Here is a 54169-nt window from a genome sequence, read left to right as displayed (position 1 = left end):
CCAGAATTACAGCTACAATACTCGGAGCCGGAAACTTACCAGTTTCAAGAAGCGTACCCGCCAGAATTGGAAGCCCCAAATCTGGAAGATGTGCAAAGGTTATTAAGTCAGCTTGAAGCAAGCAACCCAGTGGCTGAGTTGGATATTGATAGTATTCTTGAACAAAATACGATTGATATTGCAGCAGAGATAAAAGCGGCTGAGCCTGAGGTACAAACCTTTAGTGAGGTGCCTGAGCTTCAGGGTGTTGAGGAAATACAGGACTGGGTGATTGATGAGCCAGTTTTTGAGGAAACTCAACCAGAGGTGGATGAACCTCACGCAGTGATCGAACAAAGTATCAATATAGAATCGAACGTCGATACTGAACTCGAAACACAAGCAGATTCCGATATACCAACGATCTGGGAAAGCACGAAGCGAAGTGAGGACTTCCAAGTTCTTTACTTTGATGTGAATGGTGTCACGTTTGCTGTACCTCTTGATGAGTTAGGTGGTATTCATCGCATTAGCGAGCTTAACCATTTGATAGGAAAACCCGCCTGGTATTTGGGGCTACAAACAAATCGCGAGCAGCAGTTTGATGTCGTCGATACCGCGAAATGGGTGATGGCAGATAAGCTTCGTGATGATAGCTATAAAGATAACTACCAATATGTCGTCATGCTTGGTGAGAGCATGTGGGGGTTGGCCAGTAACCAATTAATGGGGACTGAAACGCTTAATATCGACAAGGTTCGCTGGCGTGAGCAGGCGGGTAAACGCCCTTGGCTAGCGGGCATGGTAAAAGAAAAAATGTGTGCCTTAATTCATGTTCAGGCGCTCATTGACATGCTAAACGCCGGTTTAGATGTCAAATCACTGAATTAGATTTAAGTCGGGAACGACATTAACGAGGATTAACTATGTCTCAAGCTTTTGAAGTAGAAGTGAAGAAAGATGCATCGAATGACGAAGTTCTTCAGTGGGTGACGTTCCAGCTAGAAGAAGAAACGTACGGCATCAACGTAATGCAAGTTCGTGAAGTACTTCGTTATACTGAAATTGCCCCTGTTCCAGGTGCGCCAGATTATGTACTTGGTATCATCAACCTGCGCGGTAATGTAGTTACTGTTATCGATACACGTTCACGTTTTGGCCTGATGGAAGGTGAAGTCACCGACAACACTCGTATTATTGTGATCGAGTCTGAGCGTCAAGTGATTGGTATCTTAGTAGATAGCGTGGCAGAAGTCGTTTATCTGCGTTCTTCTGAAATTGATACGACGCCTTCAGTTGGTACCGACGAGAGTGCGAAGTTCATCCAGGGTGTGAGCAACCGTGACGGCAAGCTTCTTATCCTTGTGGATTTGAACAAGCTGCTAACAGATGACGAGTGGGACGAGATGGCTCACCTTTAATGGCTGAATGATGATGGCTGAAGAGACTCTTTTATCTGCTCCATTCCTTGCGGGTGGCGTCGCTTTTATCGTGTTAGTATTGGTTGTTTTGCAACTGCGGATTCGCTCGGGGTTACAAAAGCAGTTAGACCAACAACGAGCTCAATCTCGACACGCAGATAAAGAAGTGCAAAAGTTGAGTAAGCAGTTACTCGAAGTGCGCTCGGTTGTCGTTGGTCTTGGACAAAAAGTGACGGAGCAACAAGACATTATTCAGCACTTAAACGAGAGAATTCGCGAACTCGAACACGCTGATACTGATGGTCGCTTGTACAGTCGTGCTTCTAAAATGGTACAGCTTGGCGCTGATATCAACGAGCTGATTGAAGAGTGCGAACTACCAAAAGCCGAAGCTGAGTTGATGCTTTCACTGCAGAAGAAACTGGCGGGGAAAGAGAAGATTCCACCATTAAGTGGTCAGCCATCAGATGACGCAGAATATCCAACGCGTGGACGTCGTCGACGCTAAAGGTTATCAAGCGATAAAAAAGAGGCGTTATTACGCCTCTTTTTTCGTTTTTAGCCGCTAACGGTCTTCTTAAATACAACCCTAGATAACCTTCAGTCGATCTTGCTCTTAGCTCTGGCCTCTCAAATTCAAAATGAGCGCTTATAACTACTTATAGTTAATTTTATTAAAATGTGATGATTAATTAACAAAAATACATGAACTTACATGTAACCTAGCCCTCTTATCCTGTTTTGTCATAACTAAGCTGTGCTAATATAGCGGCTCGTTCATTTTTTAGTTGAAGCTCTATGTTAGAAGTGTCTAACCTGACAGCAATCCGTGATGAAAGGGTTCTGTTTGAAAACCTGCAGTTTGAAATTAAGCCTGGTGAATTGGTCCAGATCGAAGGGCGTAATGGTACTGGTAAAACTACATTGCTACGGATTGTGACAGGGTTAGGTGATAGAGAAGAAGGTGTCATTAAATGGAAAGGCGAAGAGGTTGAAAAATCTCGTGATGTTTTCCATCAAGATCTGCTTTTCTTAGGACATCAAACAGGAGTGAAACGAGAGCTTACCGCATTAGAAAACTTACGTTTTTATCAATCTATTCAAAATAATCGCTCTTCAGACGAAGAAATCTTCATCGCTTTGACTCAAGTAGGATTAGCTGGTCGAGAAGATGTGCCTGTAGCACAACTTTCCGCAGGTCAGCAACGACGAGTCGCATTGGCAAGGTTATGGCTCAGTAAGCAAATTTTATGGATTTTAGATGAGCCGTTGACTGCCATTGATAAGCAAGGCGTCAAGGTGCTTGAATCTTTGTTCGCAAGTCATGCTGATAATGGCGGTATTGTTGTCTTGACGACGCATCAAGATATGTTTGCGGACAGCCCGAAACTTAGAAAAATAAAGCTGGGTGACTGATATGATTTCATCGATGACCACCATCATTCGTCGTGAGCTCCTAATCGCATTTCGCCGTCAGGCAGACATTCTGAACCCGCTGTGGTTCTTTATTATTGTCATTACTCTCTTTCCTCTGAGTATTGGACCAGAACCTAATTTGTTAGCACGTATTGCAGCGGGCATCGTTTGGGTTGCCGCATTGCTGTCCGCCTTATTATCATTAGAGCGTCTATTTCGTGATGATTTTCAAGACGGTGCACTAGAACAAATGATGCTAATGCCGATTCCATTGCAACTTGTAGTGGTTTCAAAGGTCATAGCACATTGGTTGTTAACAGGGTTACCTCTGATTTTAATTAGCCCATTATTGGCGGTTTTACTTTCGCTCGACTTCAATACTTGGCTATCGGTTGTATTAACCTTGATGATCGGTACACCAACACTAAGTTTTATTGGCGCCATTGGTGTGGCGTTGACTGTTGGGTTGCAAAAGGGTGGCGTTCTTTTGAGTTTGCTTATTCTTCCGCTCTACATCCCAATTTTGATTTTCGCAACATCGGCAATTGATGCTGCGGCACTCGGTATGGCGTATAACGGTCAACTAGCGATTTTAGGTGCGATGCTAATGGGGGCGATGACATTAACGCCTTTTGCCATCAGTGCCGCATTGCGAGTTAGTGTTAACTAACTCAATAAAGTGCCAATGAAGCGGCGCTTGATCAAAGAATTATTATTAAAGCACTGCTACGGTCTCAACCCTTTAGACAGTGTCCCTGAAGTAAGAGTGAGAACAAAACATGTGGAAATGGCTACATCCTTATGCCAAGCCAGAAGCAGCTTATCGTTTGAGTGGTAAGTTTCTGCCTTGGTTTTCTGTATTGGCCCTCGTATGCTTATCGGTTGGTACGGTTTGGGGGCTTGCATTTGCGCCTTCAGATTACCAACAAGGTGACAGTTTCCGAATCATCTACATTCATGTCCCATCAGCTATTTGGTCTATGGGCGTTTATATGTCGATGGCGATCGCTGCATTTATTGGCCTAGTATGGCAAGTTCGCCTATCTGATATGGCGGCACTTGCGATGGCTCCGATTGGTGCAGTATTTACTTTTATTGCTCTACTTACAGGTGCTGTTTGGGGCAAGCCTATGTGGGGCACTTGGTGGGTATGGGATGCCCGTCTTACATCTGAATTGATTCTTCTATTTCTCTACCTTGGTGTGATTGCGCTTTACCATGCGTTTGACGATCAAAAAACCGCCGCAAAAGCCGCTGGTATCTTAGCGATCGTAGGCGTAGTAAACCTACCTATCATTCACTTTTCCGTGGAATGGTGGAACACGCTTCATCAAGGTGCGACGATCACGAAATTTGAGCAACCTTCTATTTCATCCGACATGCTTTGGCCGTTATTGCTGAACATCTTTGGCTTTGCGTTCTTCTTTGGTGCCGTGACGATGGTCCGTTTTCGTAACGAAATCATCAGTAAAGAAAGTCACCGCCCCTGGGTGCGCAAACTCGCAACAGAACAAACTCAGTGAGGTAACTGATTATGCATTTTGAATCTCTGAGCGACTTTTTTGCCATGGGTGGCTACGCATCATACGTATGGAGTGCGTTTGGTATTACTTTCTTATCCATGCTGATTCTTCTGATCACTAGCCTTCGCCGCGGTGATGCATTATTGAAAGAAGTGAAAGCAAAAATTGACCGTCAAGCTCGTATCGACGCAGCGAAGAACATGGAGAACACCTTATGAACCCGAGACGTAAAAAGAGGCTAGGTATTGTACTAGCGATCTTTATCGGTATTAGTGCCACCATTGGTTTGATACTTTATGCGCTTAACCAAAATATGGACCTTTTCTATACTCCAACGGAATTGGTTAATGGTAAGCCAGATGGCACCAAGCCAGAAGTAGGCCAGCGTCTGCGTATCGGTGGAATGGTGGTTGTGGGCTCAGTTCGTCGAGATCCTAATTCTTTGAAAGTGAGTTTTGACCTGCACGATGTCGGTCCGAAAGTGACGATTACCTATGACGGTATTCTTCCTGACTTGTTCCGTGAAGGGCAGGGTATTGTTGCTCAAGGTGTACTGAAAGATGCCACGACAGTTGAGGCATTTGAGGTCCTAGCGAAGCACGATGAAGAATACATGCCACCAGAAATTGCAGAAGCGATGAAGAAAACGCATGAACCGCTTCAATACAGCACCGAACAGAAACAAGGAAGCGGCCAATGATTGCTGAAATCGGTCACTTTGCTCTCATTCTTTCGCTTGCAATGGCTGTGCTGTTGAGCGTATTGCCATTGTGGGGAGCATCGAATAATAACACCATGCTCATGAACACAGCGCGACCGCTATCTTGGTCTATGTTCCTGATGCTGTTGTTCTCTTTCGCCATTTTATGTTGGGGATTTTATACCAACGACTTCACGTTACAGTATGTAGCGAGCAACTCGAATAGTCAGCTTCCTTGGTACTACCGTTTAACCGCAGTATGGGGTGCGCACGAAGGTTCACTGTTGCTATGGGTTTTAATCCAAGCTGCTTGGACTGTCGCTGTAGCGACGTTTAGTCGTGGTATGCCGCAAGAGTCGGTTGCACGTGTACTTGCTGTTATGGGCATGATCTCAGTGGGTTTCCTACTGTTTATCATCCTAACGTCAAACCCATTCCTACGCACGTTACCGTTCTTCCCGGTTGACGGACGTGACTTGAACCCTCTGCTTCAAGACCCTGGTTTGATTGTTCACCCGCCAATGCTTTACATGGGCTATGTTGGTTTCTCGGTTGCATTCTCTTTTGCTATCGCATCCCTAATGACCGGACGCCTTGATACGGCTTGGGCTCGTTGGTCTCGTCCTTGGACAACCGCCGCATGGGTATTCTTAACACTTGGTATCGCACTAGGTTCTTGGTGGGCTTACTACGAACTTGGCTGGGGTGGCTGGTGGTTCTGGGACCCAGTAGAAAACGCATCATTCATGCCTTGGTTAGCGGGTACCGCATTAATGCACTCTCTTGCCGTGACAGAAAAACGCGGCACATTTAAAGCGTGGACGGTACTATTGGCAATCTCTGCATTTTCGTTGAGTTTGTTGGGCACCTTCTTAGTCCGTTCCGGTATTTTAGTATCGGTGCACGCGTTCGCGTCTGACCCGTCGCGCGGTATGTTTATTCTAGGCTTCCTCGTTTTCGTTATCGGCGGCTCTTTATTGCTGTTTGCCGTAAAAGGGGCAGCAGTGCGTGTACGAGGTAACTTCGACTTAGTCTCACGTGAAAATGCGCTCTTAGCCAACAACGTATTACTTATCGCCGCTCTTGTTGTGGTGTTAGTGGGGACACTGTTGCCGCTCGTACACAAGCAGCTTGGTTTGGGGTCGGTCTCTATCGGTGCGCCATTCTTTGACATGCTATTTGCGTGGTTAATGATGCCATTTGCTTTTCTGCTTGGTATTGGTCCTCTTATTCGCTGGAAGCGAGACAATTTATCTAAACTAGTGAAGCCAATGCTCGTTTCAGGTGTGCTTGCTTTCGCCTTGGCCGCGCTATGCGTGTACCTGTTTGCCGATTTCTTCTCAACCATGGCTTACATTGGTTGGGTGATGGCGATTTGGATTATTGCGATGCATGGCTTTGAACTGTACGAGCGCGCAACGCACCGTCATAGCTTTAGTGAAGGTGTTCGCAAGCTGCAACGTAGCCACTGGGCAATGATGTTGGGTCATGTTGGTCTGGCGGTATCTGTTATCGGTATTGCGATGGTACAGAACTACAGCATCGAGCGTGATGTACGTTTAGCACCTGGTGAACACTTCCAAATTCAAGGCTATGATTTCTATTTCTCAGGCTTGCGTGATAAAGATGGTCCAAACTACGATGGCTACATCGCAGACTTTGAGATCACACACGATGGCAAATACGTGAATACGCTTCACGCAGAGAAGCGCTTCTACCGTACGGCTAAGTCTATGATGACTGAAGCAGCCATTGACCGTGGTATTAGCCGCGACTTATACATTGCAATGGGTGAACGTTTAGACGACAACCGATCTTGGGCTGTTCGTATTTACTATAAACCGTTCGTTCGTTGGATTTGGGCTGGCTCTTTGATTATGGCATTAGGCGGCGCACTAGCGATTTCTGATAAACGCTACCGCTTCCGTAAATCGCCGAAGAAAAATGCGAAGTCAAAAGAGCAGGAGGCATAACATGAATAAGAAAATCTTATTTATTCCGCTTGTCGCTTTCATGATTTTAGCGGGCATTTTCGCAACCCAATTAATGCGTAACCAAGAGGGCGATGATCCAACTAAATTGGAGTCGGTTTTGGTTGGCAAGCCAGTTCCTGAATTTCATTTAGAAGACCTGGCTGAGCCTGGAAAACAGTACGACCAATCAATTTTTAAAGGTGAACCGTTGCTCTTGAACGTTTGGGCAACGTGGTGCCCAACGTGTTATGCAGAGCATAAATACCTAAACGAATTGGCGGGTAAGGGCGTTAAGATCATCGGTATGAATTACAAAGATGATCGTAATAAAGCAATAGGTTGGCTGAATGATCTCGGCAACCCGTACTTGATCAGCCTATTTGATGGCAGTGGTATGCTTGGCCTTGACCTTGGTGTTTATGGTGCTCCAGAAACATTCATTATTGATGCAAATGGTGTGATTCGCTATCGCCATGTAGGGGATGTAAACCCACGTAATTGGTCAGAAACACTGGAGCCGCTTTACAACAAATTGGTTGAGGAGGCGAAGCAATGAGAAAGCTAATTCTTGCCGTTTTTGCTGCGATGACATTATCTCTTGCTGCTCATGCGGCCATTGAAGTGTACGAGTTTGATAATTTGGAACAAGAACAGCAGTTCAAAGAGTTAAGCCATACGCTCCGTTGCCCTAAATGTCAGAACAACACGATCTCGGATTCTAATGCTGAACTTGCTCAGGACTTACGCCATAAGGTGTACGAAATGACCAAAGAAGGTAAGTCCAAAGATGAGATTGTTGATTACATGATCGCCCGTTACGGTAACTTCGTGACTTACAACCCACCATTTACGGTCGCGACTGCGATTTTGTGGCTAGGGCCACTCGCTGTAGTACTGGGTGGTTTTGGTTTGATTGTGCTGCGTAGCCGTAAATCTAAAGTTAAGGCAAAAGCGAGCAGTGACGAGCAATGGGATGAGCAAAAAGAAGCTCGTTTAAAAGCATTGCTTGAAGAAGAGAACAACGGAGATAAGAAGTAATGACACTATTTTGGATTTCCACCGTTGCTCTCACGCTTATTGCTTGTGCGCTGGTGGCTTTGCCGCTGCTTAAACAAAAAGCGAACAATGATGATGTGTTACGCGATGAGCTCAACAAGGCATTTTATAAAGACCGACTATCTGAGCTTGCAGAAGAAACTGACGAAGGTCTTGTTGAAAGTGAAGACGAACTGATTTCTGATCTAAAGCAATCACTGCTTGACGATATCCCTGGTGATAAAGCGCAAAAAGAAACCAAGGTTTCTCCAATCGCGGTTTTAGTTCCATCGGTAATTCTGACAGTGGTGCTGAGCTATGGTTTGTATTATAAATTTGGCGCGTCAGACGATATTGTTCAATGGCAAGAAGTGTCTGCAAATCTACCTGAGTTATCGAAAAAGCTGATGTCGGCTTCTTCTGAGCCGCTGAGTGACGATGAAATGGCGGATTTGACCCTTGCCCTTCGAACTCGCTTACATTACCAGCCGGAAGACTCGACAGGTTGGTTACTGCTAGGTCGTATTGCGTTAGCAAATCGTGATGTCACCACAGCTATCGATGCGATGGAAAAATCGTACCGCCTAGAGCCAAAAGACCCAGATGTGATGTTGGGTTATGCACAAGCTCTGATGCTGTCTCAAGAGGAAATGGATCAAGCGACGGCTCGCTCATTACTCGGCAAGCTGATGCAGCAAGACTATGTCGATCTGCGTGTGTTTTCTTTGTTAGCGTTCGATGCGTTTGAGCGTCAAGACTTCCCGGCAGCCATCAAGTACTGGGGAATCATGCAGCAAATGATTGGTCCAGAAGATAGCCGCTACGAGATGTTGTCACGCAGTATTGAGAGTGCTCGTAAGCAAATGGGCGAAGCGGTTTCACCGGATAAGAGTGTAGCTGTGACAATTAATGTGGCACCAAATGCTCAGTTGGATCCAAACGCAGTTCTGATTGTGTCAGTACATCGTTCAGATGGCTCCCCAATGCCTGTGGCTGCTGCTCGTTATCCGCTAGGTACTTTCCCTCGCACAGTCGTATTAGATGATGGCAATGCCATGATGCAAGGGCAAAAGTTATCTTCACTCGATAAGCTAATCGTCCGTGTGCGTGTAGATTCTGACGGTAACGTAGCAACGCGTGATCAAGATTGGCACGGAGAAAGTGACGTCGTTGAATTTGGCGCACCAGTAGAAGTGACCATTGATCAGCAGTATTAATTGTTAACATCTGTCTCTGAAACATGACAACGAGGTAGAGTCAGTTGCCTTTAGTGGTATGACTCTAAACGATCGAGTAGAATACCGAAGGCCAGCGATTGCTGGCCTTTATTTATTCCCATATCTGAGTCATCTTTACTATGTATCCTGCTCAACATACGTACTATGGTTAATCGGGGTGACTTAGGTACATTAATAGTCGTTATGGAAAATAAAATGTATAACAAGGGTAAATCTACCTTCTTGTTGCTGTTAGCCGTTGGACTGGTTGGCTGTTCAAGTGCGCCTGATGAAGCAGTAACAGGACAAGAAACAAATCAAACGACTTCTGATGTGTATGACCCGTTGGAAGGCTTTAACCGAACCATGTGGGAACTCAACTACGAATATTTAGATCCGTATTTGGTTCGTCCTGTATCACTTGCGTATGTAGAATACACGCCAGTTCCTATTCGTTCTGGTATTGCTAACTTCTTATCGAACTTAGATGAGCCAGCAAGCATGGTTAATAACTTAATCATGGGTAATGGTACGAAAGCCGTGGACCACTTTAACCGTTTTTGGATTAACTCGACGTTCGGTATTTTCGGTTTATTCGATATTGCAAGTGCCGCTGGTATTACGAAGTACGACGAGAAAGCGTTCAGTGATGCAGTAGGCCACTATGGTGTTGGAAATGGCCCTTACTTCATGGTTCCAGGTTATGGTCCGTATACCTTACGTGAAGTGACAGATACCGTAGATAGTACGTATTTACCCCTCTCTTATCTCAACTTCTGGGCGAGTTTGGGTAAGTGGGCGTTTGAAGGCATGGAGAAGCGTGCTTTATTAGTGCCGCAAGAAGCGCAGCTAGACTCGTCGCCGGATCCATATATTCTAACTCGCGATGTTTATATCCAGCGTCAAAACTTTAAAGCAGAAGTTGAAACGGTAGAAGAAGTTAACATCGAAGAAGAAGAGTATTTAGACGAATACCTAGAAGACTTTTAAGCGTTGTTCTTCACAATAGAGAAATGAAAAAAGGCTTAGCTGATGCTAAGCCTTTTTTGTATTTTGCAGCTTGGTTAGAAACGGTAGTTTGCTTGAACACCGATTAGCCAAACATTACCCGTAGTTTCGCCTACAAATTGGCCACCGACTTGTTCTGCAGTGTCGTCTGACTTGTAACCACGAGACTCAACGATTGGTGCGTCTTTCGCAAAAATATAGGTGAAGCCAGCGTCTAGGCTGAAGTCTTTCGTCCAATCGTACGTTGCGCCAATACTTAGCCAAGTGCGGTCAGTTTCTGGAATAGTGATCGTACGGTTTTTGTCGCTTACCGCTGAAGTATCGTATGCAATACCAGTGCGTAGCGCTAGCTTAGGATCAAGCTGGTAAGTGGCACCAACAGCAAAGCGATAGTTGTCTTCCCAGTTTTCTACTTTAACCATATGCGTGCCAGCAGTATCTAGACGTGCTTCCAATTTCTCGAAAGAGCTCCAATCCGTCCAGTTAACGCTTGCGTGTAATGCAAGTTGGTCTGTTACTTGGTGGAAGCTTGCCAACTCAGCTGTTGCAGGCAGGTTTAGATACATGTAGCCGTTGTCGCGTTCAGAAGTACCGAAGCCAAAACCAAGACCTTCAGCATGGCCTTCAAGCTTCAGTTCAACTTCAGATTTGTACGCGAATCCGATACGGTTATTTTCATTGATCTGCCATGCTGTACCAACTTGCCAGCCCCAAGCGGTATCGTCACCTTCCATGTATTTTAGAGCGGTACCTTGAGGAACACTGATTGGTTGATTAGTTTCAGGGTTTAACCCTACAACGTTATTCTTAGGAGCTGCTGCGCCAAAGCTGCCTTCGCCGATGATGTAACGGATACCACCACCAACGCTGATCGATTCATTGACTTTGTAAGCTGCGTTTAAGTTCGCTTCCATTGTCGTTACGCTTGCTTCATTACCGAAGTGCGAGGCACCAAAGCCTTTACCTAAATCGGTTTCCATGCCGTAGTTGGTGCCAAATGCCAAACCAATCGCGAATTTCTCATTATATTGGTGTGATAGGTAGAAGTTTGGAATGATTGCATCATGTGCGAAGTCATCTGAAGATGCAGAAGAAGTGCTACCGTGGAAGTTTACATCACCTTCAATATCAATATTTGGGTTCACATAGATTGCACCAACGGACACTTGAGTGCCTTCCAAATAAGTTAGCATTGCTGGGTTACGCCATTGTGCACTTGCGTTGTCAGCCATTGCAGCTTCACCAGCATATGCTCGACCTAGGCCTGTTGCAGAATATTCAGCAAGTTGGAAACCTGCTGCGTTAGCCATGCCCGTTGTGCCAAGTAGGCTTAATGCCACTGCTGTTGATAGAAGAGTCTTGTTGGTTTTCATTCGAATGTTCGCTGATTTGTTTATAACGTGGGACGAAAGTTTAAAGGTAGAGTTTTTACTTTAGAAATGAAAATCCAGCGTAAGTGGTCATTTGGAATATTATCCTTTCAAATGTTATTTGTGCGGTTTAATAATCTAACTGTGAAAGGCTTGTAAACGGAATTCAGCGAACAGCTGTGCGTCCTAATTGTGAGATTTAGATACACGTGTTCACTCAAATTGAGTGGGCAATAAATCGCAGATATGAAAAAAGGCTGGAAATCCAGCCTTTTATATAAAGTATTTTTCTACTAACTAACAGCGAAGCGTTTAGAAGCTACGGCTGTATTGTAAGCCGAATAGAATTGCATCAGCATGAGTTGTTGCTGTTACACCGGTAGAAAGACCAGGAGCTAATTGAGTATTCTCATTAACTTTTACATCTTCACCTAACAAGTACGTGAAGCCAAAATCGATGTTTGAGCTATTATCAATATGGTAAGAGAAACCTGTGGAGAACCACTGGCGATCCGAGTCTGGTACCGAGATAGACGTTACTTTATCTTGAGCGCTTGTGTCGTACATGTAACCAGCACGAAGTGTCCAGTTGTTGTTTAGGTAGTAAGTACCACCAATTGCGTAGTGCCAGCCATCTTGCCATTGATAGTCTTTCGAGTAACCACCTTTAAGTAAACCCTGATTTAGGTTCTCAAAATCAATTTGGTCGAAATCTTTCCAGCCGATGTATTGGATGCTGTAGTGTACAGCAAATTTAGTGTCTTGGATTTTGTGGAAACCGGAAAACTCGGCCATATCTGGTAGAGGTAGCGTGATTTCCTGACCTTTGTCGTCTTTCGCCGTAAATTCAGGGCTGTAACGATACGCTAGACCAAAACGGTTGTTTTCATCTAGTTCGTACACAGTACCTACGTTAAAACCAACAGCCCAACCATCAGCTTTATCTACGTCCAGAATTTTTTGACCGCCAACCCTTGGGACTGAAGAGCTAGTTGTACGCTTCATTGTGCCTTGGCCGTAGATTAAATCTAAACCAGCACCAAAGCTCCATTGTTCGTTTAAACGGTAAGAACCCGCCAATCCAAAGTTGAAGCTTTTTACATCCGTAAGACCACCGTACTCTGTTGCAGTGTAGTTATCTGAAAATTCAGTTTTAGTGCCGAAATTAGAGTATGCGTTTACGCCCCATGCAAACTTGTCATTTACTGGAACGATTAGGTGAATGTTTGGAGCTATTGACGTATCACCCACATCATCAGTATCAGCAACACTTACAGTATTGGAGCCCAAAGGAGTATTAACGTTATATTTCGCATCTTTCACTTCAATCATTGAAGTAATGCTTTCGAAACCTAGCGACAGTTCCATTTTATCAAACAGAGCCATTGCTGCTGGGTTACGAGCCATTACTGCTGCATTATCTGCGATTACCGCATCACCAGCAAATGCACGGCCGATGCCAGTTGCTGATTGAGCGTTGATTTGGAAACCCGCTGCCATCGATTGACCTGAGGCAAAAGCTACCGTTACTGCTAGGAGAGTCTTTTTAAACAGACGCGTGTTCTGAGTCATTTGTTTTTCCTTATTAGATTCGTCTCTTTGGACGATAAATTGAGCTTTTGCTCAGTGGCGCAGATAGTAGTATCAATAGTTGCTTGGACAAATCCGACCATTGGATAAAATTGAATAAAAATTGCAGAAATGATGTCTAAAAGACGGGAAATTGCACTTAAAATGCATAATTTAGAGTTTAAGCTCTAAATGTGATAGGGGTGGTGAATGTTTTGTGTTCTATTTATACAAAAATGCCGCTAAATAAGATCATTTAGCGGCATTTAACCTTTTGAAGGCTGGAAATCGTCGAAGTTGTTACATCGGCTTAATCATTGATGCAAGAGTCGTAGCGAGCGCATCAATATTTTCACCTTCTTCCCCGACTAAAATCAGGCTTGAACTCCCGACGGGCTGAACGATTCCGGTCATGCCATCCTTACTAAAGTCGGTACTTTGTTCGCTTGGAATACCAGTAATAAATAACGTTACTTTACCTTTTGGACCTTGGAACACCATATGCACCGCATTGGATTCGCCAAAACCGCAGTGGTTTAGGTAGTAAACGTGATATGGAAAGTTTTCACTAAACTGGTAATGAAATGGCGACATTTTCGCATTAATTTGCGAGCTCGGTACATCCTCATCAAGATGACGAACAAACGGTTCTTCATGAATAACGTGTTTCATCGCGGTATCCGCTAAACTGGCTTGTGCTGGAGACACCAAAACATTTCCCCAGTTTACTTGGCCAACTAATAACCCTGCGGTGAACGCAATAGAAGCGGCAAGTGCCATTGCTTTGCGGACAAAGTTTGGTCTTACGACCTTCTCTTCATCAAGTGCACTCGACGTCTGGCTAAATAAAATCTTATCTGCGAGATCTTCGGGTACATCCACATTCATGGCTTGTTTAATTTTTACATCGAGATCCAAAACGTCATCAACAAACTTATTGTTGGCGTCGCTACCAGCTAAAGCTTGCAGAATCTCTTCATCCTTTTGTTTTGGATCCGACAAAATACGACGACGAAATTCTAAATCATCCATTCTTTTGTCCTCTCTTGGTATCTTGAGAATCCAACATCTCTTTAAGTTGATTACGAGCGCGAAATAGTCGAGTCATCACTGTGTTTTTATTTAAATCAAGAATGTCACCAATTTCTTCTCCACTGAAACCACCAACAACTTGGAGAAATAAAGGCTCACGGTATTCAACATCGAGCTTCATGATCTGTGCCTGCAGCCATTCTTGCTGATGATGTGGTTCATCGCTGACTTTAGCATCATTGCCGTAATCATCGATATCAACTAAATCAAATTGTTTACGTTCGAAGCGGCGCGCGTTTTCTCGTCTCAATATTGTGATGAGCCAAGACTTGGCAGCTTTTTCGTCCTGGAGGCTATCGAGTGACTTCCAAGCTCTAAGACAGGTTTCCTGAACTAGATCTTCCGCGACCGCTTTATCTTTGCACAACCAATATGCGTAGCGGTACAAGTCACGATGATACCCTCGGACGAGCGCTTCGTATTTTCTTTGCTTGTCCATATCAGAGTTGACCGGACTGTTGGAATTTTTCTTTCCAAACATTTTTAATATGGCCACAGGAGCCTCCATCCTCGCTCTGTGAGTTTCTTATTTGTTCTGAGCATGACTTTACTTGCTTCATCGCCTAGCGGTTTTGGTTGCAGGATTTGTCATGCAACCCCTTTGACACAATAAGCCATGTGGTTACCTAAAAGTGTATACGCAAATGTCAGATATCATCGAACACGAATTGATATATATTGTTAACAATATCATCATTAGTAATCAATGGCTTGGATAAGTTCACTCGATGGAGCATTAAAAGGGACTTCTGATGGTGGATTCTTGAATTGTTTTGAATCAATAATCGCTCTAGGTGAGCTTAAAACTCGTAAAATCACTATAAAATTGATCTATTTCAAAATATCAAGCAGTGAAGGGGTTATAGTACACCTTGTCATCTCGTTAGTCATTGCGACTAACATGTTGAGCAAGATGACACTTCCTTTTGAAGGCTGACTTTACTTTCTCCTAATCAGGAAACTGATTACTTTTCAATTGGCGTAAGTTAATTGTTTTATAGATATTCCGACCACACAGTTATGTGTGGTTTTTTTTGCTTCGATTTTACTTTCCGTATACCTCTTACCGTTTTAACTCTCTATAGTTAACCATTAGTAATCGCATAAGAATCAAAGAAGTAGAGTAATTGAACTACTTGCTTCACGTTTATTTAAACGCACGTTTGATAAATTTAACAAATTCATTACAATGCCTCAGGTCAGACCTCTTGTATTTAAGGAGAAACAATGGGCAAGCAGGAAGTAAAAACACGCAATGGTGAGCGTGTCGCTATTGTCGCGGGGCTTCGAACTCCCTTTGCTCGTCAAAGCACGGAATTTAGCCAAGTGCCAGCGGTCGATTTAGGGAAAATGGTAGTAAGCGAAATGCTTGCTCGAACAGATATTGATCCGAAGCTAATCGAACAAGTGGTATTTGGACAAGTAGTACAAATGCCTGAAGCGCCAAACATCGCACGAGAAATCGTGTTAGGCACCGGTATGAACATCCATACTGATGCTTACAGTGTGACTCGAGCGTGTGCAACGAGTTTTCAAGCGGCGGTTAATGTCGCAGAAAGCATCATGGCGGGAACCATCGATATTGGTATTGCTGGCGGTGCAGACTCTTCTTCCGTCCTGCCTATTGGCGTATCAAAGAAATTGGCCGCTAATCTGCTTGCTCTTAGTAAGACAAAAACAATGGGTCAGAAGCTTAGTATCCTCAAAAACTTGAGCTTTAAAGACCTGATGCCAGTGCCACCAGCAGTAGCAGAGTACTCTACGGGTTTATCCATGGGACAAACTGCAGAGCAAATGGCTAAAACACATGGTATTTCTCGCGCAGAACAGGATGCGCTTGCATATCGTTCTCATACGCTGGCTTCTCAAGCTTGGAAAGAAGGAAAAATCCAAGATGAAGTGATGACGGCTTTCCCTGAACCATACAAAAAGTGGATTTCGGAAGACAACAATATCCGTCATGACTCAACGGTTGAGGGATACGCGAAATTGCGACCTGCGTTTGATCGTCAGTATGGCAGTGTTACGGCTGCGAACAGTACGCCATTGACTGATGGTGGTGCGGCAGTGATGTTGATGCGAGAAGGTAAAGCGAAAGAGCTCGGAATGGAGATCCTTGGTTACATCCGAGGTTATGCATTCTCTGCTATCGGTGTGGAAAAGGACATGCTGATGGGGCCGACTTATGCCACAGCGAAAGTGCTTGAAAATACAGGCTTGGAACTGTCAGACCTGACGTTGATCGACATGCACGAAGCCTTTGCTGCTCAAGCATTGGCGAATGTGAAGATGTTTGCTTCCGATAAGTTTGCTCAAGAAAACCTTGGTCGCTCAAAAGCGATTGGTGAAATTGACATGGATAAGTTCAACGTGCTTGGCGGATCAATTGCTTATGGTCACCCATTTGCTGCGACTGGTGCGCGTATGATGACGCAAACCCTACGAGAGCTAAAACGCCGTGGCGGTGGTATTGCATTGAATACCGCATGTGCTGCTGGTGGTCTTGGTGCGGCAATGATTCTGGAGGTTGAGTAATGAGCGAGCAAAAAGCATTTAGTCTAAAGGTTGATGAGCAAAATATTGCTTGGTTAGCCATCGATGTTCCTAATGAAAAAATGAATACGCTGCAGGCGGCTTTTGCTGACGAAATGAAAGAAATTCTTGCTCAGCTAAAAGACTCCAGTGGTATTAAAGGGATGATCATCCACTCCCTAAAACCGGACAATTTTGTTGCGGGCGCAGATGTTAGAATGCTAGAAGCATGCACCACAGCAAGTGAAGCGGAAGCCTTAGCAAGGCAGGGTCAGGAGTTGTTCCAGCAGCTATCGGACTTACCGTATCCTGTCGTTGCGGCTATTCATGGCCCATGTTTGGGCGGTGGTTTAGAACTGGCTCTTGCATGTGATTATCGTGTTTGTACGGATTCTGACAAAACGCGTTTAGGTCTGCCAGAAGTACAACTTGGTTTATTGCCAGGTTCTGGTGGTACTCAGCGTCTGCCACGTTTGATTGGCCTGTTACCATCGTTGGACTTGATCCTGACGGGTAAACAACTTCGTGCGAAGAAAGCTAAAAAACTGGGCGTTGTGGACGCCTGTGTGCCTGACACCATTTTGCTCGACGTAGCAAAACAGTTTATCGACAAAGGTAAAAACAAGGGTACGAAAAAGCTATCGACGAAAGAAAAGGTGATGTCTGGTAGCGGGCTAGGGCGCAAGTTTGTATTTGAGCAAGCTGCGAAGAAAACGAATCAAAAAACCCGTGGTAACTATCCAGCAACGGTAGCAATTCTAGAAGTTATTCAACATGGCTTAGAGAAAGGCTTCGCTAAAGGCCAAGAACTTGAAGCGAAGCGCTTCGGTGAGCTTGTAATGAGCTCAGAGTCAAAAGCGCTCCGTTCGATCTTCTTTGCCACAACAGAAATGAAGAAAGAAAATGGCACGGATGCGAAACCAGCACCAGTTCATAAAGTTGGTGTGCTTGGTGGTGGTCTGATGGGCGCCGGAATCAGCCATGTGTCTGTTGCAAAAGCAAAAGTACCTGTTCGCATCAAAGACGTTAGCAACGATGGCGTTTTAAACGCGCTCAACTACAACTACAAGTTATTTGAGAAACAGCGCAAACGTCGCATTCTATCCAAGGCCGACCTGCAAGCGAAAATGCTGCAACTGTCTGGTGGTGTCGACTTTACCAGTTTTAATCATATTGATGTCGTAATTGAAGCCGTTTTTGAAGACCTAGATCTTAAGCAAAAAATGGTGGCGGACATTGAAGCGAACGCTAAGACAGAAACTATCTTTGCGACCAATACTTCTTCGTTGCCTATCCACAAAATTGCAGAAAAAGCAGAGCGTCCAGAAAACGTAGTTGGTTTGCATTACTTCAGCCCAGTAGAAAAAATGCCTTTGGTGGAAGTGATTCCGCATGAAACGACGTCAGATGAAACCGTTTCAACAGTTGTTGCACTTGCTAAGAAGCAAGGTAAAACTCCGATCGTAGTGAAAGACAAAGCGGGCTTTTACGTGAACCGCATTCTTGCGCCATACATGAACGAAGCGGCGCATATTTTGTTGGCTAACGAACCGATCGAAAAGATTGATACGGCGTTGCTTGACTTTGGTTTCCCTGTCGGCCCGATTACCTTGTTGGATGAAGTCGGTGTCGACATTGGCGCGAAAATTATGCCGATTCTGGTTAATGAGTTAGGTGACCGATTCAAAGGCCCGGATGTGTTTGATATCTTGTTAAATGATGGACGTAAAGGACGCAAGAGTGGTAAGGGTTTTTACACTTATAAGGGCAAGAAGAAAGATGTCGACAAATCAGTTTACAAACTGCTTAAGCTCGACCCTGAATCTAAGCTAAGCGATAACGATATTGCGTTGCGCTGTGTGCTGCCAATGTTGAATGAAGCGGTACGTTGTTTGGATGATGGCATCATTCGCTCGCCACGTGACGGTGATATTGGCGCGATATTTGGTATTGGTTTCCCACCGTTCTTGGGTGGTCCGTTCCGTTACATGGACCAATTTGGCATTAAAGAGCTCGTAGAGAAAATGAATGAGTTTGCATCGAAGTATGGCGATCGTTACGCGCCATGTGATGGTTTGCTTACTCGAGCTGGTGAAGGGACAACGTTCTATTAAACGTTGCTTCGGTAGAGAAAAAGGCTTGCCAGTGGCAAGCCTTTTTCATAAAGAAGAAATGGTTACTTCTTCTTGTCTTTCTTATCTTTATTGTGGCCTTTACCTGGGTTGTCGTCCCCATGAACGCTGCTATTACCTTTTTTGTCTTTATCGTTCCACTGTTTTGAAGAGCAATCATCTGATTTGATGGATACATTGTCTCCGCTAAGGCGCACACAGTCGTCACTTAGTTCGAAACCATCGCCTTTGACTGAGATTTCAGCGTGAGCAGATGCCAATGGCAGTATAAGAGCCACAAGTAAAAGTGCTTTTTTCATGATTACCTCATTAAGTTATTTTTAGTGCGGTAATTAGAGCATAAGCCGCAATGGCGCAATTTCAATTTTCTGCCAATTATGGTGCCGATTCAATCTATGAGACCGACAATCTCATGGGTTTGTAGGTTCATTCTAGTAATCGACAATTTTATTTCTGCGCAACTAGATCACCCCAAGCCGCAATCTTTTGGCCGAAGTTGGAACTCTTCAATCGATCCTATTTCTTGTCCTAGATGGATGCGCGGAGCCTCCGAATGCGCTTGACCTTGAGAGTGCATGATCAAACGATTTGCAGTACGAGGTTTCAATTCGTTCACAACGAAGCGAATCATGTCTGCGCGCGTCAGCTTCTTCAACTCCGCCAGTACCTTGTCACGTTGGTTAAACTCAGTGTCCTTATTTCCTATCGCAACCCAAAGACGTTGAGCCCGTCCTCGAAGTGTGGTGTCCGGCGTTGCTATTTGGTTCCACAAGCCGCGCTTACTGCTGTGCCATTGGTAATCGTTTAACTCTAACAGCACCATATAAAAGGCATTTAAAAACTCATCGATTGAGGTAACCAGCTCGGCAGGTGCTGCATTAGGTGACTGCACATACAGTACAATACCAGGGTGACGATTTAGCGGCATATTGCCAGTGCCTACCATGTAACCTAATTGCTGCTTGGTACGGATTTCGTGGAAAAACGTTGCCGACATAAGGTGATTGGCCAATGAGTATAGCGCGATACTACGAGGCTCAATATCCTCGCACTGGTGGTAAATAACGACCGCGGAATCTTGCTGATTACAATGCACCTCACGTTGAAAACTGCCATTTTTACCTAGCATAATGAGAGGACGAAGTGCCTCTTCATAACGTTGCTCGTTAACTCTTAGAGCATCCTTTAAGGTCGTTGCCATGTCATGGGCATGCTGGCGTTGCCAGTCTCCGTAAACAAACATTTCAACGTGCAGTTCTGCAAGAATGGATTCTACGAATACCGAGAGTTCATCGACTTCGATTTCTTCTAGCGCTTCGACTAAGGTTGCGAAAGGCGGGTTATTGGGTTGAAGTAACCCAGTAAGTGCGTTAAACAGCTGCGAAATAGGGCGATCTTGTGAAGCATTTCTCCAGTTTCGTAACAGTTGTTGTTTGATGGTTTCAAAGCGAGCAGGGCTGAAATCTCGAGAAGCAAAACGGTGCAGAATCATTTCTAGCAACTGAGGCAGCTTTTGACTGAACCCTGAGAGGGTTAAGGTCACGCCACCTTGGTGAGCGTACATGTTGTAACCCATCCCTGCGATTTCTGCTTGATAGGTTTCTTTTGCTAGCGAATCGAGGAATATCTCTACACATAAGCGCGTTTTGACGATGTTCTTTGGTGATGCAACGGCATGAGAGCTGTCGATAGCGACATAAACGACACCTTTAGGCACGCGAAATTCGTCATCTTGCAAATGCCACAGCCGAAACCCTTCGAGATCCTCAATCAACTCTGGCAGCGAATCACCATTTTCGAGTGGCATGGGGTCGAGGTCGTAGCAAATATAAGGGTTCTTTTTCGGTAAGACGAATTGCCAGCTTGGGTCGATTTGTTGATAGAAACGACGTTGGCCTTCACTAAAAGGTGTGACGGAGTACGGGGTAAAGTACCATTCGGCAGTACGGTTGTATTCCAGGCCTTTAGCAATCAAAGTAACGCGTACATTATCGATGGTTAAGTATCGCAGCAATGAACGCTGTAACTCCTCATCGTAGCCCGCCATTTTGTAGTCACCATAAACCGTGTCTTCCGGTTGATAGTGCTGCATGTTGATCACCAGATGGCTGACGAGATCCATTGGGCGCGATGGCTCTTGGAAGCGGAAAGCCGATTCTAATACCGCTTGTTTTTCGAGATAGCGCCATTCATCTAACCCGTCTTGTTTGATCATCGAGAGGTATTGAAAAACCGCTTGAACGATATCATCAACATGATCTAAGCCGTTTGGCGTCAGGGTGCAGCTTACGGTAAAGTCTCGGTAGTTACTGCCACTCGCGCCGCCGCCCGCTGAGAGAGAGGTAATCCAGCCTTTTTCTTTGAGTTGAAGCATCAAACTGCCTTCTCCTTCATAACCCAACAGGTGAGCAAAGTAGGAGAGTGGCTTCACGCTATAATGCGCATCCATTCCCGGCATGGGGAATGTGAGAATCAGTTTACGGAACTCTTTGAGCGGCTCGACTTGAACCAAAATGCCCGTGCTTTCCTCAGTGCCGATCGGTACATCAATCGATTTTCCACGAAGATGGTGATTTGGGATGTCGGCAAACATGGTTTCTACCCAAGCTTGCTGTTCATCGAGCGGCTGTGGCCCAAATAGAGTCAGTGTCATCAAATCGGCGGAATACTGAGAGTGGTGAAACTCTACAATTTCGTCGCGGATGGATTTACCATCTCGGTCGCCAAGAGTATCTAAGTTTCCGACAGAGAATTTTGAAAACGGGTGCTCTGGATTGATGACTTCTTTGTTAACTTGATACAGGCGACGAGAATCATCATTAAGTTTGAGCTTGTATTCGGAGTCGACAGCCTGTCGCTCTTTGTCTAATGCTTCTTCGTTAAACAAAGGTGCGGTAAAGAATTGGCTAAATCGATCTAAGGCACTTTCAAAGGCATTTGGAGCAATATTGAAAAAGAAACAAGTGTGCTCTGTGCCCGTCCAAGCGTTGTTTGTTCCACCGTGTTGGCTAATATAGCTTTGAAACTCGCCCACTTTAGGGTATTTTTCCGTACCCAAAAAAAGCATGTGTTCTAAATAGTGTGCCAGACCTTGGCGATCGTTTGGGTCGTCGAAGTGTCCAACGTTCACTGCCAGAGCAGCTGCCGACTGTTGAGCTGTATCGGAATGAATCAGCAGTACACGCAGTTCATTGCTCAAGGTAATGTAGCGGTATTGATTTGAATCGTTAGGACTTAGATGCACGATGCGTCTCCAGATTTCGCATTACAGTAATTTAGGCTCCCCTCGCGGGGGGCGCAAAGTTTGCGTTTCGACAAATACTGCTTGCCGTATTTTTGTTATTCGTAGACTTCTGCACAGGCCCATCGCGTTTGCGTATGGGGAAGAACTGTTTGAGTGAATGCTCTGAACTCATTGCACAGTTAAATAGTGTGATGAACTGAGTACATTCTTTTAATAGATTGTTAAGAAAGTCGCTATCTTTAACAAGCGAATTGGTATAATGAACAGATAATTATATCAGTATTTTTGTTTCGTCATTGTTAAAGTTAGCCCCGTCTATCTAATAAAGATAGCAGTCAACCTTTTGGTAGCGTTAGCTATCCCTAGGAAATAACATGAAAATATTCATCATGCGTCACGGTGAAGCCGAGCATTTTGCAGATTCAGACGCAGCACGACAATTGACCCCAAGAGGCAGAGTCGAATCAGAAGCGGTTGCGAGAGCCTGTAAAGAACAGGGTTTTGCGCAATTCGATAAAGTGTTGGTGAGTCCGTACATTAGAGCTCAACAAACTTGGCAAGAGATCAGTGCGTATTTCTCTGCAAAAAGCATTGAAACTTGTGAAGATATTACACCTTATGGCCAGTCCGAGCATGTCTTCGATTTCGCAAGTGCATTAATCGAAGTCGAACAATTGGACTCGCTTTTGTTCGTATCGCATTTGCCTTTGGTCGGTTATCTGACTTCAGAGTTTGTAAAAGACATGACACCACCGATGTTTCCTACATCAGGGCTAGTGTGCATTGAATATGATTTACAAACACAAAATGGTGAAGTGCTTTGGCATATTACGCCATAAGTGTCTAAACCAAAATAAGCGTTTGCAAATTAGAGACAGAATAAGAAAGGCAGGAGATCCCTGCCTTTTCGTTTAGTGTCTACAGCAAGCCTGTTACTTTTCAGGAATAGAAAGCAACACTAACAACGCACCATCACCACCAAATTCTAGTGGCGCTTGGTGAAAAGCCATAACGTCAGGATGCTGTGCTAACCAAAGTGGGGCTTTCTGTTTCAGGATGTGTTTCCCAATACCATGTTGCACACACGCACAATGAATCTCGTTTTTGATGCAATAGGCTATCATCGCACCAAGCTCGCGTTTTGCTTCTTGCTGTGTCATGCCGTGCATATCGAGGAACACGTCCGGTACATACACGCCACGACGTAGACGTTTGACTTCATAAGTGGAGACGTCGTCACGTGCATAACGAGTTGGACCTTCATCGTTTAATAGAGGGACAAACTCGTCTGAAAAGTAAAATTCAGAGTCACTCGCTTCACGGTTGGAGCGCTTGATTTCTTTTTGCTTAGTATTTTTTTTTGGTTGCTGGATTATGGTATCCTGTCGCAACTTTTTTACGCCCTGTACTGCTTCCTGAAACAAGGCGAAATCGTCATCGTTCTCGGTGTCTTTTTTGCTCATTAGGTAAACAATTTCATTAATAAACTTTATTGGCAGTATTGTAGCGCTTTTCGGAGGCAATTTTGGATAAGATTTTTGTAGAAGAAGCGGTATCGGAGCTGCATACCCTTCAAGATATGATTCGTTGGACGGTAAGCCGCTTTAATGCAGCGAACCTGTTTTACGGTCATGGTACTGATAATGCGTGGGATGAAGCAGTTCAGCTTATCCTGCCAACCTTATACTTGCCGATTGATGTGCCTCCGCACGTATTGAACTCTCGCCTAACGACAAGCGAGCGTCTGCGTATTGTTGAGCGCGTAGTAAAACGCATCAACGAGCGTACGCCAACAGCATACCTAACAAACAAAGCATGGTTCTGCGGTCTTGAGTTCTTCGTTGATGAGCGTGTACTTGTGCCACGCTCTCCTATCGGCGAATTGATTCAAGCGGAATTCCAACCTTGGTTGGTGGAAGAGCCTACGCGCATCATGGACCTATGTACGGGTTCTGGTTGTATCGCGATTGCTTGTGCGCACGCTTTCCCTGAAGCAGAAGTGGATGCTATCGACATCTCTACAGATGCTCTACAAGTGGCTGAGCAAAACGTACAAGATCACGGCATGGAGCAGCAAGTGTTCCCAATTCGCTCTGATTTGTTCCGTGATCTTCCAAAAGAGAAATACAATCTAATCGTGTCCAACCCACCATATGTGGATGAAGAAGACATGAACAGCCTGCCAGATGAGTTCACGCATGAGCCTGAGCTTGGTTTAGCTGCGGGTACGGATGGTCTAAAACTTGTGCGTCGTATTCTAGCTAACGCGCCAGATTATCTAACAGATAACGGCATTCTTATTTGTGAAGTCGGAAACTCAATGATTCATATGATGGAACAGTACCCAGAGATTCCATTTACTTGGATTGAGTTCGAGAACGGCGGTCATGGCGTATTTATGCTAACGCGTGACCAGCTGGTTGAGTGTGCAGAAGAGTTTAAACTGTACAAAGACTAATAGAGTCTTGCACTAAACATCAAAACACCGAGCTTTATGCTCGGTGTTTTTTTTATGCATACCTCGCCGATATTAACTCTTTACATCAAAACGTAATAAAGCCACTATGAATCCACGAAGAATTGGAAAGCAGCTATGCTCTGTTTTGAGAGAGCGTGGCGATAAAAACTTGAGGAAGTAATGGCAGGAAACAGTATCGGACAACATTTCCGAGTGACGACATTCGGGGAAAGTCACGGTATCGCACTGGGATGTATCGTAGACGGATGTCCTCCGGGGTTGGAAATTACAGAAGCAGATCTACAAATCGATCTCGACCGCCGTCGTCCAGGCACATCACGTTACACCACACAACGTCGTGAACCGGATGAAGTTAAAATTCTTTCTGGCGTTTTTGAAGGCAAAACCACGGGCACATCGATCGGTTTGCTAATTGAAAACACCGATCAGCGCTCAAAAGACTACTCTGACATCAAAGATAAGTTCAGACCGGGTCATGCTGATTACACTTACCACCAAAAATATGGCATCCGCGACTATCGCGGTGGCGGCCGTTCTTCAGCTCGTGAAACCGCAATGCGTGTGGCTGCTGGTGCAATCGCGAAGAAATACTTAAAAGATGAGTTTGGTGTTGAGATTCGTGCTTACTTGTCACAAATGGGTGATGTATCTATCGACAAGGTAGATTGGAACGAAATCGAGAACAATGCATTCTTCTGCCCTGATGCTGACAAAGTAGAAGCATTTGACCAACTTATCCGTGACCTGAAAAAAGAAGGCGACTCTATTGGCGCAAAAATCCAGGTTGTGGCAACTAACGTGCCTGTTGGTCTTGGGGAACCCGTATTTGACCGTTTGGATGCAGACATCGCGCACGCACTAATGAGCATCAACGCGGTGAAAGGCGTGGAAATCGGAGACGGTTTCGAGGTGGTAAACCAAAAAGGCAGTCAGCACCGTGATACGCTTGCTCCTGAAGGTTTTGGTAGTAATCATGCGGGTGGCATTCTTGGTGGTATCTCTACTGGTCAAGACATTGTCGCAAACATTGCGCTTAAGCCAACATCAAGTATCACTGTGCCGGGTGAGACCATCACAAAAGAAGGTGAACCAACTCAATTGATCACCAAAGGTCGTCATGACCCATGTGTGGGTATTCGTGCTGTGCCTATCGCAGAAGCGATGCTGGCAATTGTGGTGATGGATCATTTACTACGCCACCGTGGTCAAAACCATGGCGTAACAACTGAAACACCGAAGATTTAAGAGCTTTGTGTCATTCCAGCGAGCTATAGCGAGACTAGGAATCTAATTTCAGCGCGATGAAAAGAGAAAGAAACATCTCTGACAACAGAGTGCTCGGATAATAGATCCTGAATCATGTTCCTTCGTCGCTGTTCAGGATGACTGAATATAAAATTATGCCACTCACTGAATCGCGGGTGGCACAATTGTATCAGGCAACCTTTTTTGTTTAAGTAGTTTTTGCTTAATGAATCGAGCCTTCGGTTTCCAAATGGAAAGAAGGCAGACGCCACTTAAAGCGTACCGCAGCCATACGCAACATGTAACCAGTAACCAGTGTAATAATAGTGGCAGTGACATCGGGAACATTGAACTCTAATAGCGCTAAGTACATTCCTGATGCGATAAGAGCGACAGAAGCGTAAAGCTCTTCATGCAGTACCAATGGTGTTTGGCGACAGATTAAGTCGCGAAGTAGCCCACCGAATACACCCGTTACTAACGCTGAAACCATACAAATACCAGGGTGCAAGCCCATGCCCATCGCAATTTTTGTTCCGATGATGCTGAATACGATTAGACCTAACGCATCAAGGCGAATGAACAGGCCTTTTAGCTTAATCACCCATTTCGCTAAACCTGTTGTTAGCACACCTGCAACACACGTAATTGCAAGGAACTCTGGGTTTTTTACCCAACCAAGAGGGTAGTGGCCTAATAGAATGTCACGTACGGTGCCACCACCAATGGCCGTTGCGCTGGCCACCAACATAACACCAAACCAGTCCATCTTTCTTCTACCAGCACTTAACGCACCTGTCATGGCTTCAGCCGTGATACCAATGATATACAACACACTTAGCAACATAGGGAAACACTCAACGTAAAAAGTCACTACGTTCTACGAGAATCAGCGTAGGCGAAGTAACAACACTTACAAACGGTTCTATCTCTCTTAAAAAGTGATTAAAACCAGCAACATGCTTGTAATCAAACGGCTTAAAAATAGCGGTTTGAACGGCATCAAAATAAGGCGAGAGTGTAGTGGTAAATAAGTACGCTGACGAATGAGAAATTGTATGGAGAAAGCGATGTTCAGATAAATTCAACTAATAACCAAAAATGTGGGGTTGCCTTTACCTCATAGCTAAAAACAGCGACAATATGCAGCGCATGTCAAACTGAAGTACAAACTCGACGATGACCCACGAATACCAAGACTTAATCACCATTTTTAATGACACCTTTTTAGAACAATTTAATACGAAATTAGAGTTAGGTGGTGATGAGCCTATTTATCTTCCTGCTGATGATGAACACCCTCATCATCGGATTATTTTTGCTCGGGGTTTTTACGCCTCTGCTTTACACGAGATTTCGCATTGGTGTGTGGCTGGTCCAGAGCGTCGTTTGCTGGAAGATTTTGGCTATTGGTATGAACCCGATGGGCGAACAGCAGAAGTTCAAGCGGAGTTTGAGAAAGTTGAAGTGCGACCTCAAGCTTATGAATGGATTCTGGCACAAAGCGCTGGCTTCCCTTTTACGGTGAGTTGTGACAATCTACACGGCGATTTTGAACCAGATAGGCTCGGCTTTATGCAAAAAGTACATAAAGAAGTGCTGGGTATTTTGGACGTAGGCTTGCCTTTGCGAGTGAAAATGCTTTCTGATGCCCTGCGCGCATTTTATCAAACTAAGCCACTGGAAGCGTCGGACTTTTGCGTTAAATAACCATTAATAACCTCAGAGATACACCATGATTATTGAATTTGAAGAAAAACTACTGGAACTGATTGATGCTCGAATTGAAACAGCATCTGACGATGAATTGTTTGCTGGTGGTTATTTACGTGGTCACATCTCTTTATCCGCGGCGTCTTGTGAAGAAGAAGGGATTAGCGATATTACTGAGCTGAAGTCACGCATTGAGAGCAGCTTAGAAAATGCGCGTACCGAGTTAAGCCCGGCCGATCGCGTGATTGTCAGTGATTTGTGGCAAGAGCTCCAGGCTCAGGCTTAGTCCCTAAGCAGCGTTCTCCCTTTATTTAATCCTAGTCATTTACTACTTCGAAAAATTCGAACCTCTTCATAAAATTTTTGTGGTTGTAGCGAAACTGTTCAACTTTTATTCTGATCAGCACAAAACGTGAACAAAGGATTACAACCATGAAAATTGTCGCATTTGGTGCATCTACCAGCTCTACCTCAATCAACAAACTACTTGCTACATACGCAGCAAATCAAGTCGAAGGCGCTCAAGTGAATGTTCTAGACTTAAACGATTATCAAGCGCCAATGTTTAGCGAGGACAAAGAGAAAGAAATAGGTCAAGCTGAAGGGGCTGTCGCGTTTTTACGTGACTTGGCGGAGGCTGACGCTATCGTTGTTTCCTTCGCAGAGCATAACGGTTCGTACCCAGCGGCCTATAAAAACTTGTTCGATTGGGCGACGCGCATTGAGCGTAATGTATTTCAAAACAAACCTGTCGTTTATTTAGCAACTTCCCCAGGTCCCGGTGGTGCACAAAGTGTTCTTGCGGCGGCGACAGGTTCTGCACAATTTTTTGGCGCGGATGTAAAGGCATCGTTATCTGTGCCGAGCTTCTACGAAAATTTTGACGTGGAATCGGGTAAGGTTGTAAACCCAGAAGTGGCAGAGCAAGTGAAACAGGCAGTTGCACTGCTGAAGTAATCTCAGTACGAGCAACTTAGTGAGTTAGCGATTCCCGACACGTATCTGTGTCGGGAATTAAAACGAGAGAATACTCTTACAGCTCGGTAATGGCTTTGCCTTTTCTTAGTTTACGAACCCACATTCGACTTGGGTGAAGTTCGGTCAATACATCAACCGGTAATGGCAGCGGGTCCCCACAGATCTGGGAGGCCAACACTTCAGCTAATAATGGTGCAGAGCTCAGTCCACGAGATCCTAAACCTAAGAAGCAGAATAGGTTAGGGTACTGATGAATGGTTTCTACCTCTTCTGCTTTTTGATTTTGTAAGTTGGCATATTGCGTTTTGATCGTCTCAAAGTCACCCACATTCCCGACAAATGGTAAGTGATCTCGGCTAACACAACGAATACCTTGGCGAGATTGATTACCAGTGATATCTACCTCTTTTGCCCATGTTTGATTCGGTACACATTTCACTAGCTTTTCCGCATTATCTTTTTGGGCGTTTTCATCAAATTCGTAGTCAAGGTGACTGCGGTCGTAGCTTGCACCGATACACAAGTGTTGATTACTTGGGTTAACAGGTGTCATGTAACCGTCGTAACACAACACCGTTTTTAGCTGACTCAGCATTTCGGTTGCTGGCGCATGACTGACTTGTCCTTTCACTTGTCCCATTGGTAGGGAAGCGGTTTGACTCAATGTCTGGAACTCATGGCCGTTCGCAATTACAACCGTTGAGTGCTCAAATGTTTGACCACTCGCCGTTAGTAGCCAGAGCTGACGCTTTTCATCCCAATCTAATGCCTCAACAAGATGTTCAAACTTCGTTGAGAGTAACGACGTCTTCTCCAATTGTTTAATTAACCCGCGAGTTAACTCGGCAGGGCACAGCCACCCTCCCATTGGGTAGTGCACAGACGCCATATCAATAGGTAACCCGATAGTGTTCGCAGTTTCCTCGGCGGACAGCTTTTGAATGAGCTCTGGAGTGAAGTTACCCGCAAGCATTTTCTCCAGTTTGTCTGTGGATTTGTCATCCCACATCAACTGAGTTACGCCACACCAGTCATGATCAAAATCGATCTCTTGTGCTGCTTGTTCAACAAACTGACGTGCGAACAAAAATGCAGGAGCAAACACACGCGAAACGCCCGTGTGCGGGCCATTAAGCAGTGGATAAACGGCTCCTTGTCGATTGCCTGAAGCTCCTTTGGCTGGTTGTTTGTCTTTACAGTAAAGGGTGACGTTTTGGCCACGACGAACTAACGTTTTCGCTAACGCCGCGCTAGCTATACCACCACCAATGATGGCAATCGAATCAAGATTGCTAGATGCTGAGCGATTGAACCAAGGGAGATGGTTCGATTGCTTTTCACGTTGCTCCATAGAGCCGGCGATCATTTCTCGCTTAGTGCCGAAACCTTTCACCTTTTTCATTGTAAAGCCAGCTTCGTTCAAACCACGACGTACAAAGCCTGCTGCGGTAAACGTGGCAACTGTACAATCTTGCTTGGCTAGCTTTGCCATGTTGTTGAACAGGCCTTGGTTCCACATTTCTGGGTTTTTGCTTGGCGCGAATCCATCTAAGAACCAAGCATCAATCAAACCTTGTTCGTTGTATGGAACTTGCGGCATGCAGTCTTTAATGTCACCAAACCAAAGGTCGAGTGTGATTGCGCCGTCTTCTAAAACAATGCGATGACACTCCGGCACAGCGGCAGGGTAGTGCTTTTGTAACTTTTCCGCGTATTCAGCTAGCTCAGGCCAAGCTTCATGCGCCTTCTTTAAATCGGCTTTGCTTAATGGGTATTTTTCAAAGCTAATAAAATGCAGCTCTTTCAATGTTGCGTCCGGATGCTGACGACGAAACTCACTAAACCACTGGCATACTGCTAAGAAGTTTAATCCCGTGCCAAATCCGGTTTCACCAATGACAAAACGTCTTTGGTCAAATTCCTGCCATCTTTCTGGGAGATGATTTTGTTTTAAGAAAACGTAGCGTGTCTCTTCAAGACCGTTTACGTTAGAGAAGTAAACATCATCAAATTGGTCTGAAACCGGAGTACCAGCTTCGTTCCAACCAAGTTCTGCGTTTTTTATTGAAGTCATAATGGTGCAAATTTGTGATTTGGCGCGGTAAGAATGGGGCGATTGTACGAATTTATGGGAAAGCTGACCACTTTTGTTGACTATCTTAGTTATCATCTAGCGGATTTTTGAATTATAGGAATGTCATAATGAAACGAGTCGTAATCACCGGTATGGGTATTGTTTCAAGTATCGGTAACAACGTCGAAGAAGTTCTAGCGTCTCTTAAAGCGGGCAAATCTGGCATCACTGCATCTGAGCAGTTCAAAGAACACGGTCTTCGTTCGCAAGTATGGGGTGATCTAAAAATCAACCCGGCGGAACACATCGACCGTAAGCAGATGCGCTTTATGGGTGATGCGGCTGCTTATGCATACCTATCAATGGAGCAGGCAATCGCAGACGCTGGTCTTACAGAAGAACAGGTTTCAAACGATCGTACCGGTATCGTTGCAGGTTCTGGCGGTGCTTCTGCATACAATCAAACGGTAGCGACAGACACGATGCGTGCAAAAGGCGTAAAGCGAGTTGGTCCTTACATGGTTCCTCGTACTATGTCTTCTACTGTTTCTGCTTGTCTTGCTACGCCATTTAAGATTCGTGGCGTGAACTACTCAATGAGCTCTGCATGTGCAACATCTGCACACTGTATCGGCCATGCTATGGAGCTTATTCAACTAGGCAAACAAGATATTGTTTTTGCTGGTGGCGGCGAAGAGCTAGATTGGTCTCAAACTATGATGTTTGATGCGATGGGCGCACTGTCAACCAAATACAATGACACGCCAGACAAAGCATCTCGTACATACGATGCAGACCGTGACGGTTTTGTTATCTCGGGCGGCGGCGGCATGCTGGTTATTGAAGAACTAGAGCACGCACTGGCACGTGGCGCGAAAATATACGGTGAAATCGTAGGTTACGGTGCGACATCAGATGGCTACGACATGGTAGCGCCATCAGGTGAAGGTGCAATTCGTTGTATGAAGATGGCGATGCAAGACGTTGATGGTGTGGATTACATCAACACGCACGGTACATCGACACCAGTTGGTGACGTGAAAGAGCTTGGTGCTATCCAACAATTGTTTGGTGAGAACAGCCCTGCAATCTCTGCAACAAAAGCAATGACTGGCCACGCACTCGGCGCAGCGGGCGTGCACGAAGCAATTTACTCAACACTTATGCTAGACAAAAACTTCATTGCTCCAAGCATCAATATTTCAAACTTGGACGAAGCAGCACAAGGTCTGGACATCGTGACAGAAGCACGTGATGCAGAGCTAACGACCGTAATGTCAAACAGCTTTGGCTTTGGCGGCACAAACGCAACTTTGGTTATTAAAAAGTACCAAGGTTAACTGAATTTGTTGGCGCCTTGCGAGAGTACTGTAAACGCCAACAATCCAGTTTCCAGAGCTTGATCAGTCACACTGATCGAACAGACGCAGACTCTATCCCATGGAGAGCGGGATAGGATCCTTTTGTTCTGGAACTTTGCCCGGCTATTTAGCCGGGCTTTTTCTTTTCTCTGTTTCTGCTTTTCTCTAGGCTTCCCGTCAATCGATTCTATAGGAGTTACCTCCTTGAGGTTTATTGGTGTTATATCTTGAGATTTTTCGGGAAAAGGGCACAATCGCTTTAGTTTCGCATCTTGCGAATAAACGAACTCTTACAAATGGATGTTAGAACGCTGGCGCTATGAAAATTATTGTTGATGAAAATATGCCGTATGCTGAAGAGCTATTCAGCCAACTCGGTAACGTAATTCTAAAACCAGGTCGTACACTGACCGCCGATGATTTAGTGGATGTTGATGCCCTAATGATTCGCTCAGTCACCAAAGTGAATGCTGACCTGATCAGCAAAGCAAACAAGCTGAAGTTTGTTGGTACGGCCACGGCAGGCATGGATCATGTTGACCAAGCACTCTTAAAAGAGAAAGGCATTTTCTTCACTGCTGCGCCAGGGTGTAACAAAGTGGGTGTAGCGGAATACGCGTTCAGCGTGATGATGGTGCTCGCTCAGCAACAAGGTTTCTCGGTATTTGACAAGACGGTAGGTATTATTGGTGCAGGCCAAGTAGGTAGCTACCTAGAGAAATGTTTGAAAGGCATGGGTATTAAAGTTCTCATCAATGACCCATTCAAACAAGAGGCTGGTGATCCTCGTAGCTTTACTCCGTTGACAGAACTGATTGAAAGCTCAGACATCATTACACTACATACGCCAATCACCAAAGATGGCCCATACCCAACGCATCATTTGATTGATGAGAAGGTGTTAAATGGTCTCCGCAGCGATCAAATTTTGATTAACGCGGCTCGAGGTCCCATCGTTGACAACGCTGCTTTGAAGCAACGTCTTTTGAAAAACGATGGCTTTACAGCGGCACTTGACGTATTTGAATTTGAACCAGAGGTTGATATGGAGCTTCTGCCTCTGCTAGCATTCGCAACCCCTCACGTTGCAGGCTACGGCTTGGAAGGGAAAGCTCGCGGTACGACGATGATTTTCAACAGCTATTGTGAGTTCTTAAATAACGAATTACGTGCGCATGCCAGCGATTTACTGCCAACCGCGCCTGTTCCTACTATGGTATTGGACAGAGCTTGGGACGAAGCAACACTGCATAACATCACGCAGTTAATCTATGATGTGCGTAGAGATGACGCTCTTTTCCGCCGTGAAATCAGTAAGCCAGGCGCTTTTGACCTGATGCGTAAAAACTACTGGGATCGCCGTGAATACAGTGCTGTCACGCTAGTGGGTAACAAAACATGTAACCTTGCTCCATTAGCAGAACTAGGTTTTCAGATTGAGGTAAGTCAATGAGCCAGCAATATAATGTTGCCATTTTAGGTGCGACCGGTGCGGTCGGTGAAACAATTTTGGATGTGCTTCAAGAGCGCAAATTCCCAGTAGGCGAAATCTTCCTACTCGCGAGTGAGCGCAGCGAAGGCAAGACTTACCGCTTCAATGGTAAAACGGTACGCGTTCAAAACGTAGAAGAGTTCGATTGGTCTCAAGCGCATATCGCACTGTTTTCTGCTGGTGGTGAGCTATCAGCCAAGTGGGCTCCAATTGCCGCTGATGAAGGCGTGATTGTTATCGACAATACATCACACTTCCGTTACGAGTACGACATTCCTCTTGTTGTGCCAGAAGTAAACCCAGAAGCGATTGCAGAGTTTCGTAACCGTAACATCATCGCGAACCCGAACTGTTCAACCATCCAAATGCTGGTGGCACTAAAACCAATTCACGATGCGGTGGGCATTGAGCGTATTAACGTATCAACTTACCAATCGGTATCTGGTGCAGGAAAAGCGGGTATTGATGAGCTAGCAGGTCAAACGGCGAAGCTGCTAAACGGTCTGCCTGCAGACAAGAAGCAATTCTCTCAACAGATCGCGTTTAACTGTATTCCACAAATCGATCAAATGATGGAAAACGGCTACACCAAAGAAGAAATGAAAATGGTGTGGGAAACACAGAAGATCTTTAACGATCCATCAATCACAGTCAATCCAACGTGTGTACGTGTTCCTGTATTCTACGGTCACGCAGAAGCACTCCACATTGAGACTCGTTCACCTATCGATGCACAAGAAGTCGTTAACTTGCTTGAACAAACTGACGGTATCGAAGTGTTCCACGGTGAAGACTTCCCTACACAAGTTCGCGATGCGGGCGGTAAAGATCATGTAATGGTTGGCCGTATCCGTAACGATATCAGCCATCATAGCGGAGTAAACCTGTGGGTTGTTGCTGACAACGTGCGTAAAGGCGCGGCAACTAACGCGGTGCAAATCGCAGAAGTTCTGATCCGCGATTACTACTAAGTCGTTTACAATTCATTTCAAAGCCTCGCACAGTGCGAGGCTTTTTTGTACGAACGAAACAAAATAGTGTGAGATTAGTACGAATATGGCGAGAGCCACACATTTTTTATTCTCAACGCTATAGTTTTGCATGCGATATCCGATATATTTAACCGATCACCATTTCAAATTGTATTTAGCACAAAACTGAGCCTTCTATGCGTCAAAATTATAAGCGTTTGTTAGCAGCCCTTGTGTTGATGAGCGCGACTCAGACATCATCAGTGGTTCAAGCCGAAGGAATTCGTCTTGTTGGACCGTCTGGTGAAGTGCAATCATCTCCGAGCTATGCTGAAGATATTGAGCGAGCATTACCTGCTCCTCCTGCGAATACTCAACCGTCACGTTTCTTTGGTCCGACTGGTGAAAATCAAACACTATGGTCGATCGCTTCAGAATTACGACCTTCACGCGGTGTTACCGTTCAACAAACGCTTCTTGCCATTTACCGAATTAACCCTCAAGCGTTTGAGAACCAAAACATTCATGAATTGATCCCAGGTAGTCGGCTACGAGTACCTTCTCTAGAGCAAGTGCAAAGCGCGACCACAGCGCAAGCTGTTGCGATTATGAAGGCGCATGAAGCTAAGTTAAAACAGCCGAAGCCGACAAATAGAGCGACGCCAGCACAACGAGTCACCGAGCAACCAAAGCCACAAATTAAAGTAGAACCCAAGCCTGCGGCTAAGCGAGAGACAGTGGCAGCAACGGAGCCAAAACCAACTCCGAAAACAATACCCGTCATCCCTGCGCCACCAGTAACCACCTCTCCGCAGGGTGAAAAGCAGGTCAGTGCGCTAAAGGACAAACTTCAAGGCTCACAAAGTGAATTAGAGTCATTAGAAGAGAAGAATCATCGTCTTCGATTGATGCTGTCAGAAGTGCAAAGCGAAGTCGAAACTTTGAAAAGCGAGCTGAATGACGAAGAACGCATTCGCTCGGAAGTCGAGAAGCTGCTTGCTGAAGAACGCCAGCGCCTTGCTGAACAACAACGCATGCAACCAAGCACCATGGACAAAATTTTGTCGAATGGTTGGCTTGTTGGTCTTGCGGCATTAATTCCTGGTGCTTTGATTGCGTTGCTAGTTGTTATGCTTCTTGGTCGACGCTCTAAAGCGAAAGAGGAAGATGCGGCTGCACAGGAACAGCAAAACGTTGATCCTCTTGCGGCGCCAATCGGTTTAGCGGCGGCGGATGAGCTTGATGAAGAGCTCACGCTTGATGATGAATTGTTTGCAGATGAAGATATCAACACACAGTCTTTACAAGAAGAGAAGTCAGATTTAGAAGAAGACGTCTTTGCTAACCTCGACGATGAAGAACTTGATTTCAATCTGGAAGGGGACGATGACCCATTTGCAGATATTGGCGATGACGGTGACCTAGATGTTGGTCTGGATGAGTTTGAATCATCGAACAATGGTATCCAAGTCAACGGCGAAGAAAAAGCGCTTGGTTTAGAAGAAATGGAGCGAGCCTTAGATGAGGTTGCTCCAGAACTAGAAGTGCTCGATGACGATGAGTCTGGCTTCGATCTTTCGGATGATACGAATGAGAAATCAGACTCACTTTCAGACGACGCATTTGCCGAGTTACTTGCAGCCGATGAGCCGTCAGAAGAGTTACCAAGTGACACTGTCGACCAGGATATGCTTGATGACTTGTTTGCTGAACTTGGCAACGATGACTTCGATTTAGATACTGATGAGCCTGAGTTAAAACAGCCCGTTTCGGATGATGACTTTAGTGTTGGAGAGGCATCTGACGACGATATCGATAAGCTATTGGCCCAGTATGAACAACCGGCTAGTGAATCGGAAGTTCGAGAAGCTGACGCCAATGAAGGTCCTGTTCTAGATGAAAACAGTACAGAGCTACTCGATGAACTCATTGATTTTGATGAAGATGACACAGACGAGTTTGATCCACTAAACGAGCTAGAAGCAATCTCTGGTTTTGAAGGTGATGACTCGATCGAAGAGTTAGACGCAGATAGCACAGACTTACTGGATGAACTCATTGATGATGTTACCTCTGAACTTGATGAAGAGACTGAAGCTGATTTAGATCCGTTTGATGATCTGATTCGAGAGGACGAGAGCCCAGAGCAGAATAAATCGGAAGAGGAAGAGTTACTGAAATCACTTGGTTTTGGTGAATCAGACGCCGACGAAAAGCCATCTTCCGTAGTTGAGTCAGAACAAACTCATGAAGATCAGGACATTGAGTCTGGATTGGACATCGACGCTTTATTAAGTGAAAGCCAACCAGACGCTGCAAAAGATCAACCATTAACCGAGCCAGAGGCTGCTTCAGAGCCATTTAGCAGCGATGAATTTCTTGGTGATTTAGAGGACCTCTCACCAGAGAATGATCCTTTAATGAGCGAGCTAGACGACCTATTTGAGTCAGACAGTGAAGAACTTCTGCCAACAGAACAAGAAAAAGCGGATTTTTCTGCTGAACTTGACGCTCTATTTGATAGTGAAGACGATTTACCGCAGCAAGTTGAAAAAACACAAACGGAGATAGAGGAAGCTTCATCACTACAACAAGAGGCTACCGATACTGATTCAACACAAGAACCATACGTGGAGTCCGATGCTGAGGTACAGCCTCACGTTGAGCAAGAGGAAGACACTCCAGCCTTCACACCGACACCAAATACAATAGAAAATGAATTCGGTGTTCCACAAGAAGAAGATTGGCTACTGGATGAACCTGAATTGGAGCCGGAAACTGAGTCGACCAACGATTCAGAAGATGAACTCAATTTTGATGAGCTGGATCTTCCTGAGTTTAGTGAAGAAGACGCATTGGCGTCTATGGCGGATGAGCCGGAGTTAGAAACGTTCGAGTCCGTTAAACCAGAGCAAGTCGAAGCTGACTTACCAACCGAGTCCGAAGAAGAGTTCAATTTTGATGAGCTGGATCTTCCTGAGTTTAGTGAAGAAGACGCATTGGCGTCTATGACGGATGAGCCGGAGTTAGAAACGTCCGAGTCCGTTGAGCCAGAACAGGTTGAAGCAGACTTGCCAGCTGAATCAGAAGATGAATTCAATTTTGATGAGCTCGATTTGCCAGAGTTCAGTGAAGAAGATGCACTGGCGTCTATGGCTGGCGAACCTACGTTAGAAACGTCCGAGTCCGTTAAGCCAGAACAAGTTGAAGCCGACTTGTCAGCTGAGTCCGAAGAAGAGTTCAATTTTGACGAGCTGGATCTTCCTGAGTTTAGTGAAGACGACGCATTGGCGTCTATGGCTGGCGAACCTGCGTTAGAAACGTCCGAGTCCGTTGAGCCAGAACAAGTTGAAGCCGACTTGCCAACTGAGTCCGAAGAAGAGTTCAATTTTGATGAGCTCGATTTGCCAGAGTTCAGTGAAGAAGATGCACTGGCGTCTATGGCTGGCGAACCTGCGTTAGAAACGTCCGAGTCCGTTGAGCCAGAACAGGTTGAAGCCGACTTGCCAGCTGAGTCCGAAGAAGAGTTCAATTTTGATGAGCTCGATTTGCCAGAGTTCAGCGAAGAAGATGCCTTGGCGTCGATGGAAGAAGAGCCAGAATTACCGAGCTCTGAGACTGCAGATATAGAACCAATCTCCGGTGAGGATGAAGAGTTAAGTTTTGACGACCAAGATCTTCCAGAGTTCAATGAGGAAGATGTTCTCGCGTCAATGAACGAGGGTGCGCCAGAGAGCCCTAAGGTTGAAGCAGAGACATCGAGACCAGCTATTCAAGCCGATAACGATCATGATGCTTTGTTTGAAGTATTTGCGCAGCAAAACGGCTTTGATACTGACCCAGAAGTGCAGCCAACAGCGACAGAGGGTGAGCCGCTCAGTAATTTGGATGATGAATCATCAATGGCTAACCTTCTTGCGGAAGACGCAAACTCAGAAGTATTTGAAGGTAAACTAGACAGTGACACCATCGCAAGTGCAGGTATGGATTTTGAAACCATGCTTGATGTTGGAGATGATTGGGATGGCTTTAAACCCGCTGCTGATAACGTAAGTTCTACTGAAGAAGTGCCTGAGGACCAGCGTGATGTTTGGAATTCGAGTGATGCACTAAGTCAGCCAGAGATCGCGCAAGAAAACTGGGCAGAGCAAAGCGACTTGGATGACTTCGACCCGAAGAAAAATCAATTTATGACGATTGATGAATTGATGGCTCAGGTCGACAGAGAAGGTGGTGAGTTCGAAGAAGAAGACCTTAAGCTCGATGTCGGATTGAACGAGTTTCCAGATGTTATCGGTGAGATCGGCGATATTGACGTAGATAGCAATGCTGAAGCGGCTGGGAAACTGGATTTGGCTAAAATCTATCTCGAGATGAACGATTCTCAAGGGGCGATTAAACTACTAGAAGAGGCGATTGTTTACGGTGAGGATGATATTCGCCGCGAAGCAAAAAGCCTGATTGACGCCATTAATGGCCGATAAACCGAAACAAAAGGGTAGCGTTTGCTACCCTTTTTGTGTCCCGTTAGTAGGATGCTACCTTTATGTCACCCTTGGTGAAACTGGCAACTTGAGGTGACTTGAGTATATACTTCCCGCCCCATTTTAGAGTTCGAAGGTTAAGATGAGAATCGCATTAGGTATCGAGTACAACGGTACAAACTACTTTGGTTGGCAGCGCCAAAGAGAAGTGAAAAGTGTCCAAGAAGAGCTAGAGAAAGCATTGTCCGTCGTCGCTAATCACCCAGTTGAAGTTCAGTGTGCTGGTCGGACAGACGCAGGCGTGCATGGCACGGGACAAGTTGTGCACTTTGATACCAACGTTACTCGAAAAATGGTAGCTTGGACCATGGGCGCAAACGCGAACATGCCAAGCGATATAGCGGTTCGTTGGGCTAAGGAAGTTTCAGATGATTTCCATGCAAGATTCTCAGCGACAGCTCGCCGTTATCGTTACATTATTTTCAATCATGCTTTACGTCCAGGCATCCTAAACTCGGGGGTTAGTCACTATCATGGTGAGCTCGACGAGAAAAAAATGCATGAAGCAGGGCAGTTCCTACTTGGCGAAAATGATTTTACGTCGTTTCGCGCGGCGCATTGTCAGTCTCGCAGCCCATTTCGAAACTTGATGCATCTGAACGTTACGCGCCATGGGAACTATGTGGTTATTGATATTAAAGCTAATGCGTTCGTGCATCATATGGTTCGTAATATCACGGGTAGCTTGATAAAAGTTGGACGTGGCGAAGAGAGTCCTGAATGGATCAAGTGGTTATTAGAAGCCAAAGATCGCAAACTAGCGGGTGCGACAGCGAAAGCGGAAGGTCTGTACCTGGTAGATGTAGACTACCCAGAAGAGTTTGGGTTACCTGAAGTGCCGATCGGTCCACTGTTTTTACCAGATAATTTGAACTAATTTTACAAACTTATTTCAAAATATCGGTAGTGTTTACATTGAATGTGAACGGAAAACATACGCTATTTACGATATCAAAAATAGGTACAACCAGTTTTTTATCTACAGTAGCTGCAAGATATGGTTTAATCCGTCGGTATTATGTCGAATTTATATCTTTCGCAATGAAGCGGAAGAGTTGAGAGAAAAGGTCTTCCATGAGTTGGCTTGAAAAGATTTTAGAGAAAAGCAATCTAGTAAGTTCACGCAAAGCTTCTATCCCAGAAGGTGTGTGGACTAAATGTACCTCTTGTGAACAGGTTTTATACCATGCTGAACTAGAGCGTAACTTAGAAGTTTGTCCAAAGTGTAACCATCACATGCGTATGAAAGCGCGTCGTCGTTTGGAAACATTTTTAGATGAAGGTAATCGAGTTGAATTAGGTTCTGAACTTGAGCCACAGGATAAACTGAAATTTAAAGATTCTAAGCGATACAAAGAGCGTATCTCTGCTGCACAAAAAAATAGCGGTGAGAAAGATGCGCTAGTTGTGATGCAGGGTGAATTGCTTGGTCTGCCGCTTGTGGCGTGTGCGTTTGAATTCTCCTTTATGGGTGGTTCAATGGGTTCAGTCGTTGGTGCTCGCTTTGTGAAAGCAGTGGATGCAGCCATTGAAAATAACTGTGCGCTTGTTTGTTTCTCAGCAAGTGGTGGTGCTCGTATGCAAGAGGCTTTAATGTCTCTTATGCAAATGGCAAAAACCAGTGCTGCGCTTGAGCGTTTATCAGAAAAAGGTCTGCCGTTTATTTCTGTTCTAACTGACCCTACAATGGGTGGTGTATCAGCAAGTTTGGCTATGTTGGGTGATATCAACATCGGTGAACCTAAGGCCCTCATTGGCTTTGCTGGTCGTCGTGTAATCGAGCAAACTGTACGTGAAGATCTTCCTGAAGGTTTCCAGCGTAGTGAGTTCCTACTTGATCACGGTGCTATTGATATGATCGTTGACCGTCGTGAAATGCGTCAGCGTGTGGGTGGTCTTATCGCTAAGATGACTAACCACAAGTCTCCTTTGGTGGTTTCGGTTAACGAATCTCCAAATGAAGAGCCATATTCTGTACCAGAAGCGGACGAAAAAGGGTAAAGTATCAACTAACATAAAAACCAAAGAATTTAATGGTTAAAGTTAGATGACCCAAAACCCAACTCCTCAAGCCACATCTTCATTAGAGATGTGGCTTGATTATTTAGCAAATATTCATTCCTCAGCAATTGATCTAGGCTTAGACCGTGTCCAAGCGGTAGCAAACAAAGCCAATCTTACCAAACCAGCTCCAACCGTAATCACCGTTGCCGGAACCAATGGCAAAGGCTCAACGTGTGCGTTAATGGAAGCCATTTTACTTGATGCTGGCTATTCAGTCGGTGTTTACAGTTCTCCGCACCTGATTCGTTACAACGAGCGTGTACGCATTAATGGCGTCGATGTTGTAGATGCAAAGCACTGTGAAGCATTCGATTATGTAGAAAAGCAGCGTGGTGATATTAGCCTTAGCCTCTTTGAATTCGGTACACTTGCTGCGCTACGTATTTTCCAAGTAGAGAAAGTTGACGTTGTCTTACTTGAAGTAGGACTTGGCGGTCGTCTAGACGCCACTAACGTTGTTGACCATGATGTTTCTGTTATTACGAGCTTAGCGATCGATCATGTGGATTGGCTTGGTGATGACATCAATGTTATTGGCTTTGAAAAAGCGGGCATTTACCGTTCAGGGAAGCCAGCAATTTGTGGTCAACCAACGCCACCAGCGACCGTGGCGGCTCATGCTGACGATATTGGTTCTGAGTTCTTCCAAGTAGGTATTCAGTACGATTACCAACTAACTGATAATGGTTGGAAATGGAGCAGTGGGGCATTTGAGTTAGAGGATTTACCAATCCCATCGCTACCATTACAAAATGCAGCCACTGCACTGATGGCACTAGGGGCTTCGGAATTGCAAATCACTGACATAAATATTGTCAATGGCTTGAATAATGCTCGTTTGGCGGGGCGTATGCAGGTACTGCATCACGAACCTGAAATAGTCCTTGATGTCGCTCATAACCCGCACTCTGCTGAGTATTTGGTAGAGAGAGTGAAGCAACAATATCTGGGTAAGAATATCCATATTGTGGTTGCAATGCTGCATGACAAGGACATTAAAGCAACCATTGAAGCTCTAACTCCAGTTGCAACACAATGGTATCCAGCGTCGCTTACTGGACCGAGAGCGGCGACCGCTGATGAATTGTGCCAATACTTACCTGATGGGCAAGTTCATTTTGAAAACCCTGTTGACGCCTTCGAGAGTGCGAGAAGCCACGCAAAGACAGGAGACGTTATTCTGGTGGTTGGCTCATTCCATACCGTCGGAGAGGTATTGGAACATTGGCAATCAAATAATAAATAAGTAAAGGTATTTTGATGGCAAGTAAATTCCAAAGTCGTTTAGTCGGCACCATCATTCTAGTCGCAGTCGGAGTCATTGTTCTTCCCGATGTGCTAGATGGTAAGAAACTGCACTACAAAGAAGAATTTGCCAGTATTCCTATCAAACCAGAACTTGATAGTGATGTGGAAAACTTCGAAATATTAGAGCCAGTGGAAGACGACATTACGTTACCGGATTCTCCGGTTGAAGCTGTAGTGCAAGAACGTGAGGATGCTCAAGTAGCCGTTTCTGAGCCCGAGCCAGCGCCAACATCTAAACCTGAGGTCATCAAACAACCAGAGCAAGTTGAGGTCGTCACTCGTCCTGTTCAAGAGAAAAATCAATATGAAGATTCAGCTTGGATCATTCAGTTGATGGCACTTAAGAATCACGAAAATGCTGTCGCGCTTGTCGCGGATTTGCAAAAGCGTGGTTATCAAGCTCACACAAAGAAAGAAAACGAGTTTACGAGAGTGATTGTTGGCCCTGATGTGTCAAAAAGTAAACTTGAACGACAAGTTCAAGAATTACAAAAAATTACAGGTTCAAAAGGTCAATTGCTTAAATTTAAGCCATTAAATCCATAAGAAAACGTTTGCGTCAGCATTTTTTCTGTTAAAATGCGCGCCAACTTAAGATGAAGAAAAGATGAATTGGATAGATTTTATCATTTTAGGTGTGATCGGATTTTCAGCTCTGATCAGTTTAGTTCGCGGTTTTGCTAAAGAAGCTTTGTCTTTGGTGATTTGGTTTGGAGCGTTTTTTATCTCCAGTAATTACTATGCCAAATTGGCGGTGTACTTCACCAACATCGAAGATGATATGTTTCGTAACGGAGCGGCGATTGCGGCGTTATTTGTCGCAACCTTGGTAGTTGGTGCAGTGGTGAATTACGTCATTGGTCAACTGGTACAAAAAACAGGGCTATCAGGTACGGACCGAATTCTCGGGATTGTATTTGGTGGTCTACGCGGAGTCTTAATTGTTTCTGCGGTGCTGTTTTTTATGGATGCGTTTACTGCATTCCCAAGCTCGGATTGGTGGAAAGATTCACAGTTGATCCCTGAGTTCAGCCGTATCATCGCCCCATTCTTCGAGCATTTACAAGCAACATCAAGTTTTCTGTCTGGCACTATCTAGTAGTGCCAGCTACTGTCGCAAATCGAGGATTAGGACATGTGTGGTATTGTTGGAATCGTGGGCACAACGCCTGTAAACCAGTCTATTTATGACGCGTTAACGGTGTTACAGCATCGTGGCCAAGATGCCGCTGGTATTTGTACCATAGAAAGCAATCGTTTTCGTCTACGTAAGGCGAACGGTTTAGTCAAGGATGTATTTGAAGCAAGACACATGCAACGCCTGCAAGGCGAGGTCGGAATTGGTCATGTTCGTTACCCTACAGCAGGCAGTTCAAGCGCTTCAGAAGCTCAACCTTTCTACGTAAACTCTCCTTTCGGTATTACACTTGCCCACAACGGTAACTTGACTAACGCTAACGAAGTTCGTCAGAAGCTGTTTGAAAAAGATCGCCGTCATATCAATACCACTTCAGACTCTGAAGTATTACTAAATGTACTGGCGCACGAAATTGACTCAGTAAAAGGAAATGTCACGACCGAAGACGTATTCCGCGCAGTCACCAATGTTCATCGCACAATTCGCGGTGCTTATGCTGTGACCGCCATGATCATTGGTCATGGTATGATTGCATTTCGTGACCCACACGGTATTCGCCCGCTCTGTTTAGGTAAGCGTGAAGTTAACGGCAGAGCAGAGTACATGGTTGCGTCTGAATCGGTGGCATTGGATGCGGTCGGTTTTGATTTCGTCCGTGATGTTGCACCTGGTGAAGCGATTTACGCAACGTTTGACGGTGAGCTTTACACGAAGCAGTGTGCAGATAATCCTAAGCTGAACCCTTGTATTTTCGAGTTCGTGTACTTTGCTCGTCCAGATTCGTTCATCGATAAAATTTCGGTATACAGCGCTCGCGTTGAAATGGGTAAAAAGCTGGGCGAACGTATTCGTGAAGATTACGCAAACCTTGATATCGATGTTGTCATTCCTATCCCTGAAACGTCTTGCGACATTGCACTGCAAATCGCTCAAGCGATCGATATCCCTTATCGCCAAGGTTTCGTGAAAAACCGTTATGTTGGACGTACGTTTATCATGCCTGGCCAGCAACAACGTAAGAAATCAGTACGTCGCAAGTTGAATGCTATTCGTTCGGAATTCAAAGGTAAGAATGTGTTGCTGGTGGATGACTCTATTGTTCGAGGTACAACGTCAGAGCAGATTATTGAGATGGCTCGTGATTCTGGTGCCAAGAAAGTGTACATGGTCTCAGCGGCTCCTGAAGTTCGTTTCCCGAACGTATACGGCATTGATATGCCAAGTGCTACAGAGCTTATTGCCCATGGCCGTGACAACGATACAATTTGTAAGCAGATTGGTGCCGATGCGCTTATTTATCAACGTCTAGAAGATTTGGTAGAGGCGGTAGGTCTTGGAAACCAAGATATTACTCAGTTCGATACATCCGTGTTTAACGGCGAATACGTAACGGGTGATATTGACCAACAATACCTAGATTTTTTGGATGGTCTTCGTAATGATGATGCGAAAACACAACTTGAAATCCAACAGGATTTAGCAAACCTAGAGCTTCATAACGAAGGCGCATAGGGTGCGTTTTCTTAAGTCGTAAAAAAACCAGAGCTTCGGCTCTGGTTTTTTGTTTTCGCTACTTAATTAGTGAATGTTATAAGCGATCACAAAGTCAATAAAGAGGCGAACTTTCTCTGGCAGGTGGTCTTTGTGGTTGTAAAGCATATAAATGTCGCGCGGGTTTGCACTCCAATCTGGCAGTACGCGTACCAAATCGCCGCTCTCGATGTACTCTTTGATCATGACATCTGGCATTAGTGTGATGCCTAAACCTTCGGAACAAGCGCTGCGCACCACATTGAGCGCGTTTGCTTGAAAACGACCACGATCAACATTCACCACAGACTCGCCTTTGCTATTAATCAAGGTCCACTTAATAAGTGGGTACCCTTTTAGCAATGAATGGTTAGAGAGCTCTTCTGCATGATGTGGCGCAGGATTCGAGGTTAGATAGTCAGGGCTTGCAACGAGAATATCCTTCACTTCGCCAATCTTACGCGCGATGAGGCTAGAGTCGCGTTGCGGTCCCACTCGAAAAATTACATCCCATTCAGTAGGGTCAAGCTTGTCCGCATTATTCTCTGTCGTTAGCTCAATGTTGATGTCCGGGTACTGCTTCATAAAGCTGTTGAACATCGGCATCATCATTCGTTTAGTTAAGTTATAAGGCGCGGATATCTTAATCTTGCCGGATGCTCCTCGGCAGTCGTCAGTGATTTCCTCTGCTGCGGTTGTTAGCCTTTGTAGTAAAGGAGAGCACTCATGGTAAAAACGTTCCCCTGCTTCAGTGAGCGAGAGTTTGCGAGCATGACGGTTCAATAGTCGAAGATTGACAGAGTCTTCTAGCGCTTGAATGCGTCGGGTGATGGTCGCAACCGGGATCATGGTTTTTCGCGAAGTTGCGGTGTAGCTCCCATTTTCGACAACCAGTCGAAACAGGTTTAAGTCATCTAATTTCATATTTCCAGACACATTAAATTACCGATTACGGTTAATTTATAATTAACTTTGTGATCAAAGCTTGCTTTAAGTCAACATGTTGCATCATTTGAACACAGCAACCCTGTTTGAGTAAATACTGTTATACGCCGTAATATTTGTATTAATGCAGTTTCCGAGCTAAGTTTTATAACAAGGCAAAGCGGCCTCAGGTCTTGCTGTGACACGTTTTGCTGGAAGTAAACACAACAAAAATAATGACTTAATAATAAATCTGTTTTTTTGACTGAGCTTTGTGAGGGATAAAGGTATGTTTAAGACTCACAGTCAAACGGCAATGGTCTCGGCACAGGAAGTGATTAATCAAAAACTAATAATGTTGGTGGACGATGATCCAATATTTCGTAAAGTAACCAATGCCTATTTAGAAAGTCAGGGTTTTAAAGTAGTAGAAGCAGAAAACGGCCTAGAAGCGCTTCAACAACTCAGGGAATGCCAACCCGATCTTATCTTATGTGATTTATCGATGCCGGTCTTAGATGGTATCGAGTTCGTCGAAGAAGTTAGTCTCGAATACCCATATATGCCGTTTATCGTGGTATCAGGCACGGATGAAATGTCCGATGTCGCGAAAGCGTTGCGATTTGGTATTAAAGATTTTCTTCCTAAACCGATAGGTAATTATGAGCACCTATCTCAGGCGATAGAGAATACGCTAGAAGATACCGATAGCCACTTCTCAGAACAACGTGACTTTTCAAGTCAGTGGTTCAGGGTTGATGATGGTGGTGAAATCCCAGATGAACAAGAGCTGTATTGGCATCTGGAATATTTACAACAGAATCCGAGTGCGGCAAGAGATTTACTGCAAGCTCTATTGCCAGAAAAGGATGCTGCTCAGGGAGATTGGCGCTGCTCGTACCGTTTATTGCAATCGACGGATGTGATGCCCTTGGTTTTCGATTATCGTTGGTTAATGAATGGTCAATTTGCGTTTTATCTAGTTGATTCTGCTTCCCAAGCTAATGATGGAGTTGCGACGACATTGCTCGTTAGGGCATTGTTTGACGACTATCTCCGTAACTTGAAAAGTTTCAGTGCTGATCTCAAGGACATGGTAGGGATCATTGAAAAAGGAATTGAGTGTTCGGAGTGTGCGGGTGCAGTCAATGCTGTGTTTGGTGTCGCCGACCTCGCTTCATCCTCGGTCTCTATATTGCCTGCGGGTTTAGATAGCCATTGGTCTGACGGAAATACGAATCAACACATCGCAGCAGGTAACCGTTTAGGGGGAGGAAGTATGAAAAACTTCATCACCCGCGATTTACCGCTTAGTGTTGCAGGACAGTTATCTATCGGGTGTTTAGGTTCTTCAAGTTTTAGTTTAAGTATTACCCGGAAATCCCGACTAGTATAATTATGACTTGCAAACCAATAAGCAGCGTCCTTACGCTGCTTATTATCTTTTTAGAACCACCAAAACAACATACGTTTAGTTTAATAACCTTACTTTTTACTGGTGTTTAGATTTGGCTGTTTAATGTATAGTCAGCGCTTAAAACAATAATGACCCATTTGTGCAACGATAATTTAACGCTGTGCCTTGGGAGAAGCAAAGTCAACTAGTGAGAAGACACATCATGGCAGACAAAGATTTTAAAGAGCCTTATAATATTTTTTACTTTTTAGGTTTTATTGCAGTTCTTTTGATCCCAACACTTCCTGCAACGCTAACCTGGCTTCGTGTAATGAATGGTTACGCAGGCTTTTAATCTAGCTATTTTGTACCGGAGTTCACCATTCGTATTAAGCGTTACTTTTTCAATACTGTTGGTGGACTCTGTATTGTGCTCGGCATAGCCGGCATAGCCCTTCCACTTTTACCCACCACACCTTTTATTTTGCTTGCTAGCGCATGTTTTATGCGTGGTAGCCCCGCATTTCATCAATGGTTACATAACCACAAAACGTTTGGACCCATTCTCGGCAATTGGCATAAGCATCGGGCTGTTACTTCAAAAGTAAAAAAGCGTGGTGCGATTTTTATTGCGCTTAGTTTCATGGTTTCAATCGTTGTTGTCCCCCTCGTTTGGGTAAAAATTGGTCTTTTAGTGATGCTAATCGTTTTACTCAGCTGGTTTATGCGTCTGCCTGTGATTGAGTTGGTTGCTGACCGAGAAGAAAATCACTAAGATTGTAGAGAATAGTGTGCCCGCTCTTCGAGTGGGCGTTTGTATTTTCAGCGCCTGTGACTTTTACGAAAATAAGCACATAGTGGTGAAAACCTATTGTTCGTTGCCCTCGTGATACTGCGATTAGAGAGGGCGATGAGCCAATCTAAGTAAATCGGTATTATGACTACAGAAACAATTTCACTGATCAAATCTAGCATCAAAAGCATCCAAGACTACCCAAAGCCAGGCATTCTATTTCGTGATGTGACGAGCCTTCTTGAAGACGCAAAAGCATACCAAGCGACGATCAACTTACTTGTTGAACGTTACAAAGATATGGGCTTTACCAAGGTTGTGGGTACGGAAGCTCGTGGCTTTTTATTTGGTGCGCCTTTAGCGCTTGAGCTAGGTGTTGGTTTTGTACCAGTGCGTAAACCAGGCAAGCTACCACGCCCTACTGTTGCTCAATCTTATGAGCTTGAATACGGCGTTGATACACTAGAAATCCATACAGATGCCATCGTTGAAGGTGACAAAGTACTGGTTGTCGACGATTTATTGGCAACGGGCGGTACTATTGAAGCGACGACTAAACTGATTCGCCAACTGGGCGGTGAAGTTGAGCACGCTGCGTTCGTTATCAACCTACCAGAAATCAGTGGTGATAAACGTTTAGAAGCACTAGGTCTAAACGTGTACAGCATTTGCGATTTTGAAGGACATTAATACATTCAATGAGTTATTTAGCTTTAGCGCGAAAATGGCGTCCTAATCAGTTTGACCAAGTTGTCGGACAAAAACATGTCCTGACGGCGTTGGAAAACGCACTGGCGCAAAACCGTTTACACCATGCTTATCTGTTCAGCGGGACTCGTGGTGTGGGTAAAACGAGTATCGGTAGGCTGTTTGCCAAAGGCTTGAACTGCGAAACCGGCATTACCGCGACACCTTGTGGTAAGTGTGATACTTGTCGTGAAATTGATGAAGGTCGCTTTGTCGATCTTCTTGAAATCGACGCAGCATCACGTACTAAAGTTGAAGACACTCGTGAACTGTTAGACAACGTTCAATACAAACCTGCTCGTGGACGTTTTAAAGTGTACCTCATCGATGAGGTGCACATGCTATCGCGTCACTCTTTCAATGCGTTGTTGAAAACCCTGGAAGAGCCGCCAGAGTATGTGAAGTTCTTACTCGCAACAACTGATCCACAAAAGCTGCCTGTCACTATATTGTCGCGTTGTCTTCAGTTTCATCTGAAACCAATCAGCGTTGATGATATTCACCAGCAACTTGATTACATCCTAGGTCAAGAGCAAGTTTCAGCAGAGCCAAAAGCGTTGGGTATGATCTCACATGCTGCAGATGGCAGTATGCGTGATGCTCTCAGCTTGACTGATCAAGCAATAGCTTTAGGTAACGGTGCGGTGCAAGCCGATATTGTCAGCCACATGTTGGGGACGATTGATACCGACCAAGCGATTCACTTACTAGAGTCAATCAGCAGCAAGAAACCTCAACAAGCTATGGATAAAATCCAACAATTAGCGGCAAATGGTGTTGAGTGGGATGGTTTGTTGCAGCAAGTCGCAACACAGTTACACCGAATTGCGATGTATCAAGCGTTGCCCGCGTCGTTAGACCGAGCACAACCAGATGCAGAGAAAATTGAGCTGTTGAGTAAAGCTCTAAGCCCGCAAGACGTTCAGCTTTACTATCAAATTGCATTGAAAGGTCGTGAAGATTTGACCCTCTCGCCAAATGGGCGAGTCGGTCTGGAAATGATTGTGCTGCGTATGATGGCGTTCCGCCCATCAAGTAACAGTGGGGCAAATGTTGTTTCCAGTAACTGCGAATCAGCTTCAGCCCCAGTTCAAAGTGCCAGTCAATCAAAGACTGCACCAGCTCAGACAGTAGCAGCTCCTCGAGCTCAGCAGCCGAGTCCAGCACAAAGCTCACCACAAGTGGCGCCTCAACCTTCATCCAATTCACAACCTGAATATCACGCGAGTGGATATGAGAGGGTTCCGCCACAGTATGATATGGCGCCGCCGATGAGCGAAAACCCTGCACCGCAGCATGAAACGCCACCTCAACAAGTGCAAGAGAGCGTTTCAACACCGGCGCGCGGTGGTCTAAGCGGTTTACGTCACCAATTACGTTCTCAGCGTCAAGGCCTACAACAGAACACTCCTCAAAATGGTGGCTCAAAAAAGCCTAAAGCGGCATCTGCACAACCAGAATCGGTTATCGACCGAGTAGCGCAATTGCATGGCAATTCCGCGCAGGTGTCGCCAAACTCAGCTCCGAAGTCGACGGAGCCACAAGTTGAGGAAGCGTATCGCTGGCGTCCAAGCAAGCCTGTTGAGACAAAAGTAAATACAAAACTGACACCTACGCAGCTCAAGCAGGCACTTGAGCATGAGAAAACGCCTGAAATGGCACAAAAGCTCATCGATGAGTCATTAGAACATAATGAATGGGCGAAGCTCATCAGCTTAATGGAGATCCCTAAGCTGGTAGAGCAACTTGCGCTAAACTCTCATTATAGTAAGGAAGGAACAACCGTTTCGTTACTATTGAGAAGCAGCCAAGCTCATTTGAATACTGATAGAGCTCAAGCCGAATTGCTCAAAGCACTTAATACCGTGTTAGGTGAAGAGTGCCACATGAGCATCGAAATAGGGGAGAGTGGAGAAACACCACTTGAACTGAGAGATAGGCTCTACCAAGAGAAATTACAGCAAGCGCTGAACAGTTTAGAAAACGATCCAAATGTTCAATTTATTGAACGTCGTTTTGCTGCAGAGCTTGATAAAGATAGTGTGCGCCCTATCTAATAATCGAATGGAATGGGGTTGAAAACCCAAAGGTATAACCCCATTAATTGATGCAACACCTCATTAAACCAGAGAGATAAACATGTTTGGTAAAGGCGGTATGGGCAACCTAATGAAGCAAGCCCAGCAAATGCAAGATCGCATGCAAAAGCTTCAAGAAGAAATCGCGAATATGGAAGTAACTGGCGAGTCTGGTGCTGGCCTAGTTAAAGTTACTATCACTGGTAGTCACAGCGTACGTCGTGTTGACATCGATGAAAGTTTGATGGAAGACGACAAAGAAATGCTTGAAGATCTGATCGCTGCGGCGTTCAACGATGCAGCCCGTCGTGTTGAAGAAACTCAAAAAGAGAAAATGGCTTCTGTAACTGGCGGGATGCAACTACCACCAGGCATGAAAATGCCATTCTAATCTGCTGATATTTAATTAAGCGGACTTTTAATGCGTACCAGTCATATGCTGGAGCAATTGATGGAGGCCTTACGTTGTCTACCTGGGGTTGGCCCCAAGTCAGCGCAGCGTATGGCCTTTCATTTGTTACAGCGCGATAGAAAAGGCGGTTTGCAGCTTGCAGATGCGCTGAGTCAGGCAATGACAGAAATAGGTCATTGTACTGAGTGTCGAACCTTCACCGAAGAAGAAGTCTGTCACATTTGTACCAACCCAAAACGCCAAGAAAATGGTCAAATTTGTGTGGTAGAAAGCCCGGCAGACATCGCAGCCGTTGAAGCAACAGGCCAATATTCTGGTCGGTATTTTGTTCTTATGGGGCATTTGTCGCCATTAGATGGTATTGGTCCAAGTGATATTGGATTGGATGTCCTTGATTACCGCTTACGTCGCGGTGATATTACCGAAGTGATTTTGGCGACAAACCCAACAGTTGAAGGTGAAGCCACTGCCCACTACATCGCAGAGCTATGTAAAGAGCACCAAGTTGATGCCAGCCGCATCGCGCATGGTGTGCCTGTCGGTGGGGAGCTAGAGCTTGTTGATGGCACGACGTTGTCACATTCGCTATTAGGTCGACACAGAATTTAATAAAAAGCCGCTGAATTCAGCGGCTTTTTTGATTTTGGGAGTTAGGAACGATTAATCGTTCGATTCTTTACCAAGAAGGTTTTTGTAGATAACCGCACCAAGCACGCCACCCACAATAGGAGCAATCCAGAACAGCCATAGCTGAGAAACCGCCCAGTCACCCACATATACTGCGACTGCCGTGCTACGAGCAGGGTTTACTGACGTATTGGTGACAGGAATGCTGATCAGGTGAATGAGAGTCAAACACAGGCCAATTGCGATAGGTGCAAAGCCTTGTGGCGCACGTTTGTCTGTTGCACCCATAATGACAATCAGGAACATCATCGTCATGACAACTTCAGTCACAAGTGCAGCGATCATCGAGTATTGGCCTGGAGAGTGTTCACCATAACCATTGGCGGCAAAGCCAGAACCCACAACATCGAATCCTGCTTGTCCAGATGCAATAACGTAAAGCACGCCACCTGCGATAAGCCCGCCGATCACCTGTGAGATGATGTAGGGAGCAACGTCTTTTGTCTCAAAACGACCGCCAGTCCAAAGGCCAACTGTCACTGCAGGGTTCAAGTGACAACCTGAAATATGACCGATAGCAAATGCCATCGTCAGAACGGTTAAACCGAATGCCAAAGAAACGCCCAACAGACCAATACCCACTTCAGGGAAACCCGCAGCCAACATCGCGCTACCACAGCCGCCCAACACTAGCCAGAACGTGCCAAAAGCCTCAGCCAAATACTTATTCATGTTCTTTCCTGATCTTTAATTAAATGACCCGCTGAACATAGTCGAGAATTGTCAATAAATTGTGAGGGAGATCGCGCAAAAACCGCAAATGGAACGCTATGTGGCAAGAGTTCTCAAGGGTGAGATCAAAAGCAGAGGGGGGAAGTGCTAAATCTTGAGTTTGCTTTGATTACTGCCTCGGAGAGAAACAACCGAGGTACTAACTTTAAACGTGTGGTCTAGAGTCGCGTTACGTCAATTGTTCTAATTCAGTGATGTTGTCGAGTGCTTCTTGATTGGTGTTGCCGCATACAATCGGACACGGTTTAAAATCGTGACAGACTTTGGGGCGTTCAGGCTTACCAAATAGCTTGCACAAATTGTCGTCGTTGAGTTGCACACAACGAACACCTGCAGGTTTGCCCCTTGGCATTCCAGGTATTGGTGAAGAGATACTTGGCGCAATACAGCACGCTCCACATCCTAATCGACAATCCATAATGTAAACCTCTTAAAAATTAAGGGGCCAATTATGGTCATTTTGACGTGGATTGGAAGAGTGAAGAAAGAAAAAAACAAAAGGGCGCGCTTAACATTACGCTCCCTTTTTGGTTTTTTGCTTTTAAATCATCGTGATTATTTTAAGAAACGGTTATAAACAAACAACAGAATAAATGCGCCTAGTGTTGCGGTAATGATACTACCAATGTTGACGCCAGTTGCTCCGCCGAAACCGAGAATGCCGCCAAGGAAGCCACCTACAAATGCCCCTGCAATACCAAGTAACATTGTTGCAATCCAACCGCCCCCATCTTTTCCTGGCATGAGCCATTTAGCAAGTGCGCCGGCGATTAAGCCCAAAATAATCCAAGAAATAATACCCATGAAAACTCCTTAATGCCTTCTTGATCAATTGAGTAATGGAAACTTGTTTAAGGATAGAACAGTAAAACGAAAGTAGTTGAATATCTCCACCGTTATGTGGGAAGGATGCAAGATCTTCTCAAAACTTGAACTTTTGCGTTGAGAAGAGTATAAATCGCCCCCTAAATTCCCTTGGTGAGACCTGAAGTATGAGCACTCCATTTTGGCAAAGTAAATCGTTAGAGCAGATGACAGAAGAGGAATGGGAATCTCTCTGTGATGGTTGTGGCAAATGTTGTTTGCATAAGCTGATGGATGAAGATACTGATGAAATCTACTATACCAATGTGGCCTGTAGCTGGCTGAACAGTAAAACGTGTTCGTGTAAGGATTACCCAAACCGTTTCACTTCGGGTGAAGAGTGCACCAAGCTGACCCGAGAAGACATCGACGATTTTACTTGGTTGCCACACACGTGCGCTTACCGTCTGTTGGCTGAAAAGCAGCCT

General features: G+C 45.0%; 52 protein-coding genes (1 of these 52 only partly in view). 39 read left to right on the top strand and 13 right to left on the bottom strand.

Translation table 11 applies throughout. The annotated features are described in order from the left end of the window. From R7E78_RS01025 to R7E78_RS00965, 13 genes are all read left to right on the top strand, one after another. Positions 1–870 (top strand): chemotaxis protein CheW (locus R7E78_RS01025; RefSeq protein ID WP_318057581.1); only part of this gene is annotated, 870 nt, incomplete at its 5' end. A 35-nt stretch (positions 871–905) separates the two neighbouring features. Further along, the gene (locus R7E78_RS01020; RefSeq protein ID WP_005380507.1) at positions 906–1400 is read left to right on the top strand and encodes a chemotaxis protein CheW; all 495 of its coding nucleotides are present in this window, start codon (positions 906–908) and stop codon (positions 1398–1400) included. Positions 1401–1413: 13 nt separating this feature from the next. Further along, on the top strand, positions 1414–1908 hold the full coding sequence (locus tag R7E78_RS01015) for a DUF2802 domain-containing protein (protein WP_031777229.1): 495 nt from the start codon (positions 1414–1416) through the stop codon (positions 1906–1908). Between the two features lie 290 nt (positions 1909–2198). After that, complete coding sequence (gene ccmA, locus R7E78_RS01010) at positions 2199–2816, top strand: cytochrome c biogenesis heme-transporting ATPase CcmA (RefSeq protein ID WP_005380511.1); 618 nt, start codon at positions 2199–2201, stop codon at positions 2814–2816. A 1-nt stretch (position 2817) separates the two neighbouring features. Continuing rightward, positions 2818–3486: a heme exporter protein CcmB gene (gene ccmB / locus R7E78_RS01005; protein WP_005380512.1), complete on the top strand. Its 669-nt coding sequence runs from the start codon at positions 2818–2820 to the stop codon at positions 3484–3486. A 109-nt stretch (positions 3487–3595) separates the two neighbouring features. Beyond that, positions 3596–4339, top strand: coding sequence for a heme ABC transporter permease (locus R7E78_RS01000; RefSeq protein WP_005380513.1), 744 nt, complete (start codon positions 3596–3598; stop codon positions 4337–4339). A gap of 11 nt (positions 4340–4350) precedes the next feature. Then, positions 4351–4557: a heme exporter protein CcmD gene (gene ccmD, locus R7E78_RS00995; RefSeq protein ID WP_005380515.1), complete on the top strand. Its 207-nt coding sequence runs from the start codon at positions 4351–4353 to the stop codon at positions 4555–4557. After that, positions 4554–5039: a cytochrome c maturation protein CcmE gene (gene ccmE, locus R7E78_RS00990; protein WP_005380516.1), complete on the top strand. Its 486-nt coding sequence runs from the start codon at positions 4554–4556 to the stop codon at positions 5037–5039. Before ccmD ends, ccmE begins: the two co-directional genes overlap by 4 nt. Further along, positions 5036–7012 carry a heme lyase CcmF/NrfE family subunit gene (locus R7E78_RS00985; protein WP_017635943.1) on the top strand — a complete coding sequence of 659 codons (1977 nt, stop codon included), beginning with the start codon at positions 5036–5038 and terminating at the stop codon, positions 7010–7012. The genes ccmE and R7E78_RS00985 overlap by 4 nt, the downstream gene beginning before the upstream one ends. Before the next feature lies 1 nt (position 7013). Next, on the top strand, positions 7014–7568 hold the full coding sequence (locus R7E78_RS00980) for a DsbE family thiol:disulfide interchange protein (protein WP_005380518.1): 555 nt from the start codon (positions 7014–7016) through the stop codon (positions 7566–7568). Beyond that, positions 7565–8050: a cytochrome c-type biogenesis protein gene (locus R7E78_RS00975; protein ID WP_005380519.1), complete on the top strand. Its 486-nt coding sequence runs from the start codon at positions 7565–7567 to the stop codon at positions 8048–8050. Before R7E78_RS00980 ends, R7E78_RS00975 begins: the two co-directional genes overlap by 4 nt. Continuing rightward, the gene (gene ccmI, locus R7E78_RS00970) at positions 8050–9264 is read left to right on the top strand and encodes a c-type cytochrome biogenesis protein CcmI (RefSeq protein ID WP_017820807.1); all 1215 of its coding nucleotides are present in this window, start codon (positions 8050–8052) and stop codon (positions 9262–9264) included. The genes R7E78_RS00975 and ccmI overlap by 1 nt, the downstream gene beginning before the upstream one ends. Before the next feature lie 216 nt (positions 9265–9480). Continuing rightward, a complete protein-coding gene (locus tag R7E78_RS00965; protein ID WP_005380523.1) occupies positions 9481–10254 on the top strand; it encodes a VacJ family lipoprotein in 774 nt (257 codons plus the stop codon). 74 nt (positions 10255–10328) lie between these two features. Here R7E78_RS00965 and R7E78_RS00960 read toward each other — a convergent pair whose 3' ends face one another. From R7E78_RS00960 to R7E78_RS00945, 4 genes are all read right to left on the bottom strand, one after another. After that, positions 10329–11645 carry an outer membrane protein transport protein gene (locus tag R7E78_RS00960; RefSeq protein ID WP_047104363.1) on the bottom strand — a complete coding sequence of 439 codons (1317 nt, stop codon included), beginning with the start codon at positions 11643–11645 and terminating at the stop codon, positions 10329–10331. A 309-nt stretch (positions 11646–11954) separates the two neighbouring features. Further along, a complete protein-coding gene (locus R7E78_RS00955) occupies positions 11955–13214 on the bottom strand; it encodes an outer membrane protein transport protein (RefSeq protein WP_005384451.1) in 1260 nt (419 codons plus the stop codon). Positions 13215–13511: 297 nt separating this feature from the next. Next, entirely contained in the window at positions 13512–14243 is a 732-nt protein-coding gene (locus R7E78_RS00950; RefSeq protein ID WP_033907380.1) for a DUF3379 domain-containing protein, read from the bottom strand. Beyond that, entirely contained in the window at positions 14236–14811 is a 576-nt protein-coding gene (locus R7E78_RS00945; RefSeq protein ID WP_033907378.1) for a sigma-70 family RNA polymerase sigma factor, read from the bottom strand. The genes R7E78_RS00950 and R7E78_RS00945 overlap by 8 nt, the downstream gene beginning before the upstream one ends. A gap of 719 nt (positions 14812–15530) precedes the next feature. Here R7E78_RS00945 and fadI point away from each other — a divergent pair. Both fadI and fadJ read left to right on the top strand, forming a co-directional pair. Further along, positions 15531–16838, top strand: a complete 1308-nt coding sequence (fadI, locus tag R7E78_RS00940; protein ID WP_262640731.1) for an acetyl-CoA C-acyltransferase FadI — start codon at positions 15531–15533, stop codon at positions 16836–16838. After that, positions 16838–18949 (top strand): fatty acid oxidation complex subunit alpha FadJ, encoded by a 2112-nt coding sequence (gene fadJ, locus R7E78_RS00935; protein WP_262640730.1) that lies wholly within the window; start codon positions 16838–16840, stop codon positions 18947–18949. Before fadI ends, fadJ begins: the two co-directional genes overlap by 1 nt. A 62-nt stretch (positions 18950–19011) precedes the next feature. Here fadJ and R7E78_RS00930 read toward each other — a convergent pair whose 3' ends face one another. Both R7E78_RS00930 and R7E78_RS00925 read right to left on the bottom strand, forming a co-directional pair. After that, positions 19012–19266, bottom strand: a complete 255-nt coding sequence (locus R7E78_RS00930; protein ID WP_005384444.1) for a hypothetical protein — start codon at positions 19264–19266, stop codon at positions 19012–19014. A gap of 167 nt (positions 19267–19433) precedes the next feature. Next, entirely contained in the window at positions 19434–22211 is a 2778-nt protein-coding gene (locus R7E78_RS00925; protein WP_262640729.1) for an insulinase family protein, read from the bottom strand. 374 nt (positions 22212–22585) lie between these two features. On the opposite strand from R7E78_RS00925, the gene sixA reads away from it, so the two are divergent. Beyond that, positions 22586–23050: a phosphohistidine phosphatase SixA gene (sixA, locus tag R7E78_RS00920; protein WP_005380537.1), complete on the top strand. Its 465-nt coding sequence runs from the start codon at positions 22586–22588 to the stop codon at positions 23048–23050. A gap of 93 nt (positions 23051–23143) precedes the next feature. On the opposite strand, the gene smrB is transcribed toward sixA, so the two are convergent. Further along, on the bottom strand, positions 23144–23674 hold the full coding sequence (gene smrB / locus R7E78_RS00915) for an endonuclease SmrB (protein ID WP_005380539.1): 531 nt from the start codon (positions 23672–23674) through the stop codon (positions 23144–23146). 62 nt (positions 23675–23736) lie between these two features. Here smrB and prmB point away from each other — a divergent pair, with 62 nt between their 5' ends. Together prmB and aroC are read left to right on the top strand one after the other, a co-directional pair. Then, positions 23737–24669, top strand: coding sequence for a 50S ribosomal protein L3 N(5)-glutamine methyltransferase (gene prmB, locus R7E78_RS00910; RefSeq protein WP_005380541.1), 933 nt, complete (start codon positions 23737–23739; stop codon positions 24667–24669). 180 nt (positions 24670–24849) lie between these two features. Continuing rightward, entirely contained in the window at positions 24850–25935 is a 1086-nt protein-coding gene (aroC, locus tag R7E78_RS00905) for a chorismate synthase (protein ID WP_031780893.1), read from the top strand. A gap of 223 nt (positions 25936–26158) precedes the next feature. On the opposite strand, the gene R7E78_RS00900 is transcribed toward aroC, so the two are convergent. Then, positions 26159–26782, bottom strand: a complete 624-nt coding sequence (locus R7E78_RS00900) for a trimeric intracellular cation channel family protein (RefSeq protein WP_005380544.1) — start codon at positions 26780–26782, stop codon at positions 26159–26161. 332 nt (positions 26783–27114) lie between these two features. Between R7E78_RS00900 and R7E78_RS00895 the strand changes: the two genes are divergently transcribed. From R7E78_RS00895 to R7E78_RS00885, 3 genes are all read left to right on the top strand, one after another. Further along, positions 27115–27645: an elongation factor P hydroxylase gene (locus R7E78_RS00895; protein ID WP_053349556.1), complete on the top strand. Its 531-nt coding sequence runs from the start codon at positions 27115–27117 to the stop codon at positions 27643–27645. A 25-nt stretch (positions 27646–27670) separates the two neighbouring features. Then, complete coding sequence (locus R7E78_RS00890) at positions 27671–27934, top strand: YfcL family protein (protein ID WP_017635933.1); 264 nt, start codon at positions 27671–27673, stop codon at positions 27932–27934. Between the two features lie 146 nt (positions 27935–28080). After that, a complete protein-coding gene (locus R7E78_RS00885; protein ID WP_053349557.1) occupies positions 28081–28605 on the top strand; it encodes an NADPH-dependent FMN reductase in 525 nt (174 codons plus the stop codon). Positions 28606–28681: 76 nt separating this feature from the next. Here R7E78_RS00885 and mnmC read toward each other — a convergent pair whose 3' ends face one another. Then, positions 28682–30700 carry a bifunctional tRNA (5-methylaminomethyl-2-thiouridine)(34)-methyltransferase MnmD/FAD-dependent 5-carboxymethylaminomethyl-2-thiouridine(34) oxidoreductase MnmC gene (mnmC, locus tag R7E78_RS00880; protein ID WP_253657707.1) on the bottom strand — a complete coding sequence of 673 codons (2019 nt, stop codon included), beginning with the start codon at positions 30698–30700 and terminating at the stop codon, positions 28682–28684. A gap of 128 nt (positions 30701–30828) precedes the next feature. Here mnmC and fabB point away from each other — a divergent pair, with 128 nt between their 5' ends. The 10 genes from fabB (at position 30829) to purF (ending at position 45090) form a co-directional block, all read left to right on the top strand. Beyond that, positions 30829–32040 (top strand): beta-ketoacyl-ACP synthase I, encoded by a 1212-nt coding sequence (gene fabB, locus R7E78_RS00875; protein ID WP_005380557.1) that lies wholly within the window; start codon positions 30829–30831, stop codon positions 32038–32040. A gap of 340 nt (positions 32041–32380) precedes the next feature. After that, positions 32381–33514, top strand: a complete 1134-nt coding sequence (locus tag R7E78_RS00870; protein ID WP_005380560.1) for a 4-phosphoerythronate dehydrogenase — start codon at positions 32381–32383, stop codon at positions 33512–33514. Beyond that, positions 33511–34524: an aspartate-semialdehyde dehydrogenase gene (locus R7E78_RS00865; RefSeq protein ID WP_005380562.1), complete on the top strand. Its 1014-nt coding sequence runs from the start codon at positions 33511–33513 to the stop codon at positions 34522–34524. Before R7E78_RS00870 ends, R7E78_RS00865 begins: the two co-directional genes overlap by 4 nt. Positions 34525–34721: 197 nt before the next feature. Next, the gene (locus R7E78_RS00860; protein WP_318057580.1) at positions 34722–39008 is read left to right on the top strand and encodes a FimV/HubP family polar landmark protein; all 4287 of its coding nucleotides are present in this window, start codon (positions 34722–34724) and stop codon (positions 39006–39008) included. A 142-nt stretch (positions 39009–39150) separates the two neighbouring features. Continuing rightward, a complete protein-coding gene (truA, locus tag R7E78_RS00855; protein WP_005380566.1) occupies positions 39151–39945 on the top strand; it encodes a tRNA pseudouridine(38-40) synthase TruA in 795 nt (264 codons plus the stop codon). 197 nt (positions 39946–40142) lie between these two features. Further along, positions 40143–41069 (top strand): acetyl-CoA carboxylase, carboxyltransferase subunit beta, encoded by a 927-nt coding sequence (gene accD / locus R7E78_RS00850; RefSeq protein ID WP_005380583.1) that lies wholly within the window; start codon positions 40143–40145, stop codon positions 41067–41069. A 46-nt stretch (positions 41070–41115) separates the two neighbouring features. After that, positions 41116–42378 carry a bifunctional tetrahydrofolate synthase/dihydrofolate synthase gene (gene folC / locus R7E78_RS00845; RefSeq protein WP_053349561.1) on the top strand — a complete coding sequence of 421 codons (1263 nt, stop codon included), beginning with the start codon at positions 41116–41118 and terminating at the stop codon, positions 42376–42378. Between the two features lie 14 nt (positions 42379–42392). Continuing rightward, positions 42393–42986 carry an SPOR domain-containing protein gene (locus tag R7E78_RS00840; RefSeq protein ID WP_017820797.1) on the top strand — a complete coding sequence of 198 codons (594 nt, stop codon included), beginning with the start codon at positions 42393–42395 and terminating at the stop codon, positions 42984–42986. Between the two features lie 61 nt (positions 42987–43047). Continuing rightward, positions 43048–43539, top strand: a complete 492-nt coding sequence (locus R7E78_RS00835) for a CvpA family protein (RefSeq protein ID WP_005380590.1) — start codon at positions 43048–43050, stop codon at positions 43537–43539. Positions 43540–43575: 36 nt separating this feature from the next. After that, complete coding sequence (gene purF, locus R7E78_RS00830) at positions 43576–45090, top strand: amidophosphoribosyltransferase (RefSeq protein WP_005380592.1); 1515 nt, start codon at positions 43576–43578, stop codon at positions 45088–45090. A 66-nt stretch (positions 45091–45156) separates the two neighbouring features. On the opposite strand, the gene R7E78_RS00825 is transcribed toward purF, so the two are convergent. Then, on the bottom strand, positions 45157–46032 hold the full coding sequence (locus R7E78_RS00825; protein ID WP_005384959.1) for a LysR family transcriptional regulator: 876 nt from the start codon (positions 46030–46032) through the stop codon (positions 45157–45159). Between the two features lie 289 nt (positions 46033–46321). On the opposite strand from R7E78_RS00825, the gene R7E78_RS00820 reads away from it, so the two are divergent. The 7 genes from R7E78_RS00820 to recR all read left to right on the top strand — a co-directional run bounded on the left by R7E78_RS00820 (position 46322) and on the right by recR (position 52067). Further along, a complete protein-coding gene (locus R7E78_RS00820) occupies positions 46322–47428 on the top strand; it encodes a response regulator (RefSeq protein ID WP_262640489.1) in 1107 nt (368 codons plus the stop codon). Positions 47429–47651: 223 nt separating this feature from the next. After that, entirely contained in the window at positions 47652–47783 is a 132-nt protein-coding gene (locus R7E78_RS00815; RefSeq protein ID WP_005380608.1) for a hypothetical protein, read from the top strand. Positions 47784–47816: 33 nt separating this feature from the next. Beyond that, positions 47817–48203, top strand: a complete 387-nt coding sequence (locus R7E78_RS00810) for a YbaN family protein (RefSeq protein ID WP_373920817.1) — start codon at positions 47817–47819, stop codon at positions 48201–48203. A 162-nt stretch (positions 48204–48365) separates the two neighbouring features. Then, entirely contained in the window at positions 48366–48911 is a 546-nt protein-coding gene (gene apt / locus R7E78_RS00805) for an adenine phosphoribosyltransferase (protein WP_318057579.1), read from the top strand. Positions 48912–48919: 8 nt separating this feature from the next. Then, complete coding sequence (gene dnaX, locus R7E78_RS00800) at positions 48920–51025, top strand: DNA polymerase III subunit gamma/tau (protein WP_206970954.1); 2106 nt, start codon at positions 48920–48922, stop codon at positions 51023–51025. 82 nt (positions 51026–51107) lie between these two features. Next, positions 51108–51437, top strand: a complete 330-nt coding sequence (locus R7E78_RS00795; RefSeq protein WP_005380618.1) for a YbaB/EbfC family nucleoid-associated protein — start codon at positions 51108–51110, stop codon at positions 51435–51437. A 30-nt stretch (positions 51438–51467) separates the two neighbouring features. After that, positions 51468–52067, top strand: coding sequence for a recombination mediator RecR (gene recR, locus R7E78_RS00790; RefSeq protein WP_005380619.1), 600 nt, complete (start codon positions 51468–51470; stop codon positions 52065–52067). Positions 52068–52118: 51 nt separating this feature from the next. Here recR and aqpZ read toward each other — a convergent pair whose 3' ends face one another. From aqpZ to R7E78_RS00775, 3 genes are all read right to left on the bottom strand, one after another. Continuing rightward, positions 52119–52817, bottom strand: coding sequence for an aquaporin Z (gene aqpZ, locus R7E78_RS00785; RefSeq protein WP_262640487.1), 699 nt, complete (start codon positions 52815–52817; stop codon positions 52119–52121). Between the two features lie 229 nt (positions 52818–53046). Further along, positions 53047–53295, bottom strand: a complete 249-nt coding sequence (locus R7E78_RS00780) for a YkgJ family cysteine cluster protein (protein WP_213891758.1) — start codon at positions 53293–53295, stop codon at positions 53047–53049. Positions 53296–53432: 137 nt separating this feature from the next. Continuing rightward, complete coding sequence (locus R7E78_RS00775; RefSeq protein WP_005380625.1) at positions 53433–53681, bottom strand: GlsB/YeaQ/YmgE family stress response membrane protein; 249 nt, start codon at positions 53679–53681, stop codon at positions 53433–53435. Positions 53682–53869: 188 nt separating this feature from the next. Here R7E78_RS00775 and R7E78_RS00770 point away from each other — a divergent pair, with 188 nt between their 5' ends. After that, a protein-coding gene (locus tag R7E78_RS00770) for a YcgN family cysteine cluster protein (protein ID WP_005384948.1) crosses the window boundary here: on the top strand, positions 53870–54169 show its 5' portion. 141 nt of this gene lie beyond the right edge of the window; 300 of the gene's 441 nt are visible here — the first part of the coding sequence; it begins with the start codon at positions 53870–53872; its stop codon lies off the right edge, out of view.

It is taken from the genome of Vibrio sp. YT-19(2023), assembly GCF_033337395.1.
This window is presented reverse-complemented; position numbering and strand designations above follow the sequence as displayed.

Excerpts from the sequence above, each read along its gene's own strand:
- R7E78_RS01020 (WP_005380507.1), top strand. The coding sequence starts at position 906 with ATGTCTCAAGCTTTTGAAGTAGAAGTGAAGAAAGATGCATCGAATGAC.
- R7E78_RS01015 (WP_031777229.1), top strand. The coding sequence starts at position 1,414 with ATGGCTGAAGAGACTCTTTTATCTGCTCCATTCCTTGCGGGTGGCGTC.
- ccmA (WP_005380511.1), top strand. The coding sequence starts at position 2,199 with ATGTTAGAAGTGTCTAACCTGACAGCAATCCGTGATGAAAGGGTTCTG.
- ccmB (WP_005380512.1), top strand. The coding sequence starts at position 2,818 with ATGATTTCATCGATGACCACCATCATTCGTCGTGAGCTCCTAATCGCA.
- R7E78_RS01000 (WP_005380513.1), top strand. The coding sequence starts at position 3,596 with ATGTGGAAATGGCTACATCCTTATGCCAAGCCAGAAGCAGCTTATCGT.
- ccmD (WP_005380515.1), top strand. The coding sequence starts at position 4,351 with ATGCATTTTGAATCTCTGAGCGACTTTTTTGCCATGGGTGGCTACGCA.
- ccmE (WP_005380516.1), top strand. The coding sequence starts at position 4,554 with ATGAACCCGAGACGTAAAAAGAGGCTAGGTATTGTACTAGCGATCTTT.
- R7E78_RS00985 (WP_017635943.1), top strand. The coding sequence starts at position 5,036 with ATGATTGCTGAAATCGGTCACTTTGCTCTCATTCTTTCGCTTGCAATG.
- R7E78_RS00980 (WP_005380518.1), top strand. The coding sequence starts at position 7,014 with ATGAATAAGAAAATCTTATTTATTCCGCTTGTCGCTTTCATGATTTTA.
- R7E78_RS00975 (WP_005380519.1), top strand. The coding sequence starts at position 7,565 with ATGAGAAAGCTAATTCTTGCCGTTTTTGCTGCGATGACATTATCTCTT.
- ccmI (WP_017820807.1), top strand. The coding sequence starts at position 8,050 with ATGACACTATTTTGGATTTCCACCGTTGCTCTCACGCTTATTGCTTGT.
- R7E78_RS00965 (WP_005380523.1), top strand. The coding sequence starts at position 9,481 with ATGTATAACAAGGGTAAATCTACCTTCTTGTTGCTGTTAGCCGTTGGA.
- R7E78_RS00960 (WP_047104363.1), bottom strand. The coding sequence starts at position 11,645 with ATGAAAACCAACAAGACTCTTCTATCAACAGCAGTGGCATTAAGCCTA.
- R7E78_RS00955 (WP_005384451.1), bottom strand. The coding sequence starts at position 13,214 with ATGACTCAGAACACGCGTCTGTTTAAAAAGACTCTCCTAGCAGTAACG.
- R7E78_RS00950 (WP_033907380.1), bottom strand. The coding sequence starts at position 14,243 with ATGGATGATTTAGAATTTCGTCGTCGTATTTTGTCGGATCCAAAACAA.
- R7E78_RS00945 (WP_033907378.1), bottom strand. The coding sequence starts at position 14,811 with ATGGAGGCTCCTGTGGCCATATTAAAAATGTTTGGAAAGAAAAATTCC.
- fadI (WP_262640731.1), top strand. The coding sequence starts at position 15,531 with ATGGGCAAGCAGGAAGTAAAAACACGCAATGGTGAGCGTGTCGCTATT.
- fadJ (WP_262640730.1), top strand. The coding sequence starts at position 16,838 with ATGAGCGAGCAAAAAGCATTTAGTCTAAAGGTTGATGAGCAAAATATT.
- R7E78_RS00930 (WP_005384444.1), bottom strand. The coding sequence starts at position 19,266 with ATGAAAAAAGCACTTTTACTTGTGGCTCTTATACTGCCATTGGCATCT.
- sixA (WP_005380537.1), top strand. The coding sequence starts at position 22,586 with ATGAAAATATTCATCATGCGTCACGGTGAAGCCGAGCATTTTGCAGAT.
- smrB (WP_005380539.1), bottom strand. The coding sequence starts at position 23,674 with ATGAGCAAAAAAGACACCGAGAACGATGACGATTTCGCCTTGTTTCAG.
- aroC (WP_031780893.1), top strand. The coding sequence starts at position 24,850 with ATGGCAGGAAACAGTATCGGACAACATTTCCGAGTGACGACATTCGGG.
- R7E78_RS00900 (WP_005380544.1), bottom strand. The coding sequence starts at position 26,782 with ATGTTGCTAAGTGTGTTGTATATCATTGGTATCACGGCTGAAGCCATG.
- R7E78_RS00895 (WP_053349556.1), top strand. The coding sequence starts at position 27,115 with ATGACCCACGAATACCAAGACTTAATCACCATTTTTAATGACACCTTT.
- R7E78_RS00890 (WP_017635933.1), top strand. The coding sequence starts at position 27,671 with ATGATTATTGAATTTGAAGAAAAACTACTGGAACTGATTGATGCTCGA.
- R7E78_RS00885 (WP_053349557.1), top strand. The coding sequence starts at position 28,081 with ATGAAAATTGTCGCATTTGGTGCATCTACCAGCTCTACCTCAATCAAC.
- mnmC (WP_253657707.1), bottom strand. The coding sequence starts at position 30,700 with ATGACTTCAATAAAAAACGCAGAACTTGGTTGGAACGAAGCTGGTACT.
- fabB (WP_005380557.1), top strand. The coding sequence starts at position 30,829 with ATGAAACGAGTCGTAATCACCGGTATGGGTATTGTTTCAAGTATCGGT.
- R7E78_RS00870 (WP_005380560.1), top strand. The coding sequence starts at position 32,381 with ATGAAAATTATTGTTGATGAAAATATGCCGTATGCTGAAGAGCTATTC.
- R7E78_RS00865 (WP_005380562.1), top strand. The coding sequence starts at position 33,511 with ATGAGCCAGCAATATAATGTTGCCATTTTAGGTGCGACCGGTGCGGTC.
- R7E78_RS00860 (WP_318057580.1), top strand. The coding sequence starts at position 34,722 with ATGCGTCAAAATTATAAGCGTTTGTTAGCAGCCCTTGTGTTGATGAGC.
- truA (WP_005380566.1), top strand. The coding sequence starts at position 39,151 with ATGAGAATCGCATTAGGTATCGAGTACAACGGTACAAACTACTTTGGT.
- accD (WP_005380583.1), top strand. The coding sequence starts at position 40,143 with ATGAGTTGGCTTGAAAAGATTTTAGAGAAAAGCAATCTAGTAAGTTCA.
- folC (WP_053349561.1), top strand. The coding sequence starts at position 41,116 with ATGACCCAAAACCCAACTCCTCAAGCCACATCTTCATTAGAGATGTGG.
- R7E78_RS00840 (WP_017820797.1), top strand. The coding sequence starts at position 42,393 with ATGGCAAGTAAATTCCAAAGTCGTTTAGTCGGCACCATCATTCTAGTC.
- R7E78_RS00835 (WP_005380590.1), top strand. The coding sequence starts at position 43,048 with ATGAATTGGATAGATTTTATCATTTTAGGTGTGATCGGATTTTCAGCT.
- purF (WP_005380592.1), top strand. The coding sequence starts at position 43,576 with ATGTGTGGTATTGTTGGAATCGTGGGCACAACGCCTGTAAACCAGTCT.
- R7E78_RS00825 (WP_005384959.1), bottom strand. The coding sequence starts at position 46,032 with ATGAAATTAGATGACTTAAACCTGTTTCGACTGGTTGTCGAAAATGGG.
- R7E78_RS00820 (WP_262640489.1), top strand. The coding sequence starts at position 46,322 with ATGTTTAAGACTCACAGTCAAACGGCAATGGTCTCGGCACAGGAAGTG.
- R7E78_RS00815 (WP_005380608.1), top strand. The coding sequence starts at position 47,652 with ATGGCAGACAAAGATTTTAAAGAGCCTTATAATATTTTTTACTTTTTA.
- apt (WP_318057579.1), top strand. The coding sequence starts at position 48,366 with ATGACTACAGAAACAATTTCACTGATCAAATCTAGCATCAAAAGCATC.
- dnaX (WP_206970954.1), top strand. The coding sequence starts at position 48,920 with ATGAGTTATTTAGCTTTAGCGCGAAAATGGCGTCCTAATCAGTTTGAC.
- R7E78_RS00795 (WP_005380618.1), top strand. The coding sequence starts at position 51,108 with ATGTTTGGTAAAGGCGGTATGGGCAACCTAATGAAGCAAGCCCAGCAA.
- recR (WP_005380619.1), top strand. The coding sequence starts at position 51,468 with ATGCGTACCAGTCATATGCTGGAGCAATTGATGGAGGCCTTACGTTGT.
- aqpZ (WP_262640487.1), bottom strand. The coding sequence starts at position 52,817 with ATGAATAAGTATTTGGCTGAGGCTTTTGGCACGTTCTGGCTAGTGTTG.
- R7E78_RS00780 (WP_213891758.1), bottom strand. The coding sequence starts at position 53,295 with ATGGATTGTCGATTAGGATGTGGAGCGTGCTGTATTGCGCCAAGTATC.
- R7E78_RS00775 (WP_005380625.1), bottom strand. The coding sequence starts at position 53,681 with ATGGGTATTATTTCTTGGATTATTTTGGGCTTAATCGCCGGCGCACTT.